The sequence below is a fragment of the Streptomyces sp. NPDC047000 genome (genome assembly GCF_040644295.1).
Classification (GTDB): domain Bacteria; phylum Actinomycetota; class Actinomycetes; order Streptomycetales; family Streptomycetaceae; genus Streptomyces.
This window is the reverse complement of record NZ_JBEYWE010000022.1, coordinates 1-55,246: the sequence shown is the minus strand read 5'-3', so window position 1 is coordinate 55,246 and position 55,246 is coordinate 1. Positions and strand designations below refer to the sequence as shown.

The window sequence follows — 55,246 nt, the reverse complement described above, 5'->3', positions numbered from 1 at the left end:
CTGACGTGGAAGGGCCACGCGCCCCACACGGCGACCGGCGCGGCGAGCACGAAGCACAGCCACTGCCAGTCGCGGAACTGGAGAGCGGGGACCATCGAGAGGACCAGGACGGGGAGCGCGAGCAGTGCGGTGACCAGCAGCCGGTCGCGTTCCCCGGTGACGTCCCCGGTGCCGGACCCGGCGGCGGGGGTGCCACCGGAGGTGCCGGACCGCTCGGCCCGCCCGGTGTCGCGGTGCGGCCCGGTGTCGCGGGGCGGCTCGGTGTCGCGGGGCGGCTCGGTGTCGCGGGGCGGCTCGGGGAGGACGGCCTCGTAGCCGGCCTTCTCGACCGTCGCGGCCAGTTCTGCCGGGCTGATCGCCGCCGGGTGGCTGATCCGGGCGCGCCCGGTGGCGAGGTTGACGGTCGCGGTGACGCCCTCGAGCCTGCCGAGCCGTTTCTCGACCCGCGCCACACAGGCCGCGCAGGTCATACCGCCGACGGTCAGATCGGTGGTCACCAGCGCGGCCCCCACGGCCGCGCCCACGGGTTCCGCACCCATCAGTGCCCTCCCCCGTGCGCACCGCCCATGTCCATGCCGCCGCCCCCGCCGCCCGAGCCGGTACCCGTGCCGCCACCGGTGCCGGTGCTCGTGCCGTGCATGCCGGGCGCCACCGGACCGGCGGCGGACCCGGCGGCGTAGGACACCGCGAAGACCAGCGCCAGCAGGAGCAGAAAGCCGACGAGCGCGGGCGGCGGCACGGGAACCCGTACCGCCCGACCCGCGCCCGGAGAGGTTCGCCGGGACTCACCCATCACCGTGTCTCCAGATCCCGAGGCACGGCGTCGGCCGGTCGAGCCGTGCTGCCTCAGCAGTCGGAGGGCACGGGCGGGGAGTTCCGGCGGTGCGCTGTGGCGTACGTCACTTGTGCCCGCCGACCGCCAGTTCGTAGTCGCCGATCAGGTCGCCGAGGAGGGTTCCGGCCGTGATGTCGCTGGTGACGTGGCCGGCCATGTAGAGGCGGGAGTAGAGGACCTCGTCCTGCATCCAGCGGTAGTCCGCGGCCCGGTGCGGGGAGAGGACGCTGAGGTAGGTGACCGCGGCGGCGGCACGGGTGGCGTGCCTGGAGGGGTAGGAGTACGGGCCCTTGGCTCCGGCGGCGATGTGCTTCTCGGGGCGCAGGGAGGGGTCGAGGACGAACGGCGCGGGCTGCTTGTCGCGGGCGGCGAGCTGGTCGGAGACGGTCTTGGCGAGCTTCAGCGCCGTCTTGAGCTCGGCCTTCTCCGTCGTGCCCCGGGCCGCGGGGATCAGTTCGCGCTGGTCGTGGAGGTACAGCTTCCAGATGTCCTTCTTGCCGTTGAGCTCCAGCCAGGTCGCCGCCTTCTTCCCGGCGGCGGTACGGGTTTTGGCGAGGGCCTGCACCTGGTGGAGTTCCGCGGTGCGCTGCGCGGCGGCCGGCGGGGCGGGGATCTGCTGTGCGGCCCAGGCGGTGAACGCCTTGTCGTCGCGGGTGCTGCCGTGTGCGGCGGTCCACCGGGCGAAGAGGGCGTCGGCCTTCTTGCGCTGCGCGTCGGCCTGCGCGCCGATGGAGGAGATCTCGGCGTCGGTGAACAGGACCGGCGGCGGATTCTTCTTCATACGGTCGGTCAGGGACAGCTTCCGCTTCGCGGCGGACGCGGACCCGGCCGAGGAAGAGGACGTGGACGAGGACGATGTCGAGGAGGACGCGGACGCCGTCGTGAGGAGCTGTGGTCGCAGCAGGCCCACGGCGACCGCCACCACGGCGAGCAGCGCGATCACGGCGTACGGCGTCCTGATGCCGCGCAGGAGGTTCATGCGGCGGGGTTCCTTTCGGTACTGCCGGAGGCAGAGGCGTCGGCGGGGCCGGTGGAGGTGACGAAGTGGGCGCGGGCGAGCCGGCGTACGTCGTTGTCCGGCAGGCCGGGGGTGAGCAGGGCCTGCCCCACGACGTACTTGCTGAGCGACACCGGCCGCGCGCCGAGCCGCAGCAGCAGCCGGTCGGCGGGGGCCGGGCGGGCGCCGCCCTTGGTCTCCACGAGCACCTGCCCGGGGTCGAGGGCGGCGGTGCGGTCACCGCGGTGACAGGTGAGGAGGCCGTCCAGGGTGACGCGGCTGCCGTGCTCCAGATCCGCGAGGGCGGCACGGACGTAGCGGATCTCGGCGGCGGGGACGAGGAGCCCGGCGGTGACCGGGACACCGGCCCCGCCGAGCACACCGTCGACGAACCCGGCGGCCCCGGTGCCGAGACGGCCGTAGGCGTCGGCGGGAACGGTGCGGGCGTGCTTGACGGTGGCGCCGCGGCCGTCCTTCGTCTTCACCTCCACCCGGCACAGCCCGTCCTCGGCGTACAGCCGGGTGCGGACCTTCCAGCGGCGGCGGCGCCGCTGCACGTGCGCCCGCCACGCGGCCAGCGCCTCGGTGTCGAAGTAGGCGCTGTGGTAGCTCGTCGTACGGCGTCCGGCGAGGTCGAGCACATGGTGGCCGGCGGCCAGCGCCTCGACGAGGGCCCGGGCCCCGTCCAGCGGGAGCAGGTACTTGCGGTCCGTACGGTGCTGGAGCGCGGCCGCCGCGTCCACCTCGGCGAGGGACGCGCCGCGCAGCGCGGCGAGGCCCAGGGCGTCGGCGAAGGCACGGGGAGAGGAGGGGAGGACGGGAGGGGAGGCGGCCGGCACCGGCGCCGTGACCGTCGTCATACGGCACCCGCCCGCTCACGCCCACCACTGTCCCGGCCGTCGCTGCCGTCCTGGCCGTCGGCGCCCTCACCGCCCGTCGCACCCTCACCGCCGGCCGTCCCCGCCTCGTCGGCCGGGACCGGGTAGCGGGCGGAGACCCGGGTGGTCTCCCGTACGTAGTCCACCTCGTCGACCACCAGCGACAGCGGTGCCCGGCCGAAGCGGAACGCGACGTCCCCGGCGATCAGGGCGGGGTCGTCGTAGATCCGGTCCAGGGTCAGTCGCACCGTGCGGGTCGGCGGCCGGTACCCGCGCGGGTCGTCCACCAGCAGGACGGCGACCAGGACGACCGCGTCCAGGGCCACGACCAGCCAGGTGTCCCGCTGCGGCAGCCCGGTGCACAGGGCGACGACCAGGGCCACGAAGGTGTACGCGACGTCGCGCAGGGTGAACGCCGCGCTGCGCAGCCGGACCAGGGAGAGGATGCCGAACAGGCCGAAGCCGACCCCGGCGGGGAACTTGCCCGCGCTGATCGTGCTCATCGCCGCGAACAGGCCGGTGTTCAGCGCCACCAGGACCAGCGGCATCGCGGGGGCGCTCGGCCGGCGCCGGTAGAGCCATCCGACCAGGATCAGCAGGGCGATGACATCGAGGCCACCGCGCGTGACGAGATCCGTGGGCGAGATGTGCTGGGTGATGCTCTTGGCGGCGAGCACCCATGTGTCCATGACAGTCCCTTCTGCCCCACCCGCGCGATGTCGGCGTTATCGGGCAATACCGGTAATACCGGCGATACCGGTGACATCCGTCACGCCGCGGCTCAGGTGCGGGGGTTCACGCCGGGCGCATCGGACGGCGGACCGCCGGTCGCGGCCCGCGGAGCACCGCGACATGAAGGACGGTAGGGACGGCACATGAACAGACCATGAAGGATCTACCGGGCTTTCCCGGCACCCGTGGAGGGCCCGGCGGGCGGTTAGCCTGACCGCCATGCACTACCTGGTCGTCGACGACGAGACACGCCTGGCCGATCTGGTCGTCCGCTACCTGACCGAGTCCGGGCACACCGCCGAGGGCCGCTACGACGGTCCCAGCGGGCTCGCCGCCGCCCGCGACCCCCGCCTCGACGCGATCGTGCTCGACGTGATGCTGCCCGGTATGAACGGCATCGAGGTGTGCCGGACGCTGCGCGGCGAGGGCGTCGACGTGCCCGTGGTCCTGCTCACCGCGCGCGGCGCGATCAGCGAACGGGTCGCCGGACTCGACGCGGGCGCCGACGACTACCTCGTCAAGCCGTTCGCCATGGAGGAACTCCTCGCCCGGCTGCGCGCGATCTCCCGGCGCCGCCCCGAGTGCTCGGGCCGCCTCCAGGTCGGCGATCTCGTCCTGGATCCCGAACAGCAGCGGGCCTGGCGCGGGGACACCGAACTCGACCTGTCCCGCCGCGAGTTCGACGTACTGCGGGTACTGATGGACAACGCCGGACGGGTGGTGACCCGGCTCCGGCTGCTCGACGAGGTCTGGGACGGCGAGACCGACCTGCGCAGCAACGCCATCGACGTGCACGTCTCCAAGGTGCGCGCGAAGGTCGACCGCGCCTTCGGCCGTACGACGATCACCACGCTGCGCGGACGCGGCTACCGCCTGGAGAACACCCCGTGACCACCGGGCGGGGCCCGCTGGCCGGGTTTCGCCGGCTGCCCGTCGTCGCGCGGCTGGTGCTGGCCGTCGCCGTCACCATGTCCCTCGTGCTCACCGGCACCGCGGCACTCGTCTACTGGCGTGTCCAGACCGCCCTCGACCTGCAACTCCAGGGCGACCTCACCACCTACCGGCACAGCCTCGACCACGCCGTCCGGGCCGGTACCGCCCCGCCGCCGGGCCCCAGCGGAAGCCTCTACCAGGTCCTGGACACCGACGGCCGCGTCCTCGCCTCCGGCGGTGCCGGCGAGGCGGGCGGAACCGCCGTGCGCCACCGCCCGCTGCTCGGACCGGCCGACCTCGCCTCCGCCGCGCACGGGCACGTCGTACGCCGTGACGTCGGCGAACTGCTGCCCATCACCCCGGACACCCTGCGCCTCCAGGCACGGCGGGTCACGGCGGACTCCGGGGCGAAACGCGTCGTCGTCGTGGCCGTCCGCCGCGGGCACCGCGACGAGGCGCTGCGCGAGCTGCTCGCCCAGCTCGCCCTGGCCTCCGGGCTGGCCCTGATCGCCGCCTCCTACGTCGGCTACCGCACCGCCCGCGCCGCGCTGCGCCCCGTCGAGCGGTACCGGGCCGGGGCCGCCACGCTCGCGGACGGCGCCCAGAAACTGCGGCTGGACGTGCCGGCCGACCGCGACGACGAGATCACCCGCCTCGGCCACACCCTCAACCGGATGCTGGACCGGCTGGAGGCGTCCGCCGAGCGCGAGCACCGCTTCATCGCCGACGCCAGCCACGAGCTGCGCACCCCGCTGTCACTGCTGCGGGCCGAGGTGGACGTGGCCCTGCACCGGCCCCGCTCGGCGGACGAGCTGACCGAGACCCTGCGCTCGGTGGACGCCGAGGTGCAGCGGCTGATCGACCTCTCCAACGCCCTGCTGGACCTGGAGGAGATCGGCAGCCTCGACCGCATCACCCGCACCCCGGTACGGCTCGCCGACCTGGTCGCCACGGCCGCCGCCCCGCACCTGCGCACCGCGACCCGCACCGGCCGCACCCTCACGGTGGACGCGGGGGGCACGGGAGACACGGCGCCCGGCGAGGCGGGCGGTGAGCGTGAGGGGACGACGGTCGACGTGGACGCGCGCTGGCTGGTGCCCGCCCTCGGCAATCTGATCGACAACGCCCTGCGCCACGGACACGGCACGGTCCGCGTCACGGCGACCGTCACGTCGGCCGACACGGCGACCGGTGCTCCGGCCGACACGGCGACCGTCATGTCGGCCGTCGCCGGGGGCGGCACGGTGAGCGCGGCCGGTGGCGGCGCGTCCGGGGGCAAAGCCGTCGGCCGCCCCCGTGTCCTCCTGCTGTGCGTCCACGACGAGGGCCCCGGTTTCCCGCCGGGTTTCCTGCCCCGCGCGTTCGACCGGTTCGCCCGTGCGGAGGCCAGCCGTACCGGGGAGGGCTCCGGTCTCGGTCTCGCCTTCGTGAGCGCGGTGGCCGAGGCCCACGGTGGCACCGCCCGCGCCGAGAACACCGGTGCCGGCGCCGCCGTCACCCTCCGCCTGCCCTGCTGAACGTCCCCCGCGCCCGCCGTGCGGTGACCGCGCCGGGCGCCGGGTTCAGCCCATCACGCCGACCGTCCGCAGCACCGTCAGCACCAGGGCCCGCGCGACCGCCGTGACCTCGCGCACCGACACCCGTTCCTGGGCGCTGTGGGCGACGAGGATGTCGCCCGGTCCGAACTGGAGCGTGGGAACGCCCGCCGCGGAGTACAGCCGCAGATCGCTGCCGTACGGCGCCCCGCGTTCCCGGGGCCCGCTGCCGCCGCCCCCGGCCACGTCGGCGGCGGCCGTCCGCACCACCTCGCGCAGCGGATGGGACGCCTCCAGCCGGCCGCTCGCGAACTGACCGCCCGGCCAGGTCACCACCGCCGGATGCGCCCGCAGCCAGGGATCGGCGGCGCAGGTCTCCGCCACCCGCAGCTCCAGCGCGGCCCGCGCGTGGGCCGGGTCCTCGTCGAGCCGTACGCCCAGCCGGCCCTCGGCGACGAGGAGGTCGGGCACGCTGCTGGCCCAGTCGCCGGAGCGCACGGTGCCGACGGACAGGGCGTAGGGGACGGCGTACTCGGCCATCAGCGGGGACACGTCCCGGTTGCGCTCGGTCTCCAGCCGGGCCAGCGCCTGGTGCAGCGGCAGATAGGCGTCGATCGCGCTGACCCCGGCGTCCCGGGAGCTGGCGTGCGCCGCCAGACCGGGCACGGTGATCCGGAAGGTGAGGGCGCCCGCGTTGGCGGTGATGAGCGTGCCGCCGGTCGGCTCGGTGATGACGCAGGCGTCACCGCCGTAGCCGCGCCGCAGGGTGCCGAAGGCACCGAGGCCGCCGTCCTCCTCGCCGACGACGAAGTGCGCCGCGACCCGCCCGCGCAGCCGCAGCCCGGCCGCCCGGATCGCCTCCAGCGCGGTGAGGTGCGCGACGAGCCCGGCCTTCATGTCGCAGGCGCCGCGCCCGTGGACGTCGTCGCCGGACACCCGGGCGGTGAAGGGGTCGCCGGGCCAGGCGGTGGGATCGCCGGGCGGTACGACGTCCACATGGCCCTGGAGGACCAGTTCGGGCCCGTCGCCGCCGGTGTCCGGGGTGCGGCCGACCAGGCCCCACGCCTCCTCGCGCGGTACCTCCGTACCGGGGAAGCCGGGGTCGGCGTACAGCGCGGGCAGATCCATCGACCACAGGTCGGTCTCCATGCCGAGCCGGTCCAGGCGGCCGGCCAGCCGGTGCTGGAGCTCGGACTCGGCGGGGCTCCCGGTCACGCTGGGAACGGCTATCAGCTCCAGCAGCGTGCGGGCCACGGCCGACTCGTCGACCGCGTCCAGCGCGGCGGCCTCGGCCGCCTCCGTCACCGCCACGCTCCTGGGCATCCGGGCTCCTCCCTGACGGTCGGGGACACCGGTCACCGTCACGCGCGCCGCGGCGGACCGTGCGACGTCCGCCTCACGACGACCGTACGCCCGCCGAGGCCTGATCCCCGGCCCCTCCGACCGTGAAACCGATCACCGTCCCGCCGCCCTCCCGGTGCCGTGCGAACGGCGCCCCGCCGTGCGCCAGGGCGACCTCCCGCACGATCGACAGACCGAGCCCGGAGCCGGGCAGCGAACGGGCGTCGGCGGCCCGATAGAAGCGGTCGAAGACCCGGACCAGGTCCTCCTCCTCTATGCCGGGGCCCCGGTCGAGCACCTCGACCCGCACGGTCCCCGGCCGCGCCGGACCGCTGACGGCGATCTCGATGGGCCCGGCACAGATGCTGTCGAACTTCGCCGCGTTCTCCACCAGGTTGGACAGCGCCCGCTGGAGCATCCCGGGGCGGCCGTCGGTCGTCGTGTCGCCGCTCACGTGCAGCAGGATGTCCCGCCCGGTACGGCGCCGCGCGAGTCCCACGACGTCCTCGGCGATGTCGGCCAGGTCCACGTGCTGCGGCGGCTCGTTGTCGGACTGGCCCGCGGCGAGATCCACCAGCTCGTTGACCAGGTCGGTGAGCTCGCGGGCCTCCTGGGTGAGGTCGGCGACCAGCTCCTCCCGGGTGGCGGGCGGCAGTTCGTCGATCCGGCGCAGCAGCGAGATGTTGGTGCGCAGCGAGGTCAGCGGGGTGCGCAGCTCGTGCCCGGCGTCCTGGACCAGCCGGCGCTGGTCCTCCTCGGACTGGGCGAGGCGGCCCAGCATCCGGTCGAAGGAACGGCCGAGGCGGCCCACCTCGTCATGGCCGGCGACGGGCACCTCGATGCCCAGCTGCCGGGTGCGGGCGACGTTCTCGGCGGCGGAGGTGAGGACCACCAGACGCCGGGTGATGCGGCGGGCCAGCCACCAGCCGAACAGCCCGGCGGCCGTGACGACGATGACCGTCATCATCAGCGTGCGCTGCTGGAGGGCCCGCAGCAGGTCCTCGGTGTCGCTGAACTCCTGCGCGACCTGCACCGCGCCGCGCCCGTCGCCGAGCGCCACCGTGGCGATGCGGTAGACGCCGTCGGCGACGACGACGTCCTTGTGCTCGACCATCTTCCCGGCCGTGTCGGACGCGGCGACGCGCAGGTCGCGGGAGGTGACCGGCAGACCCGGGCTGCCGCTGTCCCGGACGCCGCCGTCCGGGCCGAGCACCTGGACGTCGGTACGGGCGGGCCGCACGATGTCGTGGCCGGGCGCGGAGGAGGAGAAGTCGTCCGGGGTCATACGGTGCTGGCGCACCTCGTCGCGCAGATCCTGGACGACCTCCGCGAACACGGACTGCTGGTCCACCCGCACCAGCCGGGCCGCCGCGCTGTACGACAGGATGCCGACGAGGACCGTGACGACGGCGGTGACGGCCGCGAAGGACAGCGCGAACGTGGCCCGCAGCGACAGCAGCCGCAGCCCGCCGGGCAGCCCCCGCCGCAGCCGGCCCCTCAGCCCCGCGGGCAGGCTCCGGCGCAGCAGGGCCCGCAGCCCGGCGGGCAGACCCCGCCACCGGACCCGGCGGCCCCGGGCGGCCGGACCGCCACCGGGACCGCCGTCGGGCACATCGCCGGGCGCGTCGCCCGGAGCGCCGCTCGGGACACCGTCCGGCGGGTCGCCCGCGCCCGGGCGCGGCGCGCGGGAAAGAGGGCGCGCCGGTCGTTCTCCGCCGGCGGGCCGCAGGCCGTCACGCACTCAGTCCTCCCGCAGCACGTAACCCACTCCCCGCACGGTGTGGATCAGCTGCGGGGCGCCCGGCTCGTCGAGCTTGCGGCGCAGGTAACCGACGTAGACGGCCAGGTTCTTGGAGCCGGGCCCGAAGTCGTAGCCCCAGATGCGGTCGTAGATGGTGGAGTGGTCCAGGACGATCCCCGCGTTGCGGACCAGCAGCTCCAGCAGCTCGAACTCGGTGCGGGTCAGTTCCAGCTCGCGCGAGCCGCGCCACACCCGGCGGGCCTGGATGTCCATGCGCAGCCCGGCCGCCTCCAGCAGCCGGTCGGAGGTCTGCGGGTCGCGCGCGCCGTGTCCGTCCCCGGCCGCGGGCGCGGCGCCGCCCGCCTGGACCGCGGCGGGGACGCTGGTGCGGCGCAGCAGGGCGCGCAGCCGGGCGAAGACCTCCTCCACGTCGAACGGCTTCACGACGTAGTCGTCGGCGCCCGCGTCGAGGCCGGCGATGCGGTCGGCGGTCTCGACGAGCGCGGTGAGCATGAGGATCGGTGTGCGGTCGCCCTCGGCGCGCAGCACCCGGCACACCTGGAGCCCGTCGATGCCGGGCATCATCACGTCCAGGACGAGCACGTCGGGCGGGGTGCGGTGGGCCTGCGCCAGCGCCTCGACGCCGTCGGCGACCGCGGTCACCTCGTAGCCTTCGAGCGTCAGTGCCCGCTCCAGGGCATGGCGGATCGCACGGTCGTCTTCGGCGAGCAACACAGTGTGGGGCACACGTCCAGTCTGCCAAGCTTCCGGAGTCGTACGACCTGATGAGCTGTGCCCGGCCGGGCCTTCTTACTGGGATCTCACCACCGCGCCGCAACCCGGGCCGCTCTCCTACCGTCCTCTCACGCCGTGGGAGGCGGGGCGACGAGCCGCCCGGCGCCCGTGCGAAGCTGCCCCCATGTCCCCCGTGACCGTGTCCTCGCCGGTTCTCCGCTCCGCCGCCCTGTTCGCCGTCGCCGCGTTCTTCGAGATCGGCGGGGCGTGGCTGGTGTGGCAGGGGGTGCGGGAGCACCGCGGCTGGCCGTGGGTGGGGGCGGGCATCGTCGCCCTGGGCGCGTACGGCTTCGTCGCGACCTTCCAGCCGGACGCCCACTTCGGCCGCATCCTGGCGGCGTACGGGGGGATCTTCGTCGCCGGGTCGATCGTGTGGGGGGCGGTGGCCGACGGCTACCGGCCGGACCGGTGGGACGTGATCGGGGCGCTGATCTGCCTGGCCGGAATGGCGGTCATCATGTGGGCACCCAGGAACGGCGGCTGACGGCTCGCCTACGCTGAACCTGCGCGGAATCCACACGGAAACCGAACAGCGCCCCACAGCCCTACAGCCTCACAGCCACGCAGCCGCCCCAGGAGCAACCATGGCCACCGCCGCCCGTCCCCCCGCCACCGCCTCCCGTATCGCCGTCGTGACCGGTGCGAGCAGCGGAATCGGCGCGGCCACGGCCCGGCAGCTGGCCGACGCCGGGTACCGGGTCGTGCTGACGGCCCGCCGCAAGGACCGTATCGAGGCGATCGCCGCGGAGATCAACGCGGCGGGCGGCGCGGCGACGGCGTACCAGCTGGACGTCACGGACCGCGCGGCGGTGGACGAGTTCGCCACGGCGTTCCGCACGATCGGCGTGCTGGTGAACAACGCGGGCGGCGCGCTCGGCGCCGATCCGGTGGCCACCGGCGACCCGGAGCACTGGCGCGCGATGTACGAGACGAACGTCATCGGCACCCTGAACCTCACCCAGGCCCTGCTGCCGAAGCTGGAGGCGAGCGGCGACGGCACGGTGGTGATCGTGTCGTCCACGGCGGGCCACGCGACGTACGAGGGCGGCGCGGGCTATGTCGCCGCGAAGCACGGCGCGCACGTCCTTGCCGAAACGCTCCGCCTGGAGATCGTCGGCAAGCCGGTACGGGTCATCGAGATCGCGCCGGGCATGGTCAAGACCGACGAGTTCGCCCTGACCCGCTTCGCCGGGGACACCGAGAAGGCGGCGAAGGTCTACGCCGGTGTGGCCGAGCCCCTCACCGCCGACGACGTGGCCGACACCATCGCCTGGGCCGTCACCCGCCCCGCCCACGTCAACGTGGACCTCCTGGTCCTGCGGCCCCGCGCCCAGGCGTCGAACACCAAGGTCCACCGGGAGCTGTGAGGAAGCCGCGGGGAAGCCGTGACCGCGGTCGGGCACCGTCAGGCGGCCCGGAGAGGCGCCTGACGGTGCCGGCGGCGTCAGCCCTTCACGCACACCACCTGCTTGAGCTTCGCCACCACCTCGACGAGGTCCCGCTGCTGGTCGATGACCTGCTCGATCGGCTTGTAGGCCGCCGGGATCTCGTCCACCACGCCGGAGTCCTTGCGGCACTCCACCCCCTGGGTCTGCTCCGCCAGGTCCCGCGCCGTGAAGCGCCGCTTGGCCGCGTTGCGGCTCATGCGCCGGCCGGCGCCGTGCGACGCCGAGTTGAAGGACAGTCCGTTCCCGAGGCCCCGCACGATGTACGAACCCGTCCCCATGGAACCGGGGATGATGCCGTACTCGCCCGAGCCCGCGCGGATCGCGCCCTTACGGGTGACGAGCAGGTCCATGCCCTCGTACCGCTCCTCCGCCACGTAGTTGTGGTGGCAGGAGATCTCCGGCTCGAAGACCGGCCCGGCCTTCTTGAACTCCTTGCGGACCACGTCCTTCAGGAGCGCCATCATGAGGGTGCGGTTGTACTTCGCGTACTCCTGCGCCCAGAACAGGTCGTTGCGGTACGCCGCCATCTGCGGGGTGTCCGAGACGAACACCGCCAGGTCACGGTCGACCAGGCCCTGGTTGTGCGGCAGCCGCTGCGCCACGCCGATGTGGTGCTCGGCGAGTTCCTTGCCGATGTTGCGGGAACCGGAGTGGAGCATCAGCCAGACCGCGCCGTCGCTGTCCGTGCACACCTCGACGAAGTGGTTGCCCGAACCGAGCGACCCCATCTGCCGGGCGGCGCGCTCGGCACGGAACCTGACGGCCTCCGCCACCCCGTCGAAGCGCTGCCAGAAGTCGTCCCACCCGGCGGTGGCGAAGCCGTGCATCCGGCCCGGGTCCACGGGATCGTCGTGCATCCCCCGCCCGACCGGGATCGCCTGCTCGATCTTCGAGCGCAGCCGGGACAGGTCCCCGGGCAGGTCATTGACCGTCAGGGACGTCTTCACCGCCGACATTCCGCAGCCGATGTCCACCCCCACCGCCGCCGGGCACACCGCGCCCTGCATGGCGATGACCGAACCGACCGTGGCGCCCTTCCCGTAGTGCACGTCCGGCATGACCGCGAGGCCCTTGATCCAGGGCAGGCCAGCGACGTTGCGCAGCTGCTGCATCGCGCCGTCCTCCACCGTCGCGGGGTCGGCCCACATCCGGATCGGGACCTTGGCGCCCGGCATCTCCACGTACGACATCTCGTCCTCATTCCCCCGAAAGCCTGATAAAAGTTCTGGACATCCTGATACGGCTCAAGTCGCCGCAAGGAGCATCAAGACGCAAAACCGTCACCAAGGCCGGTGAAAAGGTGCGACGGACCGGCGTTCACGGCGTTGCGTGCGCTACACATTGTCTGCAGCGGGCACCCCCGCACGGCAAACGATTAACCTGCGGGGACACACAAGGACGATCATCGTCACGGCACCGTCCGGAGCCGCCCTGGGCATCCAGGGACATCCGGGGCTGCCGGCAACCGTCGAGAGGAGCCTCACCGTGCAGCGGAAGGCATTCGTACCCGGCACCGCCGCACTCCTCGCAGCGCTGCTGGCCGGCTGCACCGGCGGCTCGGGAAGCGGCGGTTCGACAGACAACTCCAACCCGGGCGACGCCGGTACGGCCACCGTGGCCGCCCAGCCCGGCAAGTACCGCACCCTGCCCGAACCGTGCGGTGCCGTCAGCCACGGCACCCTCGCCTCCCTCCTCCCCGGCATCGCCCAGCTCACCGACCAGACGCAGCGCCAGAAGGCGTACGACGGCGACGCCACCCTGACGTACGACACGGACCGGAAGGCCGGCTGCCGCTGGAAGGTCGAGTCGACCGCCGCCACCGACCATCTCTTCGTCGACTTCGAACGCGTGGTCTCCTACGACAACAGCGTCAGCGACGACAGCCAGGCCGAGAAGATCTTCGCCGGCAAGCAGACCGACGCCGGTCTGCCCGCACCCAGCGCCTCGGGCTCCCCCGGCGCGAACACCACGACCGGCGGCACGGCAGGCACCGGCACGGAGGCGATGGGCAAGGCGACCTCCTCCGCACCCACCGGCTCCGCCTCCCCCAGCGCCACGCCCTCCGGTTCGTCCTCCGGTTCGGGCTCCCCGTCCGCGTCGCCCACCGCGACGCCGAGCGACCTCGCCTCCCGCGCGCTGACCGACCTCGGCGACGAGGCGTTCCTCGACGACTCGCTGTCCAGCTCCGGTTCGACGGCCAAACAGCGCACGGTGACTGTGGTGTTCCGCACGTCCAATGTGATCGTCACCATCGAGTACGCCGAGCAGCCGACCACGGTCACGGCCGTGCCGGACAGCCAGGAAATGCAGGACAGGGCCCGGAAACTGGCCGCGCAACTGGCCGGATCCCTCGGCGGTTGAGGGCTCGGGCGCCGTCCCCGGGGGCGGACCGCAAAGCGCCTGAACCGGAACCGCACAGCATCTTCACCGCGTACGGTGGCCACTCGGACCCGATCCGACCGCAGGAACCACGAGCGTCATGAGTGAAGGAACCATGCACCGAGCAGCCCAGCGAGACGACCGAGACGAACGAGCCCGCTCCGCAGGGCAGAACGGCCGCACCGGACAGCACCACCGTCCCGGACAGGACGGCCCGCGGCGCACCCGGCGGACGGGGCGTCTGCACCGCGCCGCGGTCTGCGCGGCCGCCCTCCCGGTGCTGCTCCTCGCCGCCGGGTGCTCGGACTCCGGCTCCGGCGGCGACGCCAAGGCCACCGCGGGCAGCGGCACCGGCGGCGCGAGCACGGGCGGTGCCACCGGCGGCGGCGAGTCCGCGGCCCCCTCCCCCACCGTGCAGGCGGCCACGTACACCGAGCTGCCCGAGCCCTGCGGCGTCCTGACGAAGAAGACGCTCGGCGACCTGGTCCCCGAGGGGCTGAAGTCGGCGAAGAAGAGCTCCACGGACGACCCGGCCTCCCGGGCCGGCTGCTCCTGGAACAGCCTGGACAACAACGGCGTCAAGGGGTCCCAGTTCCGCTGGCTGAACGTGTCGCTGCTGCGCTTCGACTCCGACGCGAACCGCGGCTCAGGCAACGCGCAGGCGCAGACGTACTTCGCCAAGCAGGTCGCGGACGCCAAGGCCGTGACCGACGCGAAGAACACGAAGACGGAGCCGGTCACCCAGGCGGGCGACGAGGCGACGCTGGTGCGCTACGACCTCAAGAAGAAGGAAGGCTCCTTCAAGCAGCAGACGGTCGTGGCCCGCGTCCAGAACGTCGTCGTCACGATCGACTACAACGGCGCGGGACTCGCGGGCGACAAGACGCCGAACGCCGACGACCTCGCCAAGGCGGCGGAGAAGGCGGTCAGGGAAGTCGTCGCCGCGGTGTCGGGGACGGGCGGCAGCGGATCCAGCGGCGCGTCCGCCTCCGCGTCGCCGTCGAAGTCGGCGTCGGCGTCCGCGTCCCCCTCGAAGTCGGCCTCCGCGTCCCCTTCGAAGGCCCCTTCGGCGTCGGCGTCGGCCTCCGCCACGGCCGACAAGAAGAACTGATCATAGGCATCCTGACGTACCCGAAACGCGCGCGCCGCACACATGTGCCACCCTGTTGCGCGCAACAACACGCTTGGGGAGGGGAGTACGGGTGGCCGCGCCACTGCAGCTGACTCGGATGCACCGCGTTCTCATCGGCGTGGTCGTGACCGGCGCCGTGATCATCGCCGGTATCGGCTTCACCGGTTCCTACGCGGCGGTCCGCGCCCTCGCGCTGAAGAAGGGCTTCGGCACCTTCTCCTACGTCTTCCCGATCGGCATCGACGCGGGCATCTGTGTGCTGCTCGCGCTCGACCTGCTGCTCACCTGGATCCGCATCCCCTTCCCGCTGCTGCGGCAGACGGCCTGGGTGCTCACCGCGGCGACCATCGCCTTCAACGGCGCCGCCGCCTGGCCCGACCCGCTGGGCGTCGGCATGCACGCGGTGATCCCGATCCTGTTCGTGGTCTCCGTCGAGGCGGCCCGGCACGCCATCGGCCGGATGGCGGACATCACCGCGGACAAGCACATGGAGGGCGTCCGCCTCACCCGCTGGCTGCTCTCCCCCCTCCCCACCTTCCTGCTGTGGCGCAGGATGAAACTCTGGGAACTGCGGTCCTACGAGCAGGTCATCAAACTGGAGCAGGAACGCCTCGTCTACCAGGCCCGCCTGCGCTCCCGCTTCGGCCGCGCCTGGCGCCGCAAGGCCCCCGTCGAGTCCCTGATGCCGCTGCGCCTGGCGCGCTACGGCGTCCCGCTCGCGGAGACGGCCGGCGCGGGTCTCGCCGCGGCAGGCATCGAACCGGCGGTCGTCCCCGCCGCGCAGCAGCAGCTCCGGCAGGCCCAGCCGCAGGCACAGGCACAGCTCCAGCAGCAGCAGTTCCCGGCACCGTCGCAGGCACAGCCGCAGCCGCAACTGCCCGGTGGTCCGGCCGCCGGCGCCCCGCCGCACGCCGCCGTCCCGCACCAGCGGACGGCGCCTCCCGGCCCCCGGCAGCAGGGACCCGGCCCGCAGGGCGAGCCGGGGAGCCCCTGGTTCAAGGGCTCCCCGGAGCCGGCGCACTACCAGGGCGGCTACGACCCGACGTTCGACCCCGACTACGACCTCCAGTACCTCCCGGAGGAGCAGTACGAGGACTGGTACGAGGGCCGGCAGCAGCCGGAGCAGCCCCAGGAGCGGCATCTACAGGACCGCGCGTTCCAGCGGCAGTTCCGCGAGCAGTTCGAGGAGCAGTACGACGGCCCGGACGGAGCCCCGCACGAGGCGCCGTACGAAGGCCCGTACGAGGAGCAGCAGTACGGCGACGACGGTCTCCGGGGAGGGCAGGAACCGCCGTCCATGGAGGAGACCGGCAGCTTCCCGATCCCGGTGTCCGGCAACCGCACCCGTGAGCTGGGCGAGGGGGTCGGCTCCCCGGAGCCGGACGAGGACGCGTACTACCAGGTGTTCAAGCAGTCGATAAACGGCAGCTACCCCACCCCGCGGGAGTTCGGCGAGAACGTGGACGCGGAGTTCCGCATCGTGCTGCCGCCGGACGAGGCGAAGCGCATGGTGAACCGCTTCACGAACCGCTACAACGCGGAGCTGGAAGAGGACCACATCGCGTAGGACGTAGGTGCGCGTATGTGTGAAGGGGCTCCCCCGCCGGGCGGGGGAGCCCCTTCACACATGCAGTCGGTCCTGCGGTCCGCTCACTCCCCGAGCAGGGCCCGCACCCGCTCCTGCCCGACCGCCAGCAGCAGCGTGGGCAGCCGGGGACCGGTGTCGCGGCTCACGAGCAGCCGGTAGAGCAGGGCGAAGAAGGTCCGCTGGGCGGTCTTGATCTCGGGCGGCAGCTCCTTGGGCGTGGCGTCGGCGGAGAAGCCGGCCTGGACCTTGGGAACGCCGTAGACGAGATGGGTGAGGCCGTCGAGGGACCAGTTCCCGGCGAGCCCGTCGAGCAGCAGCCGCAGGGACCGCCGGTCGGCGTCGTCGAGGGACTTCAGCAGCTCGGCGTCGGGCTCGTCGCGGACGACGGTGCGCTGGTCGGCCGGGACGTGCGTGTTGATCCAGGCCTCGGCCCTGTCGTACCGCGGCCGGGCCTCGTCGAGGGAGCCGAGCGGGTGGGCGGGGTCGAGGTCGGACAGGATGCGCAGCGCCTGGTCCCGGTGCCCGGCGGTGATGTCGGCGACGGAGGCCAGCGTGCGGTACGGCAGCGGGCGGGCCGTCCTCGGCAGCTCGGCGCCCGCCGTACCCACGGCACGGGTGTACGCGGCGATGTCACCCGGAAGGGCGCTGCCGTCGGCGACCTTGGCGGCGAGCTTGTCCCACTCGTCGTAGAGCCGCTGGATCTCCTGATCGAAGGCGATCTTGAAGGACTGGTTGGGGCGGCGGCGGGCGTAGAGCCAGCGCAGCAGCTGCGGTTCCATGATCTGGAGGGCGTCGCCCGGGGTGGGCACGCCGCCCTTGGACGACGACATCTTGGCCATGCCGGAGATGCCGACGAAGGCGTACATGGGTCCGATGGGCCGCTCACCGCCGAAGATGCCGACGATCTCGCCGCCGACCTGGAAGCTGGAGCCGGGGGACGAGTGGTCGACGCCGCTGGGCTCGAAGATCACGCCCTCGTAGGCCCAGCGCATCGGCCAGTCGACCTTCCAGACCAGCTTGCCGCGGTTGAACTCGCTGAGCCGGACGGTCTCCTCGAAGCCGCACGCGGTGCAGACGTAGGCCAGCTCGGTGGTGTCGTCGTCGTAGGAGGTGACGGTGGTGAGGTCCTTCCCGCAGCCGCCGCAGTACGGCTTGTACGGGAAGTACCCGCCGGAGCCGGAGCTGCCGTCGTCCTCGGCCGCCGCGCCCGAGCCCTCCTCGGCCTCCAGCTCGGCCTCGTCGACCGCCTTCTGCTGCTTCTTGGCGGCCGGCTTGGCCTTGGTGCGGTACTGGGCGAGGACGGCGTCGATGTCCTTCCGGTGCTTCATGGCGTGCAGGATCTGCTCGCGGTAGACGCCGGAGGTGTACTGCGCGGTCTGGCTGATGCCGTCGAACTCCACGCCCAGCTCGGCGAGCGACTCGGTCATCGCGGCCTTGAAGTGCTCGGCCCAGTTCGGGTACGGCGAGCCCGCGGGGGCCGGGACGGCGGTCAGCGGCCTGCCGATGTGCTCGGCCCACGACCCGTCGGTGCCGGGGACGCCGACGGGGACCTTGCGGTAGCGGTCGTAGTCGTCCCACGAGATCAGGTGCCGCACCTCGAGTCCGCGGCGGCGGATCTCGTCGGCGACCAGGTGCGGGGTCATGACCTCGCGGAGGTTGCCGAGGTGGATGGGGCCCGAGGGGGAGAGCCCGGACGCGACCACGACCGGTTTGCCCGGGGCCCGACGCTCCGACTCCTCGATGACCTCGTCCGCGAAACGGGAGACCCAGTCGGTGGTCTCGGAGCTCTGAGCCACGATCGGCACGTCCTTCTTCCTGAACGATCTCGACGATCTCGATGATCTGAACGGTCTGAACGGTGGTGCACCCGGGATGACCACGACGGGACCCCTGCGGTGGAACACGACGGGACACCTGCGGTGAAACGGGTGACACTCCATTGTCACAGACGGCCCCGCGACGGAGAAAACCGCTTTACCCCCCGTGGGATACTGGCCGTGGCTTTCCATTCCTCGAGGAGAACGGCACGCATCCCATGGCCTCGGTCACGTCCCTCAGCGATTCCGTCCGGCAGCAGCTCGCGTCCGCCCTCTCGGCCACCCTGCCGGAGGCCGCCGGCGCGGACCCGCTGCTGCGACGAAGCGACCGGGCCGACTACCAGGCCAACGGCATCCTGGCCCTGGCCAAGCGGGCCAAGGCGAACCCGCGGGAGCTGGCCGCGCAGGTCGTGTCGCACGTGACCACCGGTGACCTGCTCGCCGGCGTCGAGGTCTCCGGCCCCGGCTTCCTCAACCTGACCGTCGCCGACCGCGCGATCACCGCGAACCTGGCCGCACGGTACGCGGACGACACCGGCCGCCTCGGCGTGCCGTACGCGGAGAACGCGGGTACCACGGTCATCGACTACGCCCAGCCGAACGTGGCGAAGGAGATGCACGTCGGGCACCTGCGCTCGGCGGTGATCGGCGACGCGGTGGTGCAGCTGCTGGAGTTCGCGGGCGAGAGCGTCGTACGGCGCCACCACATCGGCGACTGGGGCACCCAGTTCGGCATGCTCATCCAGTACCTGGACGAGCACCCGAGCGAACTGGACCACAGCGCGGGCGCGGTGAGCGGCGAGGAGGCGATGTCCAACCTGAACCGCCTCTACAAGTCGGCGCGGGCGCTGTTCGACTCCGACGAGGAGTTCAAGACGCGGGCCCGGCGCCGGGTCGTCGACCTCCAGGCCGGCGAGCCGCACACCCTGTCCACCTGGCAGAAGTTCGTCGACGAGTCGAAGATCTACTTCTACTCGGTCTTCGAGAAGCTGGACATGGAGATCCGCGACCCCGACATCGTCGGCGAGTCCGGCTACAACGACATGCTGGTGGAGACCTGCCGGCTGCTGGAGGAGTCCGGCGTCGCGGTGCGCTCCGAGGGCGCGCTCTGCGTCTTCTTCGACGACATCAAGGGCGCCGACGGCAACCCGGTCCCGCTGATCGTCCAGAAGTCCGACGGCGGCTTCGGCTACGCGGCGACCGACCTGTCGGCGATCCGCGACCGCGTCTTCAACCTGAAGGCGTCGACGCTGCTGTACGTCGTCGACGTCCGTCAGTCGCTGCACTTCAAGATGGTCTTCGAGACGGCGCGCAGGGCGGGCTGGCTGGGCGACGACGTACGGGCGCTGCACCTGGCGTTCGGCACGGTCCTCGGCGCGGACGGCAAGCCGTTCAAGACGCGTGAGGGCGAGACCGTACGGCTGGAGGACCTCCTCGACGAGGCCGTCGAGCGGGCCACCGCGGTGGTACGGGAGAAGGCCGGGAAGGTCGGCCTGAGCGAGCAGGAGATCGAGGAGAACGGCCGCTACGTCGGCATCGGCGCCGTGAAGTACGCGGACCTGTCGACGTCGGCGGTGCGGGACTACAAGTTCGACCTGGACCAGATGGTGTCGCTGAACGGCGACACGGCGGTGTACCTGCAATACGCGTACGCCCGCATCCAGTCCATCCTCCGCAAGGCGGGCGATGCCCGCCCGGTCGCCCACCCCGAGCTGCCCCTCGCCCCCGCCGAACGCGCCCTGGGCCTGTACCTGGACCAGTTCGCGGAGACGGTCCTGGAGGTGGCGGCGGCGTACGAACCGCACAAGCTGGCGTCGTACCTGTACCACCTCGCGTCGCTCCTGACGACGTTCTACGACCAGTGCCAGGTCCTCTCCGCGGACAACGCCCCGGCGGTCGTGGAGAACCGTCTGTTCCTGGTGGACGTCACGGCCCGCACCCTGCACAAGGGCATGGCCCTGCTGGGCATCAGGACGCCGGAACGGCTGTGAGCACCTGACCACGGGTGAGGGGGCGAGCGCGGGCTTCCCGCGCTCGCCCCCTCACCCGTTCATGTCCGTCAGCTCTTCCGGCCGCTCGCGCCGTAGACATTGATGTCGGCGTCGGTGACGTCGTTGATGTCGCGGTAGCGGATCTTCTCGATGTCGTCGAGGGCGTCGAAGTCGGCGGTGTCGATGGCGGGCGGCAGCGGCGCCGGGTCCGGGTGCCAGTGATGGACGGGCACGACACCGGGCTCGTCGAGGGTGACCCCGGGAGTGTCGGTGAAGAACCGCTCGACCTCGGCACGGGACCGGAAGACGAAGGTGAACCCGCGCTCGGTGTAGGTCCGTTGGACGGCCCGGGAGGGCTCGGGGTGGATCTCGTCGGTCAGATGGCTGAGCACGAGATGCGACCCGGCCGGCAGGGCGTCCATGAGTTCCCGGATCACCGGGTAGGCCGCGTCGTCCTCCACGAAGTGCAGGATCGCGGCGAGGACGAGGGCGACCGGCTGCCCGAAGTCGAGCGTCTCGGCGGCCTTCTCCAGAATCGACTTGGGCTGGTGGAAGTCGGCGTCGATGTAGTCGGTACGGCCCTCGGGCCCGCTGGTGAGCAGCGCGCGGGCGTGCGCGAGGACGACGGGGTCGTGATCGACGTAGACGACCCGCGCGTCCGGGGCGATCCGCTGGGCGATCTGGTGGACGTTCTCCCCGGTGGGCAGCCCGGTGCCGATGTCGAGGAACTGCCGGATGCCGTCCCGCCGGGCGAGCCGGGTGACGGCGCGGCGCATGAAGTCCCGGTTGTGGCGCACGTCGAGATAGCCGCGCGGATTGGCGGAGAGGGCGGCGGCCGCGGCGGCGCGGTCCATGGGGTAGTTGTCCTTGCCGCCGAGGAAGACGTCGTAGACCCGGGCGGGATGCGCCTTGCTGGTGTCGATCCTCCTTCTCAGCTCCGCGGGGTCCTGGCTGAGGGCATCACCGGGCATGGGGCGGCTCCGTGGGGGGTGCGTGTTCCACTTCTCTGGTCTCTGTCCGTCAACAACCTAACTGACGGCCGGACTTGAAGGTTCCCGGCGCCCGCCTGCGAGGATGCCCCGATGAACCCTTCCTCGCCCGTGCGGCCCGAGCCCGGCCGGTGGCCGAAGCTGGAGGCCGCCCTGACCGTGGTCAACCGCGACATCCGGGCGACTCTGCCGGACCAGGACGCCCTGGTCCTGATGAGCACCTGGGACCCGTCCTGGGACCCCGCGCTCCGGGACGCGACCGAACCGGAGCAGGTCTACGTGGCGATGCCCGACGGCCGCTGGCAAGGCAACGCGGTGAACCGGTACGACCCGGAGCCGGACGACCCGCGGGAGCCGGACGACGAGGAGACCGTCCTGGCACTGGTCGCGGAGGCGGCGCAGGAGACCCTCATGGAACTTCGTTGGCAGGTCTGGCCGGTCTGCCGGGAGCACCGCCTCGGGATGTACGCGCGCCCGCCCGGGACCACCGCCGACTGGTACCGGGGCGAGCCGCACGCGGCAGGACCGCCGGTGTGGTGGTGCCGGGGCGGCCGGGACGGCCCGCACGACGTCCGCCCGGTGGGCGAACTGGCCTCGGCACTCCCGGGAAAGGAACGCCGCGAACTGCGCCGCAGGGAACGCAGGGAGCGCGGGAGACGCGGGGAAGGGAAACCGGGCGGCCGTCGGCAGGGACCGCCCGGCCCGTGACCGTAGAGCTGCGGACTACGCCGACCGGAGCATCCGCGCGGCCTCGACGGCCCAGTAGGTGAGGATGTTCCGCGCCCCGGCCCGCCGGATACCGGTGAGCGTCTCCAGGATGGCGCGCTCCCGGTCGATCCACCCCTTCTCCGCGGCGGCCTCGACCATCGAGTACTCCCCGGAGATCTGGTAGGCGCACACGGGCACGTCCACGGCGTCGGCGACCCGCGCGAGGATGTCGAGATAGGGGCCGGCCGGCTTCACCATGACCATGTCGGCGCCCTCCTCCAGATCGAGGGCCAGCTCCCGCAGGGACTCCCGTACGTTGGCGGGGTCCTGCTGATACGTCTTCCGGTCCCCCTTCAGCGAGGACCCGACGGCCTCCCGGAAGGGCCCGTAGAACGCGGAGGCGTACTTGACGGTGTAGGCGAGGATCGCGACGTCCTCCCGCCCGATCTGATCGAGGGCGTCCCGGATGACGCCGATCTGCCCGTCCATCATCCCGCTGGGCCCGACCACGTGCGCCCCGGCGTCGGCCTGGACCTGGGCCATCTCGGCGTACCGCTCGAGGGTGGCGTCGTTGTCGACGCGCCCCTGCTCGTCGAGCACCCCGCAGTGACCGTGATCGGTGGTCTCGTCGAGACACAGATCGGACATCACGAGGAGCTCGTCCCCGACCTCGGCCCGCACATCACGCAGGGCGACCTGGAGAATCCCGTCGGGATCGGTACCGGGAGTCCCGAAGGCGTCCTTCTTGCCCTCCTCCGGCACCCCGAAGAGCATGATCCCGGAGATCCCGGCCTCGACGGCCTCGACGGCGGCCTTCTTCAGGGTGTCCCGGGTGTGCTGGACGACCCCGGGCATCGCGGCGATGGGCACGGGCTCGGTGACGCCCTCGCGCACGAAGGCGGGCAGGATGAGATCGGCGGGGTGAAGCCGCGTCTCGGCGACCATGCGCCGCATCACGGGACTGGTCCGCAGCCGCCGGGGACGCGTACCGGGAAAGGATCCGTACTTCGTCATACGACCAAGCTACGCCCGCGGCCGCGTGCCTTTGCCGACGCGCTGTCGGGGCGGGAGAGGCGCGGGGCGGGTCAGCCGGGTTCGGCGAGGGACTGTGTGCCGAGCACCGTGACGAGCGCGAGGCGTTCCGCGTCCCGGGTGCCGGGTTCGGCGGTGTAGACGGTGATGCGCAGATCGTCCTGGGCGACGAGGAGCGCGTCGCAGTCGAGGGTGATCCGGCCGACGGCGGGATGGTCGACGGTCTTGTGGCGTGACGGGTAGGGCGGCGGCGCCGGGGCGTCGGCCTCCCAGAGTTCGGCGAAGCGGGGGCTCAGTTCCGTCAGCTCGGCGACGAGCCGCCGCAGGGCACGGTCGGCGGGGTAGCGGGAGGCCGTCAGACGCAGGTCGGCGACGAGCCTGGCCTGGTGTTCGGCGTGTTCCTCCGGGGTGTGGACGACACGGCCGGGCGGCCCGAGGAGGTTGCGCCAGACGGCGTTGCGTTCGATGCCGCGCCAGGCCGACGTCTCGCCCATGAGGGCGTCGTAGGGCGCGTTGGCGACGACGAGCGTCCAGGTGGCGTCGTAGACGACGACCGGGGTGTGCGCCAGCCGGTCCAGCAGCCGCTGCACGCTCGGCACGACCCGTGACGGCACCATGTCGGGTCCGGGGGCGGTGTGACCGGCGAGGCGGTAGAGGAGCTCGCGGTCGGGGTCGGCCAGCCGCAGCGCCTGCGCCAGCGCCCCGACCACCTGGGCCGACGGCGCGGTCGCCCGGCCCTGCTCCAGCCGGGTGAGGTAGTCGGTCGAGATCCCGGCGAGCTGGGCCAGTTCCTCGCGCCGCAGCCCGCTCGCCCGGCGGCGCGAGCCGACCGGCACACCGACGGTCCCGGGTGCCACCCGGTCACGGCACCGGCGCACCATCCGCCCGAACTCCCACGACTCCATGCGCCCAGTGTGGCCGCCGGCGCGCCCGTTGTCCTGGCCCCGCCAGTCCTACGACAAGGGGGCGGCTGGCTGACGGTCCCGCGTCCGCCGACCCTGGGGCCATGACCACCACCACCGACCCCGGAACCGTCCTGATCACCGGCCCCACCCGGGGCCTGGGCCGGGCCGCCGTCCTCGCCATGGCCGCCCGCCCGGCCCGCACGCGTCCGGACCTGCTGCTGGTGGGCCGTGCCGGACAGGCCCTCACGGACATCACCGACGAGGCCCGGGCCCGTGGGGCGACGGTCCGCGCGATCGCCTGCGACCTGTCCCGGCTCGCCGACGTACGGGCCGCCGCGGCCACGGCACGGGAGCTGCTCGACACCGCGGAGGTACGGCCGCTGCGGGCACTGATCGCCAACGCCGGCCGCATGTCCGCCGACACCCGGGTCGCCTCGGCCGACGGCCACGAGCTGACCTTCGCCGTGAGCTACCTGGCCCACGCCCAGCTCATCGGCGACCTGCTCGGCGCGCTGACCGCACCCGCCCGCATCGTGCTGCTGGGCTCCAACACCTACCACGCCAACCTCTACCGCCGGATCCTGGGCGTGCCCCCGGCGAACTGGGCCGACCCCCTCGACCTGGCCCGCCCCGCGACCGGCGACAAGCCACCGGGCTTCACCGCCTCCGGCGTCGCCTACTCCAACGCCAAGCTGGCGGTCCTCTACTACGCCCACGAACTCCAGCGCCACGTCGACCCCGGCATCAACGTCTCGGTGTTCGAGCCCGGTTGGATGCCCGGCACCTCCCTGGGCCGGGACGCGCCCGCGGCCTTCCAGTCGCTGGGACGCGGCCTGGGCCACCTCCCCGGGGTGTCCACCCCCAAACGTTCCGGCCCCGCGCTGGCCTCGCTGGCCCTCGACGCCCGATGGGCGGACCTCCGCGACGGGGCCTTCGTCGTCATCGACAAGCCCAGGGAGGTACACCCCATCGCCCACGACCGCACCCGCGAACACCGCCTGTGGGAGGCGACCGCGGAACTCCTCCAACCGGGACACCGGCCCACGGGGTGACATGCGAACACCACAGGCACCCGGCTCCGAGACGACATCCCGGCCGTCCCTCCGGTCGGCTGGCCCAGCCGACCACCGCGGGAGTCGTCGAACACCACCGCACCCCCGGCCGGCCGCCCCGTGTCCACTACGCCCTGACCGCCGACGGCCGCGCCCTGGAACCGGTGATGCGCAGCATGTGGGAGTGAGGCACGGCCCGCCGTGACGCTCTCCACTGATCCCACCGGTCCCTGTCCGGCCGGAGGGTGCGGGCCGATCCCGGCGGACAGCCCGATGACGGTTGCCACGGGGATGAGCCGGTTACGACCAGGTCAGCTCGCCCGTGGTGGGGACGAGGGAGTCGAGGCGGCTGAAGACGTCTTCCGGACCGTCGATGACGGTGGTGTTGGGTCTGGCCGCATACTCCCGCGCCCACTCGTGCGTCAGGAGCGAACGCATCAGGAACACCCGGCGGCCGTGTTCCAGTGCGAGCCTGGCCTGCATTCGGGCGCCACTGCGATAGGCCGCCTCGATCACCACCGTGGCCAGGCTGTAGCCGCTCATCACGGCGTTGCGCCTCGGGAAGGTTTCCTTCGACGGCGGTTCGTCCGGCCAGAACTGCGAGATCAGCAGCCCCCGGTCGGCGATCTCCTGCTGCAGCCTGGCGTTCTGGGCCGGGTACGTGTGCCGTAGACCGGTGCCGACGACGGCGACGGTACGAGCGCCGACAGCCAGAGCGCTGCCGTGAGCAGCGGTGTCGATACCGGCGGCAAGTCCTGACACCACCGTGACGCCGCGCTCGGCCAGACCACCCGCGATGGCGCGGGCATGGGCGATGCCCTCCGGGGTGGGGTGGCGGGTACCGACGACGGCGACCCGGAGGTCGTCGTCGACGGACTGCCCGCGCAGGAAGAGGAACGGCGGCCGCTGGTGCACCAGCCTCAGATACAGCGGGTAGTCCTCGTCCAGAATCGTCACGAGCCGCATACCCCCGCGTCGCCAGGCGGCGATCTCGGCGGCAACGGTGTCGAGGTCCTCTTGGGGTCCGCTGTCGAAGAGGGCACCCTGCCCCGAGGCATCGAGGCAGTCTTCCCATACGTCGCGGGCGCTGCCGACACCCTCGATCTGGTCGGTGAGCTCGGGCCAGGACCGGTCGCCGCGGCGCAGCAGCGCCACGAGGGCGGCCTGCTCCAGTTCCCGGTCCATGGCGCAAGTATAGGAACGCCTGTCGTAAGGCCCGAGCGGCGCGTCGATCAGCGGATACGGAGGTGCCATCAGGCTGCTCATACATCCTCGCAGTGGGTCATGGATGGGGGACGTCACGCCAAGTGACATCGGGTGGACGATGTGGTGTCGGCGTGGGTGCCTGTCTGGAATTCGCGTCCTGGCGAGCACCGATGTCGGAGTGGGGACGGGACTGCTGGGGCATGAGCGGCAGCGACATCGCTTCCGCGAACTCCCGGCAGTCGCGGCAGAACCCGGGCTCGGCGGCGCGGAAGACGCGGTTGCACCAGCCCAAGCAGTCGACGAAGCCGTACGACGGCGTCGGCTCGTCGGCGACGGGCAGGCCGATGGCTGGCTCCGGTGCCGGTGGCAGAGGCGGCGGGAGCCGTTCCTTCAAGCGGTACGCGACGAAACCGGCCGGATGCGTCACCACAAGCGGCGCATCGGAGGTCAGCGCGTACAGCAAGTCGGCCGGGCCCACGCCGTTCCTGAACCATGCGGCAGTCGCGGGAGTCAGGCGTCGCACGTCCTTCCCCGACAACTGGAAGCGGGAGTCCTTGCCACGGAGTCCGGCGAGGAACGTCTCGGCTTTGTCGCGGTGTTCGTCATGTCCGTCGTCGTGCTGTTCGTCGTCGTGTTTGTCGTGCTGCTCGTCATCGGGAGGTCCCGGCTCTGCGACGGGTTCCGGGTCGGTCGGGTCCGTCGGACCCGGCGGGTCGGGCGGATCAGGCGGGTCGGGCGGATCAGGCGGGTCGGGAACGGCTTGGAGGACCGCTTCGGGAACCGCGTCCGGCTCAACCTCCTCCTCGGGTGCGGCGCCGCCCTCCGGGGCTGCCGGCTCGACGGGGCGGTGCTCCTCCACCGGCGGAGGACCGGGGCGGAGCACGGCTTCTTCCTGGGGTCGGTCGAGGCGTGCGCGGGTGAGTTCGGGTGCGTTGTAGGCGTAGGTCCTGGTGACCATGCGGCCGCCCGCCACCCGCTCCCGTACGCGTTTGAGGTAACCGTATGCCTCCAGCTCCCTGAGGGCGTCGGCGACCCGGTCCCGTCCCTCGTGATCGCCGTCGGCAAGGGTGCGGATGTCCACGCGCTCGCCCTCGCGCAGCGAGAGGATGTGGGCGCCGATGCCCTTCGCCGCCCACGACAACTTGGGGTGCTGGGTGAGGTGGTTGCCGATGATCGCGTACTTGTCCGGCTGGAATTCCTTGACGTGGATGACACCGGAGTGGGTGGAAGTGGTCGGAACGCCCTGATTCCGGGGCCTGGGGGCACTAAGCTCTGTAGCAGCCATGGGGAAGGTGGTTTCTTCCTTCTACGGTCAGGCCCTCGCTCTGGGATTGCAGTCCCGGCGGGGGCCGATGCGTGTGTGGGGTCAGGGGCGGGCGAGGCGCCGTAGCGACGTCGCCCACCTGACGCTGAGACTGCCTCCCAAAGCCGCCGACACGCCAGCCAGTTCAGCCGCATTCACCCACTCGAGTGACGTACGCGAGGTTTGGTTGGTTGGGAGGGTTCTTTCCCTCAAGTTCTTTAAATCCTTTACCGCCCGCACCTCCGGCCGACAGCCCTCCGACGCCCGTCTCTCCGGGCTTCGGTGTGAGCTGCGGACCTGCGCAAAACCCGGTGGCCGCCGCACATGGGCCACCGATACCGTCAAGCTCCCGGCAGCCACCTCGACGGTTGCCCCGCCCGGAGACGAGAAGGTTCCCGTGACCAGCCGACAGGCAACGACGACCCTGTGGCGCCCCACCGGCCCCAAGGAACTCGAGCTGGTGCGTGAGTCGGACTGGCGCGCGTGGCCACCCCGGCTTCCCGAACAGCCGATCTTCTATCCGGTCCTCAACGAGGACTACGCCGTGAAAATCGCGCGAGACTGGAACGTCAAGCACGACGGCGCCGGCTTCGTCACCCGGTTCGAAGTGGAGTCCGATTTCCTGCGCAGATACCCGGTCCAGCAGGCGGGCGGACGCACGATCCTCGAACTGTGGGTACCGGCCGAGGAACTCGACGAGTTCAACACTCACATCGTCGGCAGGATCCAGGTCGTCCACGAGTTCCACTGAGCACGGGGCTGGTGGCGGTCAGCAGACTGGACGTACCGCGCGCTCGGCCGCCCCTGAGACCGGCCCCCGTCCCGGGCGCCGCGAGCCTGCCACGCCCGCCCGGCTGTGCCGGAGGTTTGCACAGCGCCGCGCTGCCGGCCGATCGGTTCAGCACCGTCGGGAACCGTGATGACGGACCTCCCGGTCCGAACACCGAGGACGGTAGGCAGTGGCCAGCACAGAAACGGTGACCCGATCAGGCAGGAAGACGTCATCATCCAGGTCCGCACAGTTCACGTGGCGCGCGCTCGGCGACATCGCCAGTATGTCCAGAGCATTCATCCTGGTCAGGGGAACGGAGTACTCCACCCGTTCGGTGACAACGGCTTCGAAGAAGGGGTCGAGGGCCCGGCGCAGACGCTGCTCCTTGGCCGGGTCCACTCTGACCGTCACAGGCAACCGGCCGCCCAGCTCGACCAGGTGGCGTCCGGTGGGACGGACCACGATCAACCGGCCGGTCGGGCGCAATAGGCGGTGGAACTCAGCCGGATTACGCGGGGCGAACACGTCCAGCACCACATCGGCCACCCCATCGGCCAGCGGGAAGGGACGAAAGACGTCCCAGGCCACCGCGGCGGCCCGGTCGTGCGCTCGGGCCGCCGAGCGCAGCGCGTGCACCGAGGTGTCAAGGCCGAGGCCACGGGCACCGGGTAGACGGTCGAGCACGCCGGACAGGTAGTAGCCCGTGCCGCACCCCACCTCCACAACCGTCGCCCGCTCGGGCTCGACGACGGCCGCCAGCCGGGCCCCGACCTCGCGGATGGGCACGTAGGTGCCGGTGGAGAGGAAGCGGCTTCGGGCCCGGACCATGGCCGCGTCGTCGCCGCTGGTGGCGCGGGTGCCCGCCAGCAGAGCGACGTAGCCGTGGCTGGCGATGTCGAAGGCATGGCCCGCCCGGCAGCGCAGCGCGCCGCGGTGAGGATACAGCCGGCCGGTGCGGCACGTCGGGCAGTGCAACAGGCCGAGGATCAGATCGAGGGCAGGGGGAAGAGACACAGGCACGAGGCACTCCTGGGAAGGCGAAGGGAAGAGACCGTGCCTGCGCGAAAACGCGGTTCACGCGGCAGGCACGCCAAGGAGGGCGACGCCGTCCGGCCTCGCCCTCAGTGCCTTCCGGTCACAGGAAGCAGCAGTGCGGAGTGCTCATGAATGCCACGCCGTGAGTCTACGGGCGTGCGCGGAGACGGGTTCCGCCGAATTCGGACGGCACGACCTGACCGAGGTCGAGTTCCGCCCACACGGTCTTGCACGGGACCGGGTCGGCGCGGACGCCCCAGCGGTCGGCCAACTCCCGTACCAGCAGAAGGCCGTAGCCCGACTCACGGGGCGGGCCGTCCGCCGTTCCAGGCGCCCTCTGGGTTTCCGGTCGGCGGTCGCCGCGCGCGTCCGTCACCTCGATACGGAGGGTCGCCGGGGCGGTGAGCGTCAGGGTGAGGCGGAAACTGCGGCCGGGAACGCGGGCGTGCAGCACGGCGTTGGTGGCGAGTTCGGCGACGATCAGCCTCGCCGGGTCCAGCGGCACCTCCCACGTGCGCAGTTGCTCCGTCGCCAGCAGCCTCGCCAGGCGGGCGCCGCGCCGGGTCGCCGACAGCGGCACGGTGAAGCGCGGCTCGGTGGCGCACGGCCGGGGAGAAACGGAACTCCTGGTTCGGGTGATTTCTTCTCTCACATCACTCAGCGTGTCCATTCGGACCTAATCTGTGAAGAGTCGCGGGCCGTGCGGAGCGTGAGCGTCCGGTCCCCGCCCGGCTTACGTCCGGTACGTCCGCCGTGACGGCAGACCCACGGCCGGAGTTGGACACAGGCGTTCAGCGAAAGGTGGTGACGGGCATGCACGAGTGGAACGCGGACACGGAGGACGACGAGTCCGGTGCCGTGATGCGCACGGTGGTCCGGCAGCTCAAGATGTGGCGCGAGGCCGCCGGGATGACGCAGCCGGAGTTCGCCGAGGCCATCGGGTACGGGCACGAGCTGGTGTCGTCCGTCGAGCGGGGGCGCCGCATCCCCCGCCCCGAGTACCTCGACGCGGCGGACCAGGTCTTGGACGCGGGCGGCAAGATCTCCGCGATGAAGGAGGACGTGGCCGAGGCCCGGTACCCCAAGAAGGTACGGGACGTGAAGCAGTTGGAGGCCGAGGCCGTAGAGATCTGCTCGTACAACAACTCGGTCATCGACGGCCTGCTGCAGACCAAGGAGTACGCGGAGGCGGTGTTCAACTCCCGGCGGCCTCCGTTCGCAAGAGAGGAACTGGAACAGCAGGTCGCCGCACGGCTTGCCCGGCAGTCGATCATCGATGACTCCACCGCACTGCCCGTGCTCAGCTTCGTTCAGTGTGAGTCGACGCTGCGGCGCCCTTACGGGGGCAGAATGGTGATGCGCGCGCAACTGGAACGACTCCTGCAACTGAGTCAGTTGAGAAACGTCGATCTTCAGATCATGCCTCTGGAACGCGAGGCGAACGCAGGGGTCGACGGCCCGTTCCGGGTGCTCAGGCTCCAGGACGGAAGCACTACGGGGTACAACGAGGTACAGCTCATCAGTCGTGCCATCGCTGAGCCGAAACTCGTTCAGATCCTCGACATCCGCTATGGGACCATCCGGTCTCAGGCACTCAACCCTCAAGAGTCACTGGCCTTCATCAAGAAACTGCTGGGAGACCCATGAGCATCAAAGCCGCTTCCGGAGTCGACACAGAGCTGCGCTGGATAAAGAGCAGCTACAGCGGGGCAGACACCCCCTCATGCGTCGAGGTCGCAGCAGTCGCGGAAAGCGTCCTCGTCCGCGACTCCAAGACCCCCACCGGCCCCCGCCTCGCCCTCAGCGCCATCACCTGGACGGCCTTCCTGCCATACGTGTCCCGGCCCTGAGCAGGTCAGCCGGCGGCGGCCGTGAGCAGGGTGCGGATCTCGGCGGTGGCCGGTACGCGGCCGGAGACGAGGACCTTCTCGTCGACGACCAGGCCCGGGGTGCGCATGATGCCGTAGCCGGCGATGGCCGCGTAGTCGGTGACCTTCTCGACGGTGGCGTCCAGGCCGAGGTCCTGGAGGGCCTCGCGGGCACGGGATTCGAGGGTGTGGCAGTTGGCGCAGCCCGGACCGAGCACCTTGATGATCACGATCGACAACCCTTCGGGGTCAGGTGAGGATGAGGTTGAACGTGTAGCCCACGGCGGTGATGCCGGTGGCGACGACGGCGATGAAGGTCGCCAGGAGCTGGGGCTTGAGGACCCGGCGCAGCAGGATCATCTCGGGCAGGGACAGGGCGACGACGCTCATCAAGAAGGCGAGCAGGGTGCCCATGGGCAGGCCCTTCTCGTGGAGGGCCTGGACGAGCGGCATGATCCCGGCGGCGTTGGAGTACAGGGGGACGCCGATGGCGACGGCGACCACGACGCCGAAGGCGTTGCCCGGTCCGGCGTAGGTGGTGAAGAAGTCCTCCGGGGCCCAGCCGTGGATCAGCGCGCCGACGCCGATGCCGAGGAGCAGGTAGGGCCAGATCTTGCGCAGGATGGTGCCGACTTCCTCCACGCCCATCTGGACGCGCTGACCCGGCGTGAGACCGGCGGTGGAGTCGATGACCTGGCCGCCGAGCCTGGTCTCGAACACGAACGGCTCGACCCACCGCTGGACGCCGAGGCGGCCCAGGACCCAGCCGGCGCCGATGGCGATCAGGAGTCCGGCGGCGATGTAGAGGGCGGTGACTTTCCAACCGAACAGGGTGAACAGCAAGCCGATGGCGATCTCGTTGACCAGGGGGCTGGCGATGAGGAAGCTCAGGGTCACCCCGATCGGGACCCCGGCGGCGACGAAGCCGATGAACGCGGGCACGGCACTGCACGAGCAGAACGGGGTGATGACGCCGAGGCCGGCGGCCATGACGTTGCCGGCGCCCTCGCGCCGCCCGCCGAGCAGGGCGCGGGTGCGTTCGATGCTCATCCAGGAGCGGAGCACGGTGACGACGAAGATGATCCCCGTCAGCAGCAGGGTGATCTTGACGGTGTCGTAGCAGAAGAAGTGGATCGTCTCGGTGAGCCGGTCGGCGGGGTCCAGTCCGGCCGCGTCGTACAGGATGCGGTCCCAGATCCAGCCGTTGACCTGGTACGCGGCCACCCATACGAGCGCGGCACCGGCCAGGGCGACGCGCCGCCGGGCGGGTGTGTCGGGCAGGCGCTCGGCGATGCTCACAGCTCCACCCTGCCGGGCTCGGGCAGCCCAGGAAGGGCGGCGTGCAGACGGGCGAGAGCGTCCGGGGCCAGGACGTAGTCGATCCAGCGGCCCCGGCGGCTGGAGACGATCAGTCCGGCCTCCCTGAGCACCTTCAAGTGGTAGCTGAGCAGGTTCGCGGGGATCGGGAGCTGCTTCTGCAGTTCGCACACGCAGGCCTGGCCGCCAGCCAGTTGCCGGAGCAGCGACCAGCGCACGGGGTCGGCCACCGCCTGCAACAGGGCCACCGACCTGTCCACGCCCGAGGCCCCGGCAGCGGTCGGGGCCTCGCCGGACGGCATCGCTTCGGGCATCGTCGTTTCAATCCTGATTGATGTGGTGGGGCAGAAGCGGAGGAACAACAGCAGACGATGACAGAAGCACCGAACTCATCACTGCAAGTGCTGTTGAACTGTTCGCTTCCATGCTGTGATGGCGGAGTCGACGACGTCAGGGGCCTACGTCCCCTCCCAGGGGCCTTACGGCCCCGTGCCGCCCAGCCGCCCCGCCCCGGCCCCACCCCGAAGGAAGCACCCGCCCCATGCCCGCCGCCCCGCTCGCCTCCGTGCTCTTCGTCTGTGTCCACAACGCCGGCCGCTCCCAGATGGCCGCCGGGTTCCTCGCCCACCTCGCGGGCGACCGCATCGAGGTCCGCTCCGCCGGTTCCCTCCCGGCCGACCAGGTCAACCCGGCCGCCGTCGAGGCCATGGCCGAGGCCGGTATCGACATCACGGACCAGAGGCCGAAGGTGCTCACCACCGAGGCGGTCCAGACGTCCGACTACGTCATCACCATGGGCTGCGGCGACACCTGCCCGGTCTTCCCCGGCAAGACGTACCTCGACTGGGCCCTGGAAGACCCCGCAGGCCAAGGGATCGAGGCGGTCCGCCCCATCCGCGACGAGATCAGAACCCGCGTCGAGATCCTGATCGCCGAGATCGACGCAGGGCAGCAGGACGCGTGAACTCGGCTGCCCTGCCGTGGGGGAGCCAGGTCAGGGAAGGTACGTCTGCTGCCATTCGATGGAGGTCATGGTGAGCGCGGCCTCGGCGAGAGACTGGGCAGCGGCCGTCTTGAGGCTTGAGAGGCTGCTGTCGATCCAGGGCTGGACGTTCGCACAGCCCTGTTCGCGGTACTCCACGGCCTGGAGGAGGCATTCGAGCTTGTCCGCGTCGTGAGCGCAGATCACTTCGCGGGAGTCGCCGCTCTCGTACTCCTCCACGATCCGCTGGGCCCCGGCCTTCACTGCCGGATGCGCGGCCGACACCTGGTCCGCGGTGACCTTCTCGTTACCGGCGGCTTCGAGGTAGCGCCGGCCGATGTGCGGGATGTCGCCGACGCGGGTCTCCTGCGTGTCGTGCCACAGTCCGAGGAGGGCCGTCTTCGCCGGGTCGGCGCCTTCCATCATGGCGAGCACGGAGCCGATGAGGGCAGTCCTGAAGCTGTGCTCGGCGATGGTCTCGGGGTCCTTGACCCCGGCGATCCACCAACCCGACCGCTTGGCACGCTTCAGCATCCCCATCTCCAGCAGGAAGCCTGCCGTGCCCTTCGCCTGGCCCTGCTCCACGTCCGCCACGAGATACGCCCTCCGGTGTGTCAATTCCGGTGCTGACGAAGAACGTAGTGCACCGACCCGAGTTCCTGCCCGGACCGCCTGGAAACCACACGGCGATCGAGCAGCGCACTGGTGTACGTGTACAGCCGCTCAGCCGCTTCGGGATCCGCCAAGGGCAGCCACCGGTGCCTGGTCAGCAGGGCCCACAGTGAGTGGACGTGGAGATCCACGTACGCCGGCGCCTGGTGGAGGCCGGCGGTGAGTCCTCTCAGGAGGCGTACGGGTTCCCAGTGGCCGTGTCCGCACCGCATGAACCCGTCGTCTCGTTGAGACTCTTGGATCGATCCCAGCCAGTAGGCCCAGTAGGTGAGGTTGGCTGTCTCGGCGGTGTCGTCGCCGGCCATGGCCCTGTCGATGAAGTCCAGCAGGGGCAGGGGGTCGCCAAGGCGTGCGAGTGCGACGGCAGCCGACCGCGCGGCGGCCCAGTGAGGCGTCCAGCCTCGGACTGTGACGAGATCGCGGCGGGCGTACAGGGCCTGCCCCGTCCATGCTGTCGCCTCGGGCGTCCCGTCGTAAGAGCACAGATAGAGCGCTTGGCGGTGCAGGAGTAATCCGTCCTCCCCCGCGCGCAAGGCCGATTCGGCCGCCTCCCGAAGCCGGGAGAAGAACATGCGGCGGTCGGGCATCGGCAGCAACGGCGCCTTGGCGACAGGACCACGGCGTCCCGGCGTCGGGTGACATACGAGAGCCGGCGGAACCGTTCCGTTCAGGGCCCACACGATCATGTCGGCCGTGTCGCGCGTGTGCACCCAGTCGGCAAGAGGGTGCGGTGCCGTGTCGTCCGGGTGGATCGTCGCGGAGATGATGCGGTCCGCGTCCATGGCCGGATCGAGGAGCTGAAGGGTACGGGGGTCCGCGCCTATGGCCAGCAGGCGGCGCCTCAGGTTCAGCAGTGCGCCGGCCTTCACGTTGGCGAGCGGCCTCCGCCCGGTTTCCCAGCCCTGCCAGGTGGCCAGGTCCACGCCGAGGGCCTCGGCCATGCCGGTCTGCGTGCGGTGCGCGCTCTCCCTGGAGACACGGAGCACGAACCCGGCGATCGTGCCGACTGCGGCACGCCCTCTCACGACGGCTCCCCTCACGGCCGTACCGTACCGCCCTCCCGCACCCTCGGTCACCGAACCCGTACTCGCAGTCAGTTCTGCTCCGTCCGCGGTAGCCGTAGCTTCTGGGTCGTAGCTGAGCCACCGTCATCAGAGAGGCAGGCGCGATGTCCACCGCAGTCGAGAGCACGGCACGCCCCTGGGGGGCCGGTCGGCTTGCCCCGTATCCCACCGTCACCCACCGCCCCCACACATCGGTCGTGATCGACCCCGCCACTCAGCTCGGCGTCTACCTGGACCACGCGGGCCAGGTCATCGAGATGGGCAAGCACGGCACCGGTAAAGGCACCGAGACGAAGACGAGGACCAACTCGGACTCGGCACCTGATGAGGGGCATGACCAGGACTCGGAGCAGGACTGACCGGTGGGCGACGAAAGGCCGGTGCTCGTGGCCACCGAGGCGGATGATCTCACCGCTGACATGGTGATCGCCCAGCTGAACCGTCGGAACGTGCCGGTGGTCAGGTTCAACCCCGCCGACATCGAGGCCGACTTGACGGTCACAGCCCGGTTCGGCACCTGCCCGGCCCCCATGGCCGGGCAGGTTCGTACGTCGTCGCGGGCCGTCGACCTGACCGCGGTGCGGTCGGTGTACTGGCGCCGCCCGGTGTGGCCCGCCTTCGAGCACCTCGGCGTCGATGACGCGCGTTTCGCGGCGGCACAGGTCCGCTACGGGCTCGGCGGCATCCTCTACGCCCTCGACGGACCGCTCTGGGTGAACCATCCGCTCCGCAATGCCGCCGCCGACTACAAGCCCGCGCAACTCGCCGTCGCCCGGCGTCTCGGGCTGACCGTGCCGCCGACGCTGGTGACGAACGACCCCGCCGAGGCCCGGCGCTTCGCCGCCGGGCACGATCAGGTGATCTTCAAGACCCTCCGCTGGACCCGCTACCAGCGTGAGGGGGTCGCCCTGACGGGATGGGCCGACCCGGTCACGGCGGCCGAGATCGACGAGAGCGTGCACGTGGTGCCGCACCTGTTCCAGGCGGTCGTGGACAAGGTGGCCGACATCCGCGTGCTGGTGGTGGGCAGACGGACGTTCGCCGTGCGGATCGAGTCGGGGATGCTCGACTGGCGCAAGGACTACTCGGCGCTGTCCTACAGCGTGGTGGACCTGCCCGACCGCACCAGCAGGGCACTCCTCGCCCACCTGGATCACTTCGGGCTGGTCTCAGGGAGCTTCGACCTCGCCGTGGACAAGACGGGCGAGCTGTGGTGGCTGGAGCTGAACCCGAACGGACAGTGGGGATGGCTGGAGGAATCCACCGGCCTCGCCATGTCCGCCGTATTCGCCGAACTGCTGACGCAAGGAACCGCCCCATGACCGGCACCGCCCCCCGACGACGTGCCCTCGCCGAGCGCCTGGCCGGGGCGGGTGTCCTCGTCAGTCCTCGGTGGCGGGCGGCGGTGGAAGCCGTGCCGCGGGAACTGTTTCTGAACCCGGGCGTGTTCCTGCCCGCCGGGGGTGGCCGGTGGCGCCCGGTCACGGCTGCCGGAACCGATCCGGACGAGTGGGCACAGATCGCCTACCGCGACGAGTCCCTGACCACCCAGCTCGACGGACACCTCACCGCCGACCAGGTCGGTGACCTGGTGGAGGGCTCACCGACGTCGTCGTCCACCACTCCCGTCACCGTGGTGGACATGCTGGAGAAGCTGGAGGTGGAAGACGGTCATCGGGTGCTGGAGATCGGTACGGGCACCGGTTATTCGTCCGCCCTGCTGTGCCACCGTCTGGGGGAGGACAACGTCACCACGGTCGAAGTGGACCCCGGGGTCGCGGCCCGTGCGGATGCCGCGCTGGAATCGGCCGGTTACTCGACCTGGACCGTCACGGGAGACGGGCTCCTCGGTCATCCCCGCCGGGCGCCGTACGACCGTGTCATCGCCACCTGCGCGGTGCGCCGCGTCCCCTACACCTGGATCCGCCAGACCAGGCCGGGCGGCATCGTCCTCGCCACGGTCGGCGGATCCTGGCATTACGGCACCGGACTCGCCAAGGTCAGGGTCGCCGGGGACGGCAGCGCCGAGGGCCGGATCATCGGCCGCTCCTCGTTCATGCAGGCCCGGTCCCAGGCGGAGGTGCCGATCGGCGGTGACCTGTCCGCCCGTACCGCCTACGCCGACAGCGAGCGGGAGACCAGGGTGTCCCCTCTGCTGCTGGAGGAGTGGATGCCGGCCTTCCTCGCGCAACTCGCCGTCCCCGGAGCCCGCTTCACCCGCGCCACCTCCGCGGAGGGGAACCGGCTCCTGTACCTCTTCGATCCGGACCACGAGTCGTTCGCGTCGTTCCTGGAGAACGGAGAGGCCTGGACGGTCCGGCAGGGCGGCCCGCTGTCTCTCTGGGACACGATCGAGCAGGCCCTCGCCCTGTGGCAGGAAGCGGAAAGCCCCGACATCACCACCGTACGGCTGCACGTCACGCAGGGGACGCACACCTACTGGATCGAAGGCCACCCGGCGCTCCGTTGGCAGCACCACCTTCACTGACCGGGACAGGGGGCCGCTGTGGCCGGAACGCCCGGTGGCGGAGGGCGCCCGCTCGCGCAGGCGCCCTCCGCCACCACCTCTACGGCCGCTACAACCTCACGTCGTCGACCGCCGGCGCCGGGCCCCCGGCCTGCGCTCGCTGGGCCGGGTCACCGGGTCGCCCGCCTCCAGGGCGGCGGCTCGGCGCTTCAGGCCGAAGTCGGCCAGGGCCTCCGCCAGTTTGTGGACCGACGGTTCCGGGGCCATGACGTCGACCCGCAGGCCGTGCTCCTCCGCCGTCTTCGCCGTGGCCGGGCCGATACAGGCGATCACCGTCACGTTGTGCGGCTTGCCGGCGATGCCCACCAGGTTGCGGACCGTGGAGGAGGACGTGAAGAGGACCGCGTCGAAGCCGCCGCCCTTGATCGCCTCCCGGGTCTCGGCCGGGGGCGGCGACGCGCGGACCGTGCGGTACGCCGTGACGTCGTCCACCTCCCAGCCCAGCTCGATCAGGCCCGCCACCAGGGTCTCCGTGGCGATGTCCGCGCGGGGGAGGAAGACCCGGTCGATCGGGTCGAAGACCGGGTCGTACGGGGGCCAGTCCTCCAGGAGGCCGGCCGCCGACTGCTCGCCGCTCGGGATCAGGTCCGGCTTCACCCCGAACTCGACGAGGGCGCGCGCCGTCTGGTCGCCCACCGCGGCCACCTTGATGCCCGCGAAGGCCCGCGCGTCCAGGCCGTACTCCTCGAACTTCTCCCGCACCGCCTTCACCGCGTTGACCGACGTGAACGCGATCCACTCGTAGCGGCCCGTCACCAGGCCCTTCACCGCGCGCTCCATCTGCTGCGGGGTACGCGGGGGTTCCACCGCGATCGTCGGGACCTCGTACGGGACCGCGCCGTAGGAGCGCAGCTGGTCCGAGAGGGACGCCGCCTGTTCCTTGGTGCGCGGGACCAGGACCTTCCAGCCGAACAGGGGCTTCGACTCGAACCACGCCAGCTGGTTGCGCTGGGCCGCGGAGGAGCGTTCGCCGATCACCGCTATCACCGGGCGGTTGCCCTCCGGCGACGGCAGCACCTTGGCCTGCTTGAAGGTCTGGGCGATCGTGCCCAGCGTCGCCGTCCAGGTGCGCTGCCGGGTCGTCGTGCCCGCCACCGTCACCGTCACCGGGGTGTCCGGCTTACGGCCCGCCGCCACCAGCTCACCGGCCGCCGCCGCGACGGAGTCGAGGGTCGTCGAGACGACCACCGTGCCGTCCGACGCGCCGACCTCCGTCCAGCAGCGGTCCGAGGCCGTACGGGCGTCCACGAAACGGACGTCCGCGCCGTGGGCGTCCCGGAGGGGGACACCCGCGTAGGCGGGCACGCCCACGGCCGCCGCCACACCGGGCACCACCTCGAACGGGACACCCGCCGCGGCGCACGCCAGCATCTCCCCGGCGGCGTAAGTGTCCAGGCCAGGGTCACCGGACACGGCACGGACGACCCGCCGTCCACCCCGCGAGGCCTCCATGACAAGATGTGTCGCATCCCGCATTGACGGGGACCCAGCGGTCTTTGACGCACTGTCGACGACCGTCAGCTGGGGTGCGCCCGTGCCCGGATTCGCATCCGAGGAGGAGGGCCCTGACGGGTCCTTGTCCGTGGGCACGATCGTCACCCCCGGCCGGGCATGGGTCCGTACGACGTCGAGCACCTCGTGCTCGGCGACCAGGACGTCCGCGTGCGCCAGCGCCTCCACGGCGCGCAGAGTCAGCAGTCCCGGATCCCCGGGTCCGGCACCCAGGAAGGTGACGTGCCCGTGTTCAGGTCCGGCGGCAGGGAAGGTGGTGGGGCTCACTGCGCTCGCTCCCCCATCAGACCGGCCGCGCCCTGGGCGAGCATCTCGGCGGCGAGTTCGCGGCCGAGGGCCGTCGCCTGCTCGTGCGTCCGGGGTACGGGACCGGTGGTGGACAGCTGCACCAGCGTCGCGCCGTCGGGAGTCCCGACGATGCCCCGCAGGCGCATTTCCTTGACATTCATGGCACTTCCGACGTTCTCGACGGCCTGCCCGCCGGCATGGGGGTCCCCCCACTCGAACGGAGCCGGGAACGGGGGAAGGTCGGCCAGCGCGCCCACCGGGGCGCTGCAACCGGCCTCCAGGGCGGCGAGCAGGGACCTTTCGGCGGTCACGGCGATCCGGGTGAACGGGTCGTCGAGTCCGGCGAGGGCGGTGATCAGCTCCGTGTCGTCCGCGACGCACTCGATCGCCAGCGCCCCCTGGCCGGGAGCGGGCAGCACCGTGTCGACCGACAGGAAGTCGGTCACCTCGTCGGCGCGGCCTATCCGGTTCAGCCCGGCGGCGGCCAGGACGACTGCGTCCAGTGCCCCGTCCCGGACGTACCGGATGCGGGTGTCGACGTTGCCGCGTATCGGCACCGTCTCGATGGTCAGCCCGTGCGTGCGTGCGTACGCGTTCAGCTGTGCCGCCCGGCGCGGCGAACCCGTACCGATGCGCGCCCCGCGGGGCAGGTCGCTGAACTTCAGCGCGTCCCGGGCGACGATCACGTCCCGCGGGTCCTCGCGCAGCGGTACGGCCGCCAGCGTCAGGCCCTCGGGCTGCGCGGTCGGCAGGTCCTTGAGCGAGTGCACGGCGAAGTCGACCTCGCCGCGCAGCAGCGCGTCGCGGAGGGCGGCCACGAACACACCCGTGCCGCCGATCTGCGCGAGGTGCTCGCGCGACGTGTCGCCGTACGTGACGATCTCGACGAGTTCGACGGGCCGGCCGGTCGTCCGGCGTACCGCTTCCGCCACCAGCCCGGACTGGGCCATGGCGAGCTTGCTCCGCCTCGTCCCGAGCCGCAGCACCCCGTCGTCCGGCCTCCTCGGCCGGCGGGACGCGTCGGCCCGCGGTTCTCTCGGCACACTCATACTGGCCCTCGGTTCTTGCTGTTCTTCGATTCGACGTCGCCCGCGGCGCCCGTCCCGGTGACGCCCGCGGTGTCCGGCGTGCCCATGGCCGTGCCGTCCGGCGTGCCCGTGCCGTCCGCCGCCCGGGACACGGCTGCCACCGTCTCCTGGTCGAGGTCGAACAAGGTGCGCAGAGCGTCCGCGTACCCCGCGCCGCCCGGTTCGGACGCGAGCTGCTTGACCCGGACCGTCGGCGCGTGCAGCAGCTTGTCCACGACACGCCGTACGGTCTGGCTGATCTCCGCCCGGTGCTTGGCGTCCAGGCCCGGCAGCCTGCCCTCCAGGCGGGCGATCTCACCGGCCACGACACCGGCGGCCATGGCGCGCAGCGCCACGACGGTCGGCGTGATGTGCGCGGCCCGCTGCGCCGCGCCGAACGCGGCGACCTCGTCGGCGACGATCCGGCGCACCTGGTCGACGTCGGCCGCCATCGGGGCGTCCGCGGAGGCTTCGGCGAGCGACTCGATGTCCACCAGCCGCACCCCCGCCAGCCGGTGCACCGCCGGGTCGATGTCGCGCGGCATGGCGAGGTCGAGCAGATACAGCGCGGGCTCGCTGCGCGCCGCCGCGGGCAACGGCTCCGGCCTGCGGAGTTCGGGGATACGGCCCACGGCGGCGGCGGTGGCGGCGAGGGCCGCGATCAGCTCGGCGTCCTCCTCGACCGTACGGTGCGCCGCCTCCCGGCGGTCCACCGTGCCGTTGCCGACCCACGCCGCGTGCTGCTCCAGCGTCGCCGCGTCCATGCCGGCCACCGCGGCCTCCCCCAGCACGGAGAAACCGTTCGTCGCCGCGGCCCGCCGGGTGCCTTCGGCCGCGGTCGGGTCGAGCGGGGTGTCCAGGCCGTCCGCGCCGGTACCGAGGCGGGTCACGTCGGAGCCGAGGCCGGTGGGGGGCAGGTCCGGCAGGTCCATCGGGGCCGGCCGTCGCGCCGTACGGGTCTCCGCGGCCTCCGCCACGGCGGTCGCCGTCAGGACGAGGCCCGTGGCGCCCGTGCAGGAGACGGCGATGTCGGCACGTGTCAGCTCGACCGGCACCGAGTGCATCGGTACCGCGCGGGCCAGCACGTCCGTTCCGTCCGTCCCGTCCGTGCCTTCCGGGGTGTACGCCCCGGCCGGGCGCTGCCCGTACTGCTCCTCCAGCAGCGTCACCAGGCGCTCCGCGCGGTCCTCCGTACGGTTGGCGACCACGACCTCGGCGACCCCGGCCCGCGCCAGCGTCGCCGCGGCCAGCGACGACATCGAACCGGCGCCGATCACCAGGGCCCGCTTGCCGCGCGCCCACTCGGTGACCGGGGTGCCCGCGGCGAGCTGCTCCAGGCCGAAGGTGACCAGGGACTGCCCGGCGCGGTCGATCCCGGTCTCGGAGTGGGCCCGCTTGCCGACCCTCAGAGCCTGCTGGAACAGGTCGTTCAGCAGCCGCCCGGCGGTGTGCAGTTCCTGGGCGCGGGCCAGCGAGTCCTTGATCTGGCCGAGGATCTGGCCCTCGCCGACGACCATCGAGTCCAGGCCGCAGGCCACCGAGAAGAGATGGTGGACGGCCCGGTCCTCGTAGTGGACGTAGAGGTAGGGCGTCAGCTCGTCCAGGCCGACGCCGCTGTGCTGGGCGAGCAGCGTGGACAGCTCGGCGACCCCGGCGTGGAACTTGTCGACGTCGGCGTACAGCTCGATGCGGTTGCAGGTGGCGAGCACCCCGGCCTCGGCGGCCGGTTCGGCGGCGACCGTGTCCTGCACCAGCTTGGCCTGGGCGTCCGCGGACAGCGCGGCCCGCTCCAGCACGCTCACCGGCGCACTGCGGTGGCTCAGCCCTACGACGAGAAGACTCATGCGGGCATCACGGCGGGCACATCCCCCTCAGGCCCCTGATCGGCGGACTCGCCGCGGCTCGCGGCGGGCGGTACGGCGGTGTCGGCACCGGCGGCCTTCGCGGCGGCACCGGCGGCGGCAGGAGCGGTGGCGGCCTTGGCGGTGGCGGCGGCTATGTGCGCGGCCTCCTCGCCGGCCTTGCGCTGCTCGTGGAAGGCGAGGATCTGCAGCTCGATGGAGAGATCGACCTTGCGCACGTCCACGCCGTCCGGCACGGCCAGCACGGTCGGCGCGAAGTTCAGGATGGAGGTCACCCCGGCGGACACCAGCCGGTCGCAGACCTGCTGCGCGGCGCCCGCGGGGGTCGCGATCACCCCGATCGACACGTCGTTGTCCTCGACGATCCGCTCCAGCTCGTCCGTGTGCCGCACCGGGATCCCCGCGACGGGCCGGCCGGCCAGCGCGGGGTCGGCGTCGATCAGGGCGGCGACCCGGAACCCGCGGGAGGCGAAACCGCCGTAGTTGGCGAGCGCGGCGCCGAGGTTGCCGATACCGACGATCACCACGGGCCAGTCCTGGGTGAGCCCCAGTTCGCGGGAGATCTGGTACACGAGATACTCGACGTCGTAGCCGACGCCCCGTGTGCCGTAGGAACCCAGGTAGGAGAAGTCCTTGCGCAGCTTCGCGGAGTTGACCCCCGCGGCGGCCGCCAGCTCCTCCGAGGAGACCGTGGGAACCGAACGCTCCGACAGAGTCGTCAGAGCACGGAGATACAGCGGAAGACGGGCGACGGTGGCCTCGGGAATGCCTCGGCTGCGGGTCGCCGGTCGGTGGGTTCGGCCAGTTGCCACGGTGCTCCTGCGGGTAGAGCGGGGCTGAAGGCGGTCACATGTCCCCAGACCGCCCCGTGCAATGCAGGCTATGTCTTTGTGAACGCGTGCACAAAGATGGTGTCCGATTTGCCCGTCGAACGTGACCGGCGTCACGCAGGCTCTGAGCCATCGCAAGGAACCGGCCCTCAGGCCCCTATGTCCCTTTTCCGACCGGGGCAAAACCGCCCACTCTCCTCATGAATCCCGCCTCCGAACCCATTTTGCCCATCGATCCCAAGCCAGTCACCGGGCCAGTTGTACCAGTCAGTCAGTGCCGGTCAGGGCCTTGCGCAACCGCTCTTCGTTCACTCGCCAGAACGTGTGTTGCGCGCCGTCGACGAGGACGACCGGAATCTGCTCCCAGTAGAGGTCGTACAGATGCGGGTCCTGGGAGATGTCCTTCTGCTCCCACGTCACTCCCAGCTCACCGCACACCTTCTCCACCACCGCCTGCGCGTCGTCGCACAGGTGACAGCCGGGCTTGCGGACCAGGGTGACGAGACGGTCGGGCCGGGGGCGGGGGGCGGCCGGGGACTCCCGGCGGAACAGGGGCGGCGTCATACCGGCCATTGTCACGCCTGGGGCAGGACCCGGCGGCGGGTCGGTACGGGGCCGTTGCGACGTCGTTGCGGCACCGTTGCCGCAACAACTGCCGCATCGGCCGCCGTATCGGCGCGGCACCGTCGTCAGGGTGCGGCGCGCTGTCGGTGTGTCACCTCTTTAACGGGCCGGTCGCGGAGAGTTCACGGCGTTCGAACCTGGCGGATCCGGAACCGCCCGGCGGACTGGCTATGCTCACGCCATGGCCGCTCTCGGATGGCTCACTCCCCGTAGGCGCTCCGCCACGGCGCGGAGCGTGTTGGCAGGCGAGGCCTCGGCGGAGGCAGCGCGCAAATCCTCCCTGGAGGCCCAGGCAGCCCTGGAGGACCTGGAGGACCTGGCGGACCGGGAAGCCCCGGAGGGCCGGAAGGCCCAGAAGGCGGCGAAGGCCGGGAAAGCCGGCAAGGAGACGCCGGTCGAGCCCCCGTTCCCGGTGCACGGCGACGACAAGGCCGCCGCCTTCTTCGACCTGGACAACACCGTCATGCAGGGCGCCGCGCTCTTCCACTTCGGCCGCGGCCTCTACAAGCGCAAGTTCTTCGAGACCCGCGACCTCGCACGGTTCGCCTGGCAGCAGGCCTGGTTCCGGCTGGCCGGGAGCGAGGACCCCGAGCACATGCAGGAGGCCCGGGACTCCGCCCTGTCCATCGTCCAGGGCCACCGCGTCGCCGAGTTGCAGTCCATCGGCGAGGAGATCTACGACGAGTACATGGCCGAGCGGATCTGGCCGGGCACCCGCGCCCTCGCCCAGGCCCACCTCGACGCCGGTCAGAAGGTGTGGCTGGTCACCGCCGCCCCCGTCGAGATCGCCCAGGTCATCGCCCGCCGCCTCGGTCTGACCGGTGCGCTCGGGACGGTCGCGGAGTCGGTCGACGGCGTCTACACCGGCAAGCTGGTCGGTGAGCCGCTGCACGGTCCCGCCAAGGCGGAGGCCGTCCGCGCGCTGGCCACCGCCGAGAGGCTGGACCTGTCGCGGTGCGCCGCGTACAGCGACTCGCACAACGACATCCCCATGCTGTCGCTGGTGGGCCACCCCTACGCCATCAACCCGGACGCCAAACTGCGCAGGCACGCCCGGGACAAGGACTGGCGGCTGCGCGACTACCGCACCGCGCGCAAGGCGGCGAAGGTCGGCATCCCGGCCGCGGCCGGCGTCGGCGCGGTCGCGGGCGGCACGGCGGCGGCCATCGCGATCAGCCGCCGCCGCCGCTGACTCCACCTCCGCCGGCTCCGCCCCCGCGCACGGTCCCGAGGGCCCCGGGGCCGGTCCCGGACGCGCTCCCACGCGCCTTCCGCGATCGTCGTTGACCACCCCGGACCGCCCCACATCTCCCACACCGGACACGCCCGATACATCGGGGGTGCACCCGTATGTCCCGGACCAGCCCCGTTGACGGTACGCGATCACAACACGCCCCGCGCGGCTCGCAACACGGACCGAATCGATCAACAAACGGTCACTTCACGCCACTTGGTCGGGCCTCAATACGTAACAGAAGTGACGTAATCGATTGTTTGAGCAACTGGGTGTAGCAGCGCCTATACTTAGCGTTATTCTCCTCAGACGCAAACCGGTACCCCTCCGTCGCTACGACGGGTGAAAGGTTCCGTACTGCACGTGATGGAAGCTCTGCCTCTGGGAGTCCCGTGTACCCATACGTCGGGGTTGACGCCTCGGGCCTGGCTACGCTGCGCGCAAGGGTCGCGGCGGCGCGGCACCTGTTGCGCGGCTGCGTCCCCACCGCGTACGGCGTCCCCGCCTTCGCCGCCCCCGCACCGGCCGGCCCGTGCTACGCCCTGGCGGACGGCGGCGCCGCGGTCGGCAGGCGGGGCCGCTCCTCCGGCCAGGCCGCCACCACACGCCGCCCTGCCGCCGACAGCGACAGCGCCCGCATGATGGACCTCGTGGAGCGCGCCCAGGCCGGTGAGGCCGAGGCCTTCGGCCGCCTCTACGACCAGTACAGCGACACCGTCTACCGCTTCATCTACTACCGGGTGAACAGCAAGGCGACCGCCGAGGACCTCACCAGCGAGACGTTCCTGCGGGCGCTGCGCCGCATCGGCACCTTCACCTGGCAGGGCCGCGACTTCGGCGCCTGGCTCGTCACCATCGCCCGCAACCTGGTCGCCGACCACTTCAAGTCGAGCCGCTTCCGGCTCGAGGTGACCACCGGCGAGATGCTCGACGCCAACGAGGTGGCGCGCTCGCCGGAGGACTCCGTCCTGGAGTCGCTCTCCAACGCCGCCCTCCTGGACGCCGTACGGCGGCTCAACCCCCAGCAGCAGGAGTGCGTGACGCTCCGCTTCCTCCAGGGGCTGTCCGTCGCCGAGACGGCACGGGTGATGGGCAAGAACGAGGGCGCCATCAAGACCCTCCAGTACCGCGCCGTACGCAGCCTGGCCCGGCTGCTGCCGGACGACGCCCGCTGACCCGGCGCGCTCCACCCCCACTCCCCGCCCTCCCTCGTCCTGTCCCTCCCACCCGTCCACATCACCCGACGATCACTTTGAGTAGTGCTCATACCACCTTCAGTGAAGGCTCGTGACTTCCGGATCCGTTGTCCCCGCGTCCGTAACCCAGGTGCCGCGCCAGTCGTTGTGCGGGATACAGGCTCCCTGTGGTCACGTCGAGACCGCGCCTGGTCACTCGATCGGGTGGCCGCGGTACGCGACGTGCAACCCCGAGACACCCCGGGGAGTCGACCGTCATGACGAGAGGAGGTGCCGCCAGTGATCGCGAACGTATCGGCACACCGGCGGGCGAACGCCTTCGCCCAGGCCCTGGAAGAGCAGTCCGACCGGGGCCCGGCGGCCGAGCAGGACGAAGGACCGGCTCCGGCCCCGGCCGCTGCCGCGGCGGAGCGGACCGAGCAGGGCCGGCTGCTGGACCTCACCAGAGGCCTCGCCGAGCTGCCCCGACCGGAGCTCGACCCGGAGGTCAAGGTCGTCCAGCGAGCCCAGCTCGTGGCCGCGATGGAGGCCATGCTGCAGGGCGGCACCATGGGCGAGGCGGCGGAACCCGCGCTGCCCGGGCAGCGTTCGCACCGCAAGTCCGCCCAGCGGGCGACCGGCCTGGGAAAGCTGCGGCCGCGCTCCCGGCTCACCAAGGGGCTGACCGCGGGCGGGCTCAGTGTCGGGGTGATGGCGAGCGCCTTCGGTGGAGTCGCCGCTGCCAGCTCCAGCGCCCTGCCCGGTGATTCCCTCTACGGCCTCAAGCGCGGCATAGAGGATTTCAAGCTCAACTATCTGTCCGACGGCAACGACGAGCGCGGCCGGACCTACCTCGACCAGGCCTCGACCAGGCTCGGCGAGGCCCGGCGGCTGATGGAGCGGGACCGCGGCGGACACCTCGACCACGAGTCGCTGGGCGAGATCCGCCGCACCCTGACGGGGATGCGGCAGGACGTCTCCGAGGGCCACCGCCTGCTCCACGAGGCGTACGAGCGCAATCCGGACTCCCTGGGCCCCATCCAGGCCCTGTCCGCCTTCTCGCACTCGCACCGCGAGGCCTGGGGCATCCTGCGCGACCGGCTGCCCGTGCAGCTCGGCGACGTCAGCCGCGAGGTGTCGTCGGTGTTCGACGCCATAGACCAGGAGGTCGCCCCGCTCCAGTCCCTGCTGCCCCAGCCTCCCTCCCACGGCGGCGGCACGGACCGGCCGCGGGGATCCGGGGCGTCGAAGGGCGCCACCCCGTCCGGCGGCGGCCCTCGTTCGGCCTCGCCCAGCGGTGACGCGTCGTCCGGCGGCGGCACGGACGGCAAGGGCGCCCCCAGTGCCTCCGCCACCCGCAGCGCCGGAGACGGGCTGCTCGGCGGTACCTCGGGCGGCCTGCTCGACCCGCCCGCGTCGACGGGGAGCACCTCGCCGTCGGCCAGTGCGTCCAGCCCCCCGGACGTCACCCTCCCACCGCTCCTGCCCGGCCTGCTCCCGGGCCTGGACATCGACGGCAGCAACTAGCGCCGCGGCAGGCAATGTTTGCCCGCGAAGGAGCGGCGTCCGGTGCGTGCTCTCTGGGGTCCCCCCTGCTCGAAGAGCTTGGGGGGGTGCCGGGCGTCGCGACGGGGCGAACATTGCCTGCCGCGGCACTAGCGCCGCGGCCCCAGGCGTGGGGCGGGGCGGGCAGGGATCATCGGCGGCGGCACGGGTCGGTTCTGTTTCGACGCAGAACCGACCCGGCGGGGGAGGAAACGCGCGTCACGAGCCGGACGCGCCTCTGCCGAACGTGCCGTCGCCAGGTCAGAAGAAGACCGAGCGGCGCTGCACGAGCAGCTTGTACAGCGTGTGCTGGATCTGCTCGCGCACCTGGTCGGTCAGGTTGAACATCAGCATCGGATCGTCCGCGGCCTCCGGCGGATAGCCGTCCGTGCGGATCGGCTCGCCGAACTGGATCGTCCACTTCGTCGGCAGCGGGATCGCGCCCAGCGGCCCGAGCCAGGGGAAGGTGGGCGTGAGCGGGAAGTACGGGAAGCCCAGCAGCCGCGCCAGCGTCTTGGAGTTGCCGATCATCGGGTAGATCTCCTCGGCCCCGACGATCGAGCACGGCACGATCGGCGTACGCTGCCGCAGCGCCGTCGACACGAAGCCACCGCGCCCGAAGCGCTGGAGCTTGTAGCGGTCCCCGAAGGGCTTGCCGATGCCCTTGAAGCCCTCCGGCATCACCCCGACCAGCTCACCCTGCCCCAGCAGCCGTTCGGCGTCCTCGGTGCAGGCGAGGGTGTGGCCCAGTTTGCGGGCGAGTTCGTTGACCACGGGCAGGACGAACACCAAGTCGGCCGCCAGCAGCCGTAGATGACGGCCCGCCGGGTGCTGATCGTGCACGGCGACCTGCATCATCAGGCCGTCGAGCGGCATGGTCCCGGAGTGGTTGGCGACGATGAGGGCGCCGCCCTCGGCCGGGATGTTCTCGATGCCCTTCACCTCCACCCGGAAGTACTTCTCGTACACCGGGCGCAGCAGCGACATCAGGACCTGGTCGGTGAGCTCCGCGTCGTAGCCGAAGTCGTCGACGTCGTAGTCCCCCGTGAGACGCCGGCGCAGGAAGGCCAGACCGCTGGCGACCCGCCGCTCGAAGCCGTCCGTCCCGGCCGCCCCGTCCACGCCCTGCGCACCGGCAGCACCGTGCGTGCCGTCGGCGCCCCCGGCTCCCCCGGCACCGGCGCGGCGGTCGTCACCGCCCGTCTGCTGCCGCCGCTGCTCACGGTCGTCACGGTTCCCACGGGTCACAGGGACATCATCCTTCCCGGCGCCCCTTCCCGGCAGCGGCTGCACTTCCCGCACCGGTGCCGCCTCGCCGCCCTTGCGGCGGCCGAACGCGCCGCGGCGCCGCGACGGCCGCGGTGCGGCGCTCCCGCGGGACCGGTCGTCGTCGAACGGAATGACCTTGGCGTCCGCCATCGTTGATGCGCTCCTCGGTTGGCGCTCTGCGTCAGTTGGCGCTCTGCGTCGGGGGGTGGCCGCCGCTGCCCCGCAGGGACAGCGCGGCGATCCGGTCGACGGCCCCCGCGAGGGCCTCCGGGGGCAGCAGCCCGGGACCCCGGCTGCGCGCGAAGTCCGCGAACGTCTGCGCCGTGGTGTACTTCGGCCGGTATCCCAGTGTCTCGCGCAGCTGGTCCGTGGCAACGACCCGGCCGTGGGTCAGGAGCCGGATCTGCTCGGGCGAGAAGTCCGTCATGCCCAGCGTACGCACCAGGGAACCGGCCCAGGTGACGGCGGGCAGCAGCAGCGGGACCGTGGGACGGCCGAGCCGCCGGGAGCACTGGGAGAGCAGCAGGACACCGTCGCCGGCGACGTTGAAGGTGCCGCTGTTGAGCGTGCCGCGCGCGGGTTCGTGGGAGCCGATCCGCAGCACCTCGATCACATCGTCCTCGTGCACGAACTGCAGCCGCGGGTCGTAGCCGAGGACGGTGGGCAGCACCGGCAGCGAGAAGTACGAGGCGAGCGGGGTGTCGGCGGTCGGCCCGAGGATGTTGGCGAAGCGCAGCACGCACACCGCCACGTCCGGCCGCCGCCGGGCGAACCCGCGCACATAGCCCTCGACCTCGACCGCGTCCTTGGCGAAACCGCCGCTGGGCAGCGACTTGGGCGGCGTGGTCTCGGTGAACACGGCCGGATCGCGCGGCGCCGACCCGTACACGTTGGTGCTGGACTTCACCACCAGGCGCTTCACGTTCGGGGACTTCTGGCAGGCGCCGAGCAGCTGCATCGTCCCGATGACGTTGGTCTCCTTGACCGTGGCCCGGCTGCCGCTGCCGAGGGGCGTGCCGGTGACGTCCATGTGGACCACCGTGTCGGCGCCCGTCTCGGCGAGCACCCGGCCGATGGTGGGCCGGCGGATGTCGGCGCGGATGAACTCGGCGCCGCCGAGGTGGTGCTCGGGCTGCACCGCGTCCACGGCGATCACCCGGTCGACCTGCGGGTCACGCTGGATCCGGCGGACGAACCGGCCCCCCAGTCGACGGGCCACTCCGGTCACGAGCACGACCTTGCCCACGATCAGCGCCTTCCTTCAGCCGGTGCGGATGGTGCGGACGGTGCCACGCTGCTGTCTCCCACGCTCGTACCCTGCCGTGTTCCCCCGCCCCGGGCCAACTTAGCGGGTCGATGTTGCGCTGTGATGACCCCCGGACGCAGGACGTGACCGTGGGCACAGGTCCCGTGGCGACGGCTCAACATGGCTGCCCGGACACGCGTGTGGCCCCCCACCGGTGCGGTGGAGGGCCACAGACACGATCGCGTCGCGCCGAGTCGGCCGTACGGCGTACCGCGGTACCGGTTGGCACCGGCCGCGCCGCCTACGGCCGGCGGCTCACTTCTTGTTACGACGCTGAACGCGCGTGCGCTTGAGCAGCTTGCGGTGCTTCTTCTTGGCCATCCGCTTACGCCGCTTCTTGATCACAGAGCCCACGACAACCCTCGCTCACTTCTCATCACTCGGTGTTTGGGCGCCATGGGCCCACACGACCTACGAGGGGCTAGCCTACCCCGCCGGAGCATCGCGCTTGAAATCGAGAGGCCGGGGATCCGGAAACACCCGGTGGTGCCTGTGCCCGGGCACCCGGACTCCCCCGGTCTCCCGACCCCCCTGGCTCTGTGCCGTCAGGGTTTCGTCAGGCGGTTTCCACCCCCACGTAGCTCTCACGGAGGTACTCGTGAACCGCTTGCTCGGGGACGCGGAAGGACCGCCCCACCCGGATCGCGGGCAGATGACCGCTGTGCACCAGGCGGTACACGGTCATCTTCGACACTCGCATCACCGAGGCGACTTCCGCCACGGTAAGGAACTGAACCTCGTTCAGAGGCCTCTCGCCAGCTGCAGCCATGACACACCTGAACCTTCCGCACTCGACGGGCCACCGGCTTCCCCTTCCGGTGACTCTTCGTCGTTGCGTGCTCACTCCCCAATGTAGGGGCGGGTGATGCGAGTGGGGAAGAGGTGCACCCATCGGCGGCCTACTGTGACAGACACGCTCGATTGAGTACGTAGCGGGCCGACGGCAGGGGGTGGGCGAACCGCACCCCGTCATCACGTGGAACGCCGACGGACATGCGCCCCGCGACCCCACCCATGCACGGCACCGAACCTCCGGCGCCACCGGACCCGATGGCCTCACACCCCTGCTGACCTGCTCCGCAGCCGCAGTCGTGCCCCCCGGAGACCGGCCGGAGCAGGCCTTCACGGCCGGCCGCGACCGCATCCCCCGCAGCGCGGACCGGGACCGCCGGACGAGCGAGTGCGCCGGTCTCACAACCGGTGCGTCCCGCCCCCGTCGCGCGGACGGGCGGGACTCGCCGTACGTCATCCCGGCGGCACGTACGTAGACCGAACCGGGTCGTTTTGTCGACACAACGACCCTACGCCCGACGCACCCGAACCACGCACATCACAGCCGTACACCTGACGGCCCCACGCACCCCAGGCACGCTCACCACACCGACGGCGACGCCGTCGCCGTCGCTGTGACTGTGGCCACGGGCCCGGGGCCTCCCCGGCGGGGAACGCGTCCCTACGGCAGCAGCCCCCGCAGCGGGAACACCGCCCGCCGTGTCGCCAGCACCGCCTGGTCGATCCGGTCCGCCGGGTCGTACCCCGACTCCCACGCGGCCCACCGCACCGGCCACCGGCCGTCGGTCATCCGCACCGGCCCCAGCTGCCGCGTCCGCGCGTACACCGCCTGCCGCCAGCTCTCCGGGATCACGGTGTCCGGCTCCACCGGCCGCCCCGCCGCGATCCCCACCAGATGCGTCCACGACCGCGGTACGACCTCCACCACGGCGTATCCGCCGCCGCCGAGCGCGATCCACTTCCCGTCGGCGTGCTCGTGCGCCAGGTCGTGGCAGGCCATCTGTACGGCACGCTGCGCGTCCAGCGACACCGCCAGGTGGGCCAGCGGGTCCTCGAAGTGCGTGTCGGCGCCGTGCTGGGTGACCAGCACCTGCGGCCGGAACTCGGCGAGCAGCTCCGGCACCACGGCGTGGAAGGCCCGCAGCCACCCGGCGTCCCCGGTCCCGGCCGGCAGCGCCAGATTGACGGAGGCGCCCTCGGCGGTGTCCGCACCGGTCTCCTCGGGCCACCCGGTCTGCGGGAACAGGGTGCGGGGATGCTCGTGCAGCGAGACGGTCAGCACCCGCGGGTCCTCCCAGAACGCCGCCTGCACGCCGTCCCCGTGATGCACGTCGACGTCCACGTACGCGACCCGCTCCGCGCCCAGCTCCAGCAGCCGCGCGATGGCCAGCGCGGCGTCGTTGTAGATGCAGAACCCGGAGGCGGCGCCCGGCATGGCGTGGTGCAGTCCGCCCGTGAAGTTCACCGCGTGCAGCGCGTCCCCCCGCCACACCGCCTCCGCCGCGCCCACCGACTGGCCCGCGATCAGCGCGGACACCTCGTGCATCCCGGCGAACGCGGGATCGTCCGTCGTCCCGAGCCCGTACGAGGGATCCGCCCTGTCCGGGTCGGCCGACGCGGTCCTCACCGCGTCGATGTAGTCCTGCCGGTGCACCAGCCGCAGCGTGGACTCCCCCGCCGGCTTGGCCGTCACCACCTCGACCGCGCGGTGCAGACCGAGGGCGTCGACCAGCCCCCGGGTCAGCGCCAGCCGGACCGGGTCCATGGGATGGTCCCGCCCGAAGTCATAGCCCGTTACTGCCTCGTCCCACATCAGCTGTGTGCGGCCGCTCATGGCCTTCACGGTATCTTTCCGGCCGCGCCGCGAACGAGTGGGCATAGGCCAACGTCACGAGCACCAGCGCCATCGGCACCAGCATGGCTCCGCGATAGCTCCAGACGTCCCCCAGCGCACCGACCAGGGGCGAGCCGACCAGGAAGCCGACGTAGTTGAAGATGTTGAGCCGCGCGACAGCCGCGTCCGAGGCGTCCGGAAACAGCCGTCCGGCCGCCGCGAAGGTCTGCGGGACCAGCACGCACAGCCCCACGCCCAGCAGCGTGAACCCGAGCATGCCCACCCATGGCCCGGGCGCCGCGGCCACCACCCCGAACCCCACCGCCGCCACCAGCGCCCCCAGCCGCACGACGGCCACCGCGCCGAAGCGCCGCACCCCGGAGTCGCCGAGGGTGCGCCCCAGCAACGTGGTCACCATGTACACGTTGTAGGGCACCGTCGCCAGCTGCTCGGAACTCCCGAGGGTGTCCTGGAGGTACTTGGCGCTCCAGTTGGAGACGGTCGAGTCGCCGATGTAGGCGAAGGTCATGACGAGGCAGAGGGGCAGGAGGAGCTTGAAGACGATGCCGCTGCCCTGGACACCGCCGCTGCCGCTGTCGCCGCTGCTCCCGCTGTTCGCGCCCGCCGTGGCCCCTGGGGCCCCCTCGGTGGGCCGGGTGGGTGCCGCGGGTCCCTCTCCGTCGACGTACCAGCGGCCGGCGAGGAGGGCCGCGGGCAGCAGCACGGTCACGACGGGGAGGTACGACACCCACAGCGTCAGATGCCAGTGCGCCCCCGCCCAGGCCAGCGAGGCCCCGAGGATCCCGCCCAGGCTGTACGCGGCATGGAAGCTGAGCATGATGCTGCGCCCGTACGCCCGCTGGAGGCTGACCCCGAGCATGTTCATCGAGGCGTCCAGCACACCGACCGCCAGCCCGAACACGGCCAGCGCCGAGGCCAGTTCGGGCATCCGGCTGCCCGACCCGACGCCGACCAGGGCGAGCAGGACGACGGGCTGGGACCAGCGCAGCAGCCGGCTGGGCCGGATCCGCTTCACCAGTTGCTCCGTGGTGACGCTCCCGACCCCGGCGAGTACCGGGACGGCGGCCAGGAAGACGGGCAGCAGTGCGTCGGAGACGCCGTACCTGTCCTGGACGGCCGGGATGCGCGTCACGAGCAGAGCGAAGGCGACGCCCTGAGCGAAGAAGCTGAACGCCAGCGAGGCCCTGCCGCGCCGCAGCACATCAGTCATGGCGGCGAGCGTAGGGCCCCGGGCTACTGCTGGGTAGATATCGCCGAAGGTGAATTCCGTTCAGCTTCGCCTTCGGATCAGCTTCGTCTTCGGACGGTGTGCGCCGTCATGCGGCAGCGAGCGCGGGCACCTCGGCGGGTTCCCCGGCCTCCAGGCTCTCGCCGCGGGTGTCGGCCCAGCCGTCCTCACGGGCCTCGGCGCAGACCAGCCGGCCCATCGGCTTCGCGGCCACCGCGCCGCTGATCAGCATCCCGAGGGTCATCGCGGCCACCATGACGAGCGAACCGAGCCACACCATGGTGTCCACCGGCACGGTGTAGGCACCCACCACCCGCACCACGCACTCCGCGAGCAACACGGCTCCCCACACCAGGGAGAAGACCCGCTCGAGCCGCAGGAACGCCGTGGAGGCCGTCGCCGTGCCGCTCGCCAGACGCTCCCAGGCGGCCTCGCGGCCCTCGTCGCCCCGCACCACGAACGGCTTCAGGCCGGCGGTCATCATCGGCCTGCCCAGGGCCACGGACACCAGGATACCGATCCCGATGGTGCTGCTGACCCCGCTGTCCTTGGCGAGCATCAGCCGCGGATCGCCGGAGACGAAGCTGAGCGTCAGGGAGACCACGTTCACCACGAGGATGAGCAGGGCCAGGGCATTGGCCTTCCGCTCCTTCAGCACGCTCCACACGGTCCGCACGGCGGGGACCAGGCTGCTCCAGACGAGAGCGGTGAAGGTGCTCGCCCCGAAGGCGTCCTTGAGGAGGTAGTACGCCCCCATCGGCACCGCCACGTCGAGGAGCATGGGCCTGAAGTTCTGGATCTGCTGCGCGTTCGTCTTCGTCTGTGCGTTCGTCTTCGTCGTCATGCCCTCAGCTTCGCGGCAGGGACGGGTCGGGCAGTAGAAACGATCGTCCGGTGCTCGGCATGACATCTGTCATGGGTCCGGATGTCGTGCGTCCAGGGAAAACAAAAAAGGCCCACACCGTTTTACGGTGTGGGCCTTTCTCAAGAATTGTTCGGCGGTGTCCTACTCTCCCACAGGGTCCCCCCTGCAGTACCATCGGCGCTGTGAGGCTTAGCTTCCGGGTTCGGAATGTAACCGGGCG

The 55,246-nt window shown here is 71.7% G+C and carries 55 protein-coding genes, 1 rRNA gene and 1 pseudogene (1 of these 57 cut by a window edge); 21 read left to right on the top strand and 36 right to left on the bottom strand.

The features are described from left to right. The 5 genes from ABZ862_RS28400 to ABZ862_RS28380 all read right to left on the bottom strand — a co-directional run. Positions 1-539, bottom strand: the 5' portion of a protein-coding gene (locus ABZ862_RS28400) for a heavy metal translocating P-type ATPase (RefSeq protein ID WP_360963793.1). 1,828 nt of this gene lie to the left of the window's left edge; 539 of the gene's 2,367 nt are visible here — the first part of the coding sequence; its start codon is at positions 537-539; its stop codon lies off the left edge, out of view. Further along, positions 539-793 (bottom strand): hypothetical protein, encoded by a 255-nt coding sequence (locus tag ABZ862_RS28395; RefSeq protein ID WP_360963790.1) that lies wholly within the window; start codon positions 791-793, stop codon positions 539-541. Before ABZ862_RS28395 ends, ABZ862_RS28400 begins: the two co-directional genes overlap by 1 nt. A 106-nt stretch (positions 794-899) precedes the next feature. After that, entirely contained in the window at positions 900-1,814 is a 915-nt protein-coding gene (locus ABZ862_RS28390) for a phosphatase PAP2 family protein (RefSeq protein ID WP_360963787.1), read from the bottom strand. Continuing rightward, the gene (locus tag ABZ862_RS28385) at positions 1,811-2,692 is read right to left on the bottom strand and encodes a polyphosphate polymerase domain-containing protein (RefSeq protein ID WP_360963784.1); all 882 of its coding nucleotides are present in this window, start codon (positions 2,690-2,692) and stop codon (positions 1,811-1,813) included. The genes ABZ862_RS28390 and ABZ862_RS28385 overlap by 4 nt, the downstream gene beginning before the upstream one ends. Beyond that, positions 2,689-3,399 carry a DUF4956 domain-containing protein gene (locus ABZ862_RS28380; RefSeq protein ID WP_360963782.1) on the bottom strand — a complete coding sequence of 237 codons (711 nt, stop codon included), beginning with the start codon at positions 3,397-3,399 and terminating at the stop codon, positions 2,689-2,691. Before ABZ862_RS28380 ends, ABZ862_RS28385 begins: the two co-directional genes overlap by 4 nt. 262 nt (positions 3,400-3,661) lie before the next feature. Between ABZ862_RS28380 and ABZ862_RS28375 the strand changes: the two genes are divergently transcribed. Together ABZ862_RS28375 and ABZ862_RS28370 are read left to right on the top strand one after the other, a co-directional pair. After that, positions 3,662-4,333, top strand: a complete 672-nt coding sequence (locus ABZ862_RS28375; protein ID WP_360963779.1) for a response regulator transcription factor — start codon at positions 3,662-3,664, stop codon at positions 4,331-4,333. Beyond that, positions 4,330-5,892: a HAMP domain-containing sensor histidine kinase gene (locus ABZ862_RS28370; RefSeq protein WP_360963776.1), complete on the top strand. Its 1,563-nt coding sequence runs from the start codon at positions 4,330-4,332 to the stop codon at positions 5,890-5,892. Before ABZ862_RS28375 ends, ABZ862_RS28370 begins: the two co-directional genes overlap by 4 nt. 45 nt (positions 5,893-5,937) lie before the next feature. Here the strand turns inward: ABZ862_RS28370 and ABZ862_RS28365 are convergent, their stop codons facing one another. The 3 genes from ABZ862_RS28365 to ABZ862_RS28355 all read right to left on the bottom strand — a co-directional run bounded on the left by ABZ862_RS28365 (position 5,938) and on the right by ABZ862_RS28355 (position 9,727). Beyond that, the gene (locus tag ABZ862_RS28365) at positions 5,938-7,233 is read right to left on the bottom strand and encodes an ArgE/DapE family deacylase (protein WP_360963773.1); all 1,296 of its coding nucleotides are present in this window, start codon (positions 7,231-7,233) and stop codon (positions 5,938-5,940) included. Between the two features lie 73 nt (positions 7,234-7,306). Further along, entirely contained in the window at positions 7,307-8,752 is a 1,446-nt protein-coding gene (locus ABZ862_RS28360) for a HAMP domain-containing sensor histidine kinase (protein ID WP_360963969.1), read from the bottom strand. Positions 8,753-8,992: 240 nt separating this feature from the next. Beyond that, positions 8,993-9,727, bottom strand: coding sequence for a response regulator transcription factor (locus ABZ862_RS28355; RefSeq protein WP_360963966.1), 735 nt, complete (start codon positions 9,725-9,727; stop codon positions 8,993-8,995). A 184-nt stretch (positions 9,728-9,911) separates the two neighbouring features. Here ABZ862_RS28355 and ABZ862_RS28350 point away from each other — a divergent pair, with 184 nt between their 5' ends. Both ABZ862_RS28350 and ABZ862_RS28345 read left to right on the top strand, forming a co-directional pair. Next, positions 9,912-10,271, top strand: a complete 360-nt coding sequence (locus ABZ862_RS28350; RefSeq protein ID WP_360963771.1) for a YnfA family protein — start codon at positions 9,912-9,914, stop codon at positions 10,269-10,271. Positions 10,272-10,371: 100 nt separating this feature from the next. Further along, the gene (locus ABZ862_RS28345; RefSeq protein ID WP_360963768.1) at positions 10,372-11,154 is read left to right on the top strand and encodes an SDR family NAD(P)-dependent oxidoreductase; all 783 of its coding nucleotides are present in this window, start codon (positions 10,372-10,374) and stop codon (positions 11,152-11,154) included. A gap of 77 nt (positions 11,155-11,231) precedes the next feature. Here ABZ862_RS28345 and ABZ862_RS28340 read toward each other — a convergent pair whose 3' ends face one another. Beyond that, positions 11,232-12,425 (bottom strand): RtcB family protein, encoded by a 1,194-nt coding sequence (locus tag ABZ862_RS28340; RefSeq protein WP_360963765.1) that lies wholly within the window; start codon positions 12,423-12,425, stop codon positions 11,232-11,234. A 295-nt stretch (positions 12,426-12,720) separates the two neighbouring features. On the opposite strand from ABZ862_RS28340, the gene ABZ862_RS28335 reads away from it, so the two are divergent. The 3 genes from ABZ862_RS28335 (at position 12,721) to ABZ862_RS28325 (ending at position 16,313) form a co-directional block, all read left to right on the top strand. Next, positions 12,721-13,596: a DUF3558 domain-containing protein gene (locus ABZ862_RS28335; RefSeq protein ID WP_360963762.1), complete on the top strand. Its 876-nt coding sequence runs from the start codon at positions 12,721-12,723 to the stop codon at positions 13,594-13,596. 118 nt (positions 13,597-13,714) lie between these two features. Continuing rightward, positions 13,715-14,725, top strand: a complete 1,011-nt coding sequence (locus tag ABZ862_RS28330) for a DUF3558 family protein (protein WP_360963760.1) — start codon at positions 13,715-13,717, stop codon at positions 14,723-14,725. Between the two features lie 118 nt (positions 14,726-14,843). Further along, positions 14,844-16,313, top strand: coding sequence for a DUF2637 domain-containing protein (locus ABZ862_RS28325; RefSeq protein ID WP_360963964.1), 1,470 nt, complete (start codon positions 14,844-14,846; stop codon positions 16,311-16,313). An 83-nt stretch (positions 16,314-16,396) separates the two neighbouring features. On the opposite strand, the gene lysS is transcribed toward ABZ862_RS28325, so the two are convergent. Next, positions 16,397-18,139 carry a lysine--tRNA ligase gene (gene lysS, locus ABZ862_RS28320; protein ID WP_360963758.1) on the bottom strand — a complete coding sequence of 581 codons (1,743 nt, stop codon included), beginning with the start codon at positions 18,137-18,139 and terminating at the stop codon, positions 16,397-16,399. Between the two features lie 230 nt (positions 18,140-18,369). On the opposite strand from lysS, the gene argS reads away from it, so the two are divergent. Next, complete coding sequence (gene argS, locus ABZ862_RS28315) at positions 18,370-20,142, top strand: arginine--tRNA ligase (protein WP_360963755.1); 1,773 nt, start codon at positions 18,370-18,372, stop codon at positions 20,140-20,142. A 68-nt stretch (positions 20,143-20,210) separates the two neighbouring features. Here the strand turns inward: argS and ABZ862_RS28310 are convergent, their stop codons facing one another. Next, positions 20,211-21,113, bottom strand: a complete 903-nt coding sequence (locus ABZ862_RS28310) for an SAM-dependent methyltransferase (RefSeq protein ID WP_360963752.1) — start codon at positions 21,111-21,113, stop codon at positions 20,211-20,213. 111 nt (positions 21,114-21,224) lie between these two features. On the opposite strand from ABZ862_RS28310, the gene ABZ862_RS28305 reads away from it, so the two are divergent. Continuing rightward, entirely contained in the window at positions 21,225-21,839 is a 615-nt protein-coding gene (locus tag ABZ862_RS28305; RefSeq protein ID WP_360963750.1) for a hypothetical protein, read from the top strand. A 15-nt stretch (positions 21,840-21,854) separates the two neighbouring features. Here the strand turns inward: ABZ862_RS28305 and hemB are convergent, their stop codons facing one another. Together hemB and ABZ862_RS28295 are read right to left on the bottom strand one after the other, a co-directional pair. Further along, positions 21,855-22,853: a porphobilinogen synthase gene (hemB, locus tag ABZ862_RS28300; protein ID WP_360963747.1), complete on the bottom strand. Its 999-nt coding sequence runs from the start codon at positions 22,851-22,853 to the stop codon at positions 21,855-21,857. 71 nt (positions 22,854-22,924) lie between these two features. Beyond that, on the bottom strand, positions 22,925-23,776 hold the full coding sequence (locus tag ABZ862_RS28295; protein ID WP_360963743.1) for a helix-turn-helix transcriptional regulator: 852 nt from the start codon (positions 23,774-23,776) through the stop codon (positions 22,925-22,927). A gap of 101 nt (positions 23,777-23,877) precedes the next feature. Here ABZ862_RS28295 and ABZ862_RS28290 point away from each other — a divergent pair, with 101 nt between their 5' ends. Both ABZ862_RS28290 and ABZ862_RS28285 read left to right on the top strand, forming a co-directional pair. Next, on the top strand, positions 23,878-24,828 hold the full coding sequence (locus tag ABZ862_RS28290; RefSeq protein WP_360963740.1) for an SDR family NAD(P)-dependent oxidoreductase: 951 nt from the start codon (positions 23,878-23,880) through the stop codon (positions 24,826-24,828). After that, on the top strand, positions 24,777-25,016 hold the full coding sequence (locus ABZ862_RS28285; RefSeq protein ID WP_360963737.1) for a winged helix-turn-helix transcriptional regulator: 240 nt from the start codon (positions 24,777-24,779) through the stop codon (positions 25,014-25,016). Before ABZ862_RS28290 ends, ABZ862_RS28285 begins: the two co-directional genes overlap by 52 nt. Before the next feature lie 112 nt (positions 25,017-25,128). Here the strand turns inward: ABZ862_RS28285 and ABZ862_RS28280 are convergent, their stop codons facing one another. Beyond that, positions 25,129-26,013, bottom strand: coding sequence for a DNA-processing protein DprA (locus ABZ862_RS28280; protein ID WP_360963734.1), 885 nt, complete (start codon positions 26,011-26,013; stop codon positions 25,129-25,131). Positions 26,014-26,110: 97 nt separating this feature from the next. Then, entirely contained in the window at positions 26,111-27,319 is a 1,209-nt protein-coding gene (locus ABZ862_RS28275) for a helix-turn-helix domain-containing protein (RefSeq protein ID WP_360963731.1), read from the bottom strand. A 415-nt stretch (positions 27,320-27,734) separates the two neighbouring features. On the opposite strand from ABZ862_RS28275, the gene ABZ862_RS28270 reads away from it, so the two are divergent. Beyond that, the gene (locus tag ABZ862_RS28270; protein ID WP_360963728.1) at positions 27,735-28,088 is read left to right on the top strand and encodes a hypothetical protein; all 354 of its coding nucleotides are present in this window, start codon (positions 27,735-27,737) and stop codon (positions 28,086-28,088) included. A gap of 147 nt (positions 28,089-28,235) precedes the next feature. On the opposite strand, the gene ABZ862_RS28265 is transcribed toward ABZ862_RS28270, so the two are convergent. Then, positions 28,236-29,129: a putative RNA methyltransferase gene (locus tag ABZ862_RS28265; RefSeq protein ID WP_360963725.1), complete on the bottom strand. Its 894-nt coding sequence runs from the start codon at positions 29,127-29,129 to the stop codon at positions 28,236-28,238. Positions 29,130-29,292: 163 nt separating this feature from the next. Further along, entirely contained in the window at positions 29,293-29,814 is a 522-nt protein-coding gene (locus ABZ862_RS28260; RefSeq protein WP_360963723.1) for an ATP-binding protein, read from the bottom strand. A 143-nt stretch (positions 29,815-29,957) separates the two neighbouring features. Here ABZ862_RS28260 and ABZ862_RS28255 point away from each other — a divergent pair, with 143 nt between their 5' ends. Together ABZ862_RS28255 and ABZ862_RS28250 are read left to right on the top strand one after the other, a co-directional pair. Further along, a complete protein-coding gene (locus tag ABZ862_RS28255; RefSeq protein ID WP_360963720.1) occupies positions 29,958-30,791 on the top strand; it encodes a helix-turn-helix transcriptional regulator in 834 nt (277 codons plus the stop codon). Beyond that, positions 30,788-30,994, top strand: coding sequence for a DUF397 domain-containing protein (locus tag ABZ862_RS28250; RefSeq protein ID WP_360963717.1), 207 nt, complete (start codon positions 30,788-30,790; stop codon positions 30,992-30,994). The genes ABZ862_RS28255 and ABZ862_RS28250 overlap by 4 nt, the downstream gene beginning before the upstream one ends. A gap of 5 nt (positions 30,995-30,999) precedes the next feature. Here the strand turns inward: ABZ862_RS28250 and ABZ862_RS28245 are convergent, their stop codons facing one another. Genes ABZ862_RS28245 through ABZ862_RS28235 form a run of 3 tightly spaced genes read right to left on the bottom strand, consistent with a single transcriptional unit; the run spans position 31,000 to position 32,643 of the window. Continuing rightward, positions 31,000-31,242: a thioredoxin family protein gene (locus ABZ862_RS28245; RefSeq protein ID WP_360963714.1), complete on the bottom strand. Its 243-nt coding sequence runs from the start codon at positions 31,240-31,242 to the stop codon at positions 31,000-31,002. A gap of 19 nt (positions 31,243-31,261) precedes the next feature. After that, complete coding sequence (locus ABZ862_RS28240) at positions 31,262-32,311, bottom strand: permease (protein ID WP_360963711.1); 1,050 nt, start codon at positions 32,309-32,311, stop codon at positions 31,262-31,264. Beyond that, on the bottom strand, positions 32,308-32,643 hold the full coding sequence (locus ABZ862_RS28235; RefSeq protein WP_360963708.1) for a metalloregulator ArsR/SmtB family transcription factor: 336 nt from the start codon (positions 32,641-32,643) through the stop codon (positions 32,308-32,310). The genes ABZ862_RS28240 and ABZ862_RS28235 overlap by 4 nt, the downstream gene beginning before the upstream one ends. A 227-nt stretch (positions 32,644-32,870) precedes the next feature. Here ABZ862_RS28235 and ABZ862_RS28230 point away from each other — a divergent pair, with 227 nt between their 5' ends. Beyond that, positions 32,871-33,293 (top strand): arsenate reductase ArsC, encoded by a 423-nt coding sequence (locus tag ABZ862_RS28230; protein WP_360963706.1) that lies wholly within the window; start codon positions 32,871-32,873, stop codon positions 33,291-33,293. A gap of 30 nt (positions 33,294-33,323) precedes the next feature. Here ABZ862_RS28230 and ABZ862_RS28225 read toward each other — a convergent pair whose 3' ends face one another. Together ABZ862_RS28225 and ABZ862_RS28220 are read right to left on the bottom strand one after the other, a co-directional pair. Then, positions 33,324-33,851: an HD domain-containing protein gene (locus ABZ862_RS28225; RefSeq protein WP_360963961.1), complete on the bottom strand. Its 528-nt coding sequence runs from the start codon at positions 33,849-33,851 to the stop codon at positions 33,324-33,326. A 74-nt stretch (positions 33,852-33,925) separates the two neighbouring features. Continuing rightward, on the bottom strand, positions 33,926-34,924 hold the full coding sequence (locus tag ABZ862_RS28220; protein WP_360963703.1) for an XRE family transcriptional regulator: 999 nt from the start codon (positions 34,922-34,924) through the stop codon (positions 33,926-33,928). 227 nt (positions 34,925-35,151) lie between these two features. On the opposite strand from ABZ862_RS28220, the gene tgmA reads away from it, so the two are divergent. Genes tgmA through tgmC form a run of 3 tightly spaced genes read left to right on the top strand, consistent with a single transcriptional unit; the run spans position 35,152 to position 37,535 of the window. Next, on the top strand, positions 35,152-35,406 hold the full coding sequence (tgmA, locus tag ABZ862_RS28215) for a putative ATP-grasp-modified RiPP (RefSeq protein ID WP_360963700.1): 255 nt from the start codon (positions 35,152-35,154) through the stop codon (positions 35,404-35,406). A gap of 3 nt (positions 35,407-35,409) precedes the next feature. Continuing rightward, the gene (tgmB, locus tag ABZ862_RS28210) at positions 35,410-36,369 is read left to right on the top strand and encodes an ATP-grasp ribosomal peptide maturase (protein WP_360963697.1); all 960 of its coding nucleotides are present in this window, start codon (positions 35,410-35,412) and stop codon (positions 36,367-36,369) included. Beyond that, positions 36,366-37,535, top strand: a complete 1,170-nt coding sequence (gene tgmC / locus ABZ862_RS28205; protein ID WP_360963694.1) for an ATP-grasp peptide maturase system methyltransferase — start codon at positions 36,366-36,368, stop codon at positions 37,533-37,535. Before tgmB ends, tgmC begins: the two co-directional genes overlap by 4 nt. 96 nt (positions 37,536-37,631) lie before the next feature. Here the strand turns inward: tgmC and ABZ862_RS28200 are convergent, their stop codons facing one another. From ABZ862_RS28200 to ABZ862_RS28180, 5 genes are all read right to left on the bottom strand, one after another. Continuing rightward, the gene (locus tag ABZ862_RS28200; RefSeq protein ID WP_360963691.1) at positions 37,632-39,353 is read right to left on the bottom strand and encodes a uroporphyrinogen-III synthase; all 1,722 of its coding nucleotides are present in this window, start codon (positions 39,351-39,353) and stop codon (positions 37,632-37,634) included. Continuing rightward, entirely contained in the window at positions 39,350-40,423 is a 1,074-nt protein-coding gene (gene hemC, locus ABZ862_RS28195; protein ID WP_360963688.1) for a hydroxymethylbilane synthase, read from the bottom strand. The genes ABZ862_RS28200 and hemC overlap by 4 nt, the downstream gene beginning before the upstream one ends. After that, positions 40,420-42,285: a glutamyl-tRNA reductase gene (locus ABZ862_RS28190; RefSeq protein ID WP_360963685.1), complete on the bottom strand. Its 1,866-nt coding sequence runs from the start codon at positions 42,283-42,285 to the stop codon at positions 40,420-40,422. Before ABZ862_RS28190 ends, hemC begins: the two co-directional genes overlap by 4 nt. Then, a complete protein-coding gene (locus tag ABZ862_RS28185; RefSeq protein WP_360963682.1) occupies positions 42,282-43,115 on the bottom strand; it encodes a redox-sensing transcriptional repressor Rex in 834 nt (277 codons plus the stop codon). The genes ABZ862_RS28190 and ABZ862_RS28185 overlap by 4 nt, the downstream gene beginning before the upstream one ends. 285 nt (positions 43,116-43,400) lie before the next feature. Beyond that, a complete protein-coding gene (locus tag ABZ862_RS28180; protein WP_360963679.1) occupies positions 43,401-43,706 on the bottom strand; it encodes a glutaredoxin family protein in 306 nt (101 codons plus the stop codon). Between the two features lie 232 nt (positions 43,707-43,938). On the opposite strand from ABZ862_RS28180, the gene ABZ862_RS28175 reads away from it, so the two are divergent. The 3 genes from ABZ862_RS28175 to ABZ862_RS28165 all read left to right on the top strand — a co-directional run bounded on the left by ABZ862_RS28175 (position 43,939) and on the right by ABZ862_RS28165 (position 47,693). Then, positions 43,939-44,949, top strand: a complete 1,011-nt coding sequence (locus ABZ862_RS28175) for an HAD-IB family hydrolase (protein ID WP_360963676.1) — start codon at positions 43,939-43,941, stop codon at positions 44,947-44,949. 434 nt (positions 44,950-45,383) lie between these two features. After that, the gene (locus ABZ862_RS28170; protein ID WP_360963673.1) at positions 45,384-46,166 is read left to right on the top strand and encodes an ECF subfamily RNA polymerase sigma factor, BldN family; all 783 of its coding nucleotides are present in this window, start codon (positions 45,384-45,386) and stop codon (positions 46,164-46,166) included. A gap of 300 nt (positions 46,167-46,466) precedes the next feature. Continuing rightward, positions 46,467-47,693, top strand: coding sequence for a DUF5667 domain-containing protein (locus ABZ862_RS28165; protein WP_360963670.1), 1,227 nt, complete (start codon positions 46,467-46,469; stop codon positions 47,691-47,693). A 279-nt stretch (positions 47,694-47,972) separates the two neighbouring features. Here ABZ862_RS28165 and ABZ862_RS28160 read toward each other — a convergent pair whose 3' ends face one another. The 9 genes and pseudogenes from ABZ862_RS28160 to rrf form a co-directional block, all read right to left on the bottom strand. After that, complete coding sequence (locus ABZ862_RS28160; RefSeq protein ID WP_360963667.1) at positions 47,973-49,130, bottom strand: lysophospholipid acyltransferase family protein; 1,158 nt, start codon at positions 49,128-49,130, stop codon at positions 47,973-47,975. Between the two features lie 31 nt (positions 49,131-49,161). Beyond that, positions 49,162-50,226 carry an NAD-dependent epimerase/dehydratase family protein gene (locus ABZ862_RS28155; RefSeq protein WP_360963664.1) on the bottom strand — a complete coding sequence of 355 codons (1,065 nt, stop codon included), beginning with the start codon at positions 50,224-50,226 and terminating at the stop codon, positions 49,162-49,164. Between the two features lie 315 nt (positions 50,227-50,541). Next, positions 50,542-50,640 carry an AURKAIP1/COX24 domain-containing protein gene (locus ABZ862_RS28150; RefSeq protein ID WP_003948845.1) on the bottom strand — a complete coding sequence of 33 codons (99 nt, stop codon included), beginning with the start codon at positions 50,638-50,640 and terminating at the stop codon, positions 50,542-50,544. 202 nt (positions 50,641-50,842) lie between these two features. Continuing rightward, entirely contained in the window at positions 50,843-51,055 is a 213-nt protein-coding gene (locus ABZ862_RS28145) for a helix-turn-helix domain-containing protein (protein WP_004984898.1), read from the bottom strand. Positions 51,056-51,185: 130 nt separating this feature from the next. Then, positions 51,186-51,575: pseudogene (locus ABZ862_RS28140) on the bottom strand (phosphatase); the annotation flags it as partial. Between the two features lie 164 nt (positions 51,576-51,739). Continuing rightward, the gene (locus ABZ862_RS28135) at positions 51,740-52,912 is read right to left on the bottom strand and encodes an acetoin utilization protein AcuC (RefSeq protein ID WP_360963661.1); all 1,173 of its coding nucleotides are present in this window, start codon (positions 52,910-52,912) and stop codon (positions 51,740-51,742) included. Continuing rightward, positions 52,863-54,143 carry an MFS transporter gene (locus ABZ862_RS28130; RefSeq protein WP_360963658.1) on the bottom strand — a complete coding sequence of 427 codons (1,281 nt, stop codon included), beginning with the start codon at positions 54,141-54,143 and terminating at the stop codon, positions 52,863-52,865. Before ABZ862_RS28130 ends, ABZ862_RS28135 begins: the two co-directional genes overlap by 50 nt. A 106-nt stretch (positions 54,144-54,249) precedes the next feature. After that, positions 54,250-55,005, bottom strand: a complete 756-nt coding sequence (locus ABZ862_RS28125; RefSeq protein WP_360963655.1) for a VC0807 family protein — start codon at positions 55,003-55,005, stop codon at positions 54,250-54,252. 149 nt (positions 55,006-55,154) lie between these two features. Beyond that, a 5S ribosomal RNA gene (rrf, locus tag ABZ862_RS28120) occupies positions 55,155-55,246 on the bottom strand; the annotation flags it as partial.

Coding starts and splice junctions, on each gene's coding strand:
- ABZ862_RS28395 (WP_360963790.1), bottom strand. CDS start 793: ATGGGTGAGTCCCGGCGAACCTCTCCGGGCGCGGGTCGGGCGGTACGG.
- ABZ862_RS28390 (WP_360963787.1), bottom strand. CDS start 1,814: ATGAACCTCCTGCGCGGCATCAGGACGCCGTACGCCGTGATCGCGCTG.
- ABZ862_RS28385 (WP_360963784.1), bottom strand. CDS start 2,692: ATGACGACGGTCACGGCGCCGGTGCCGGCCGCCTCCCCTCCCGTCCTC.
- ABZ862_RS28380 (WP_360963782.1), bottom strand. CDS start 3,399: ATGGACACATGGGTGCTCGCCGCCAAGAGCATCACCCAGCACATCTCG.
- ABZ862_RS28375 (WP_360963779.1), top strand. CDS start 3,662: ATGCACTACCTGGTCGTCGACGACGAGACACGCCTGGCCGATCTGGTC.
- ABZ862_RS28365 (WP_360963773.1), bottom strand. CDS start 7,233: ATGCCCAGGAGCGTGGCGGTGACGGAGGCGGCCGAGGCCGCCGCGCTG.
- ABZ862_RS28350 (WP_360963771.1), top strand. CDS start 9,912: ATGTCCCCCGTGACCGTGTCCTCGCCGGTTCTCCGCTCCGCCGCCCTG.
- ABZ862_RS28345 (WP_360963768.1), top strand. CDS start 10,372: ATGGCCACCGCCGCCCGTCCCCCCGCCACCGCCTCCCGTATCGCCGTC.
- ABZ862_RS28340 (WP_360963765.1), bottom strand. CDS start 12,425: ATGTCGTACGTGGAGATGCCGGGCGCCAAGGTCCCGATCCGGATGTGG.
- ABZ862_RS28330 (WP_360963760.1), top strand. CDS start 13,715: ATGAGTGAAGGAACCATGCACCGAGCAGCCCAGCGAGACGACCGAGAC.
- ABZ862_RS28325 (WP_360963964.1), top strand. CDS start 14,844: ATGCACCGCGTTCTCATCGGCGTGGTCGTGACCGGCGCCGTGATCATC.
- argS (WP_360963755.1), top strand. CDS start 18,370: ATGGCCTCGGTCACGTCCCTCAGCGATTCCGTCCGGCAGCAGCTCGCG.
- ABZ862_RS28310 (WP_360963752.1), bottom strand. CDS start 21,113: ATGCCCGGTGATGCCCTCAGCCAGGACCCCGCGGAGCTGAGAAGGAGG.
- ABZ862_RS28305 (WP_360963750.1), top strand. CDS start 21,225: ATGAACCCTTCCTCGCCCGTGCGGCCCGAGCCCGGCCGGTGGCCGAAG.
- hemB (WP_360963747.1), bottom strand. CDS start 22,853: ATGACGAAGTACGGATCCTTTCCCGGTACGCGTCCCCGGCGGCTGCGG.
- ABZ862_RS28295 (WP_360963743.1), bottom strand. CDS start 23,776: ATGGAGTCGTGGGAGTTCGGGCGGATGGTGCGCCGGTGCCGTGACCGG.
- ABZ862_RS28290 (WP_360963740.1), top strand. CDS start 23,878: ATGACCACCACCACCGACCCCGGAACCGTCCTGATCACCGGCCCCACC.
- ABZ862_RS28280 (WP_360963734.1), bottom strand. CDS start 26,013: ATGGACCGGGAACTGGAGCAGGCCGCCCTCGTGGCGCTGCTGCGCCGC.
- ABZ862_RS28275 (WP_360963731.1), bottom strand. CDS start 27,319: ATGGCTGCTACAGAGCTTAGTGCCCCCAGGCCCCGGAATCAGGGCGTT.
- ABZ862_RS28260 (WP_360963723.1), bottom strand. CDS start 29,814: ATGGACACGCTGAGTGATGTGAGAGAAGAAATCACCCGAACCAGGAGT.
- ABZ862_RS28255 (WP_360963720.1), top strand. CDS start 29,958: ATGCACGAGTGGAACGCGGACACGGAGGACGACGAGTCCGGTGCCGTG.
- ABZ862_RS28250 (WP_360963717.1), top strand. CDS start 30,788: ATGAGCATCAAAGCCGCTTCCGGAGTCGACACAGAGCTGCGCTGGATA.
- ABZ862_RS28235 (WP_360963708.1), bottom strand. CDS start 32,643: ATGCCCGAAGCGATGCCGTCCGGCGAGGCCCCGACCGCTGCCGGGGCC.
- ABZ862_RS28230 (WP_360963706.1), top strand. CDS start 32,871: ATGCCCGCCGCCCCGCTCGCCTCCGTGCTCTTCGTCTGTGTCCACAAC.
- ABZ862_RS28225 (WP_360963961.1), bottom strand. CDS start 33,851: ATGGGGATGCTGAAGCGTGCCAAGCGGTCGGGTTGGTGGATCGCCGGG.
- ABZ862_RS28220 (WP_360963703.1), bottom strand. CDS start 34,924: ATGGCCGAGGCCCTCGGCGTGGACCTGGCCACCTGGCAGGGCTGGGAA.
- tgmA (WP_360963700.1), top strand. CDS start 35,152: ATGTCCACCGCAGTCGAGAGCACGGCACGCCCCTGGGGGGCCGGTCGG.
- tgmC (WP_360963694.1), top strand. CDS start 36,366: ATGACCGGCACCGCCCCCCGACGACGTGCCCTCGCCGAGCGCCTGGCC.
- hemC (WP_360963688.1), bottom strand. CDS start 40,423: ATGAGTGTGCCGAGAGAACCGCGGGCCGACGCGTCCCGCCGGCCGAGG.
- ABZ862_RS28190 (WP_360963685.1), bottom strand. CDS start 42,285: ATGAGTCTTCTCGTCGTAGGGCTGAGCCACCGCAGTGCGCCGGTGAGC.
- ABZ862_RS28180 (WP_360963679.1), bottom strand. CDS start 43,706: ATGGCCGGTATGACGCCGCCCCTGTTCCGCCGGGAGTCCCCGGCCGCC.
- ABZ862_RS28175 (WP_360963676.1), top strand. CDS start 43,939: ATGGCCGCTCTCGGATGGCTCACTCCCCGTAGGCGCTCCGCCACGGCG.
- ABZ862_RS28160 (WP_360963667.1), bottom strand. CDS start 49,130: ATGGCGGACGCCAAGGTCATTCCGTTCGACGACGACCGGTCCCGCGGG.
- ABZ862_RS28145 (WP_004984898.1), bottom strand. CDS start 51,055: ATGGCTGCAGCTGGCGAGAGGCCTCTGAACGAGGTTCAGTTCCTTACC.
- ABZ862_RS28135 (WP_360963661.1), bottom strand. CDS start 52,912: ATGAGCGGCCGCACACAGCTGATGTGGGACGAGGCAGTAACGGGCTAT.
- ABZ862_RS28130 (WP_360963658.1), bottom strand. CDS start 54,143: ATGACTGATGTGCTGCGGCGCGGCAGGGCCTCGCTGGCGTTCAGCTTC.
- ABZ862_RS28125 (WP_360963655.1), bottom strand. CDS start 55,005: ATGACGACGAAGACGAACGCACAGACGAAGACGAACGCGCAGCAGATC.